52 protein-coding genes and 3 tRNA genes (1 of these 55 only partly in view) are annotated in these 50,942 nt (G+C 52.4%); 33 read left to right on the top strand and 22 right to left on the bottom strand.

The window, feature by feature from the left end:
• Nucleotides 1-1,411: the 5' portion of a transcriptional regulator HilA gene (hilA, locus tag NA330_RS07085; protein ID WP_001120085.1), read on the bottom strand. Its footprint begins 251 nt before the window's first position; 1,411 of the gene's 1,662 nt are visible here — the first part of the coding sequence; it begins with the start codon at nt 1,409-1,411; its stop codon lies beyond the left edge, outside the window.
• 1,089 nt (nt 1,412-2,500) lie between these two features.
• Nucleotides 2,501-3,430, bottom strand: coding sequence for a transcriptional regulator HilD (gene hilD, locus NA330_RS07090; protein WP_000432699.1), 930 nt, complete (start codon nt 3,428-3,430; stop codon nt 2,501-2,503).
• Between the two features lie 315 nt (nt 3,431-3,745).
• Here hilD and prgH point away from each other — a divergent pair, with 315 nt between their 5' ends.
• The 10 genes from prgH (at nt 3,746) to avrA (ending at nt 11,379) form a co-directional block, all read left to right on the top strand.
• Entirely contained in the window at nt 3,746-4,924 is a 1,179-nt protein-coding gene (prgH, locus tag NA330_RS07095) for a type III secretion system inner membrane ring protein PrgH (RefSeq protein WP_000450196.1), read from the top strand.
• 24 nt (nt 4,925-4,948) lie between these two features.
• The gene (gene prgI / locus NA330_RS07100) at nt 4,949-5,191 is read left to right on the top strand and encodes a type III secretion system needle filament protein PrgI (RefSeq protein ID WP_000235228.1); all 243 of its coding nucleotides are present in this window, start codon (nt 4,949-4,951) and stop codon (nt 5,189-5,191) included.
• An 18-nt stretch (nt 5,192-5,209) separates the two neighbouring features.
• The gene (prgJ, locus tag NA330_RS07105) at nt 5,210-5,515 is read left to right on the top strand and encodes a type III secretion system inner rod protein PrgJ (protein ID WP_000020431.1); all 306 of its coding nucleotides are present in this window, start codon (nt 5,210-5,212) and stop codon (nt 5,513-5,515) included.
• Nucleotides 5,512-6,270, top strand: coding sequence for a type III secretion system inner membrane ring lipoprotein PrgK (prgK, locus tag NA330_RS07110; RefSeq protein ID WP_000621238.1), 759 nt, complete (start codon nt 5,512-5,514; stop codon nt 6,268-6,270). The genes prgJ and prgK overlap by 4 nt, the downstream gene beginning before the upstream one ends.
• Complete coding sequence (orgA, locus tag NA330_RS07115; RefSeq protein ID WP_077907222.1) at nt 6,242-6,841, top strand: oxygen-regulated invasion protein OrgA; 600 nt, start codon at nt 6,242-6,244, stop codon at nt 6,839-6,841. The genes prgK and orgA overlap by 29 nt, the downstream gene beginning before the upstream one ends.
• Nucleotides 6,798-7,469 (top strand): type III secretion system linker protein OrgB, encoded by a 672-nt coding sequence (gene orgB / locus NA330_RS07120; protein WP_000916655.1) that lies wholly within the window; start codon nt 6,798-6,800, stop codon nt 7,467-7,469. The genes orgA and orgB overlap by 44 nt, the downstream gene beginning before the upstream one ends.
• A 15-nt stretch (nt 7,470-7,484) precedes the next feature.
• Nucleotides 7,485-7,937 carry a type III secretion system effector protein OrgC gene (locus NA330_RS07125; RefSeq protein WP_000612177.1) on the top strand — a complete coding sequence of 151 codons (453 nt, stop codon included), beginning with the start codon at nt 7,485-7,487 and terminating at the stop codon, nt 7,935-7,937.
• A 345-nt stretch (nt 7,938-8,282) separates the two neighbouring features.
• Complete coding sequence (gene hilC, locus NA330_RS07130; RefSeq protein WP_000243998.1) at nt 8,283-9,170, top strand: invasion transcriptional regulator HilC; 888 nt, start codon at nt 8,283-8,285, stop codon at nt 9,168-9,170.
• A 384-nt stretch (nt 9,171-9,554) separates the two neighbouring features.
• The gene (sprB, locus tag NA330_RS07135) at nt 9,555-10,310 is read left to right on the top strand and encodes a transcriptional regulator SprB (RefSeq protein WP_023241760.1); all 756 of its coding nucleotides are present in this window, start codon (nt 9,555-9,557) and stop codon (nt 10,308-10,310) included.
• Between the two features lie 160 nt (nt 10,311-10,470).
• Nucleotides 10,471-11,379: a type III secretion system YopJ family effector AvrA gene (gene avrA / locus NA330_RS07140; RefSeq protein ID WP_077906539.1), complete on the top strand. Its 909-nt coding sequence runs from the start codon at nt 10,471-10,473 to the stop codon at nt 11,377-11,379.
• A 98-nt stretch (nt 11,380-11,477) separates the two neighbouring features.
• On the opposite strand, the gene sitD is transcribed toward avrA, so the two are convergent.
• The 4 genes from sitD to sitA are packed head-to-tail and all read right to left on the bottom strand — an operon-like array spanning nt 11,478 to nt 14,909.
• Entirely contained in the window at nt 11,478-12,326 is an 849-nt protein-coding gene (sitD, locus tag NA330_RS07145) for an iron/manganese ABC transporter permease subunit SitD (RefSeq protein WP_000480209.1), read from the bottom strand.
• Nucleotides 12,317-13,177 (bottom strand): iron/manganese ABC transporter permease subunit SitC, encoded by an 861-nt coding sequence (sitC, locus tag NA330_RS07150; protein ID WP_001104336.1) that lies wholly within the window; start codon nt 13,175-13,177, stop codon nt 12,317-12,319. Before sitC ends, sitD begins: the two co-directional genes overlap by 10 nt.
• Nucleotides 13,174-13,995 carry an iron/manganese ABC transporter ATP-binding protein SitB gene (gene sitB / locus NA330_RS07155; RefSeq protein WP_438796410.1) on the bottom strand — a complete coding sequence of 274 codons (822 nt, stop codon included), beginning with the start codon at nt 13,993-13,995 and terminating at the stop codon, nt 13,174-13,176. Before sitB ends, sitC begins: the two co-directional genes overlap by 4 nt.
• Nucleotides 13,992-14,909 (bottom strand): iron/manganese ABC transporter substrate-binding protein SitA, encoded by a 918-nt coding sequence (gene sitA / locus NA330_RS07160; RefSeq protein WP_000182930.1) that lies wholly within the window; start codon nt 14,907-14,909, stop codon nt 13,992-13,994. The genes sitB and sitA overlap by 4 nt, the downstream gene beginning before the upstream one ends.
• Before the next feature lie 181 nt (nt 14,910-15,090).
• Here sitA and NA330_RS07165 point away from each other — a divergent pair, with 181 nt between their 5' ends.
• Nucleotides 15,091-15,435: a nitrous oxide-stimulated promoter family protein gene (locus NA330_RS07165; RefSeq protein ID WP_001117944.1), complete on the top strand. Its 345-nt coding sequence runs from the start codon at nt 15,091-15,093 to the stop codon at nt 15,433-15,435.
• 61 nt (nt 15,436-15,496) lie between these two features.
• Here the strand turns inward: NA330_RS07165 and flhA are convergent, their stop codons facing one another.
• The 6 genes from flhA to hypA all read right to left on the bottom strand — a co-directional run bounded on the left by flhA (nt 15,497) and on the right by hypA (nt 21,482).
• The gene (gene flhA / locus NA330_RS07170; RefSeq protein ID WP_023241761.1) at nt 15,497-17,575 is read right to left on the bottom strand and encodes a formate hydrogenlyase transcriptional activator FlhA; all 2,079 of its coding nucleotides are present in this window, start codon (nt 17,573-17,575) and stop codon (nt 15,497-15,499) included.
• Nucleotides 17,576-17,793: 218 nt separating this feature from the next.
• Nucleotides 17,794-18,804, bottom strand: a complete 1,011-nt coding sequence (gene hypE, locus NA330_RS07175) for a hydrogenase expression/formation protein HypE (protein ID WP_023241762.1) — start codon at nt 18,802-18,804, stop codon at nt 17,794-17,796.
• Entirely contained in the window at nt 18,801-19,922 is a 1,122-nt protein-coding gene (gene hypD, locus NA330_RS07180) for a hydrogenase formation protein HypD (RefSeq protein ID WP_001212962.1), read from the bottom strand. Before hypD ends, hypE begins: the two co-directional genes overlap by 4 nt.
• A complete protein-coding gene (gene hypC / locus NA330_RS07185; protein ID WP_000334871.1) occupies nt 19,922-20,194 on the bottom strand; it encodes a hydrogenase 3 maturation protein HypC in 273 nt (90 codons plus the stop codon). The genes hypD and hypC overlap by 1 nt, the downstream gene beginning before the upstream one ends.
• Nucleotides 20,185-21,057, bottom strand: a complete 873-nt coding sequence (gene hypB, locus NA330_RS07190; protein ID WP_000337636.1) for a hydrogenase nickel incorporation protein HypB — start codon at nt 21,055-21,057, stop codon at nt 20,185-20,187. Before hypB ends, hypC begins: the two co-directional genes overlap by 10 nt.
• Before the next feature lie 68 nt (nt 21,058-21,125).
• The gene (hypA, locus tag NA330_RS07195; RefSeq protein WP_000544461.1) at nt 21,126-21,482 is read right to left on the bottom strand and encodes a hydrogenase maturation nickel metallochaperone HypA; all 357 of its coding nucleotides are present in this window, start codon (nt 21,480-21,482) and stop codon (nt 21,126-21,128) included.
• Between the two features lie 209 nt (nt 21,483-21,691).
• Here hypA and hycA point away from each other — a divergent pair, with 209 nt between their 5' ends.
• The 12 genes from hycA to hypF all read left to right on the top strand — a co-directional run bounded on the left by hycA (nt 21,692) and on the right by hypF (nt 33,541).
• Nucleotides 21,692-22,153, top strand: coding sequence for a formate hydrogenlyase regulator HycA (gene hycA / locus NA330_RS07200; protein ID WP_000158075.1), 462 nt, complete (start codon nt 21,692-21,694; stop codon nt 22,151-22,153).
• 145 nt (nt 22,154-22,298) lie between these two features.
• Nucleotides 22,299-22,907 (top strand): formate hydrogenlyase subunit HycB, encoded by a 609-nt coding sequence (gene hycB, locus NA330_RS07205; protein WP_001079164.1) that lies wholly within the window; start codon nt 22,299-22,301, stop codon nt 22,905-22,907.
• Nucleotides 22,907-24,733: a formate hydrogenlyase subunit 3 gene (gene hycC / locus NA330_RS07210; RefSeq protein WP_023241763.1), complete on the top strand. Its 1,827-nt coding sequence runs from the start codon at nt 22,907-22,909 to the stop codon at nt 24,731-24,733. Before hycB ends, hycC begins: the two co-directional genes overlap by 1 nt.
• A 2-nt stretch (nt 24,734-24,735) precedes the next feature.
• Nucleotides 24,736-25,659 (top strand): respiratory chain complex I subunit 1 family protein, encoded by a 924-nt coding sequence (locus tag NA330_RS07215; protein ID WP_000110563.1) that lies wholly within the window; start codon nt 24,736-24,738, stop codon nt 25,657-25,659.
• A 17-nt stretch (nt 25,660-25,676) separates the two neighbouring features.
• Nucleotides 25,677-27,386 (top strand): formate hydrogenlyase subunit HycE, encoded by a 1,710-nt coding sequence (gene hycE, locus NA330_RS07220; RefSeq protein WP_001288155.1) that lies wholly within the window; start codon nt 25,677-25,679, stop codon nt 27,384-27,386.
• A gap of 9 nt (nt 27,387-27,395) precedes the next feature.
• A complete protein-coding gene (gene hycF / locus NA330_RS07225; protein ID WP_000493773.1) occupies nt 27,396-27,938 on the top strand; it encodes a formate hydrogenlyase subunit HycF in 543 nt (180 codons plus the stop codon).
• Nucleotides 27,938-28,705, top strand: a complete 768-nt coding sequence (gene hycG, locus NA330_RS07230; protein WP_000067419.1) for a formate hydrogenlyase subunit HycG — start codon at nt 27,938-27,940, stop codon at nt 28,703-28,705. The genes hycF and hycG overlap by 1 nt, the downstream gene beginning before the upstream one ends.
• Nucleotides 28,702-29,112, top strand: coding sequence for a formate hydrogenlyase maturation HycH family protein (locus NA330_RS07235; RefSeq protein WP_000003725.1), 411 nt, complete (start codon nt 28,702-28,704; stop codon nt 29,110-29,112). Before hycG ends, NA330_RS07235 begins: the two co-directional genes overlap by 4 nt.
• Nucleotides 29,105-29,575, top strand: a complete 471-nt coding sequence (hycI, locus tag NA330_RS07240; protein WP_023241765.1) for a hydrogenase maturation peptidase HycI — start codon at nt 29,105-29,107, stop codon at nt 29,573-29,575. Before NA330_RS07235 ends, hycI begins: the two co-directional genes overlap by 8 nt.
• 24 nt (nt 29,576-29,599) lie before the next feature.
• Nucleotides 29,600-30,409, top strand: coding sequence for a hypothetical protein (locus NA330_RS07245; RefSeq protein ID WP_023241766.1), 810 nt, complete (start codon nt 29,600-29,602; stop codon nt 30,407-30,409).
• Between the two features lie 200 nt (nt 30,410-30,609).
• Nucleotides 30,610-31,155, top strand: a complete 546-nt coding sequence (gene hydN, locus NA330_RS07250; protein WP_001078788.1) for an electron transport protein HydN — start codon at nt 30,610-30,612, stop codon at nt 31,153-31,155.
• A 145-nt stretch (nt 31,156-31,300) separates the two neighbouring features.
• Nucleotides 31,301-33,541, top strand: coding sequence for a carbamoyltransferase HypF (gene hypF / locus NA330_RS07255; RefSeq protein ID WP_080164317.1), 2,241 nt, complete (start codon nt 31,301-31,303; stop codon nt 33,539-33,541).
• A gap of 96 nt (nt 33,542-33,637) precedes the next feature.
• Here hypF and norW read toward each other — a convergent pair whose 3' ends face one another.
• Together norW and norV are read right to left on the bottom strand one after the other, a co-directional pair.
• The gene (gene norW, locus NA330_RS07260; RefSeq protein WP_023195231.1) at nt 33,638-34,771 is read right to left on the bottom strand and encodes an NADH:flavorubredoxin reductase NorW; all 1,134 of its coding nucleotides are present in this window, start codon (nt 34,769-34,771) and stop codon (nt 33,638-33,640) included.
• The gene (gene norV, locus NA330_RS07265) at nt 34,768-36,207 is read right to left on the bottom strand and encodes an anaerobic nitric oxide reductase flavorubredoxin (protein ID WP_023241768.1); all 1,440 of its coding nucleotides are present in this window, start codon (nt 36,205-36,207) and stop codon (nt 34,768-34,770) included. Before norV ends, norW begins: the two co-directional genes overlap by 4 nt.
• Before the next feature lie 185 nt (nt 36,208-36,392).
• Here norV and norR point away from each other — a divergent pair, with 185 nt between their 5' ends.
• On the top strand, nt 36,393-37,913 hold the full coding sequence (gene norR / locus NA330_RS07270; RefSeq protein WP_000010808.1) for a nitric oxide reductase transcriptional regulator NorR: 1,521 nt from the start codon (nt 36,393-36,395) through the stop codon (nt 37,911-37,913).
• Here norR and gutQ read toward each other — a convergent pair.
• From gutQ to srlA, 7 genes are all read right to left on the bottom strand, one after another.
• On the bottom strand, nt 37,910-38,875 hold the full coding sequence (gutQ, locus tag NA330_RS07275) for an arabinose-5-phosphate isomerase GutQ (RefSeq protein WP_023241769.1): 966 nt from the start codon (nt 38,873-38,875) through the stop codon (nt 37,910-37,912). The two genes, norR and gutQ, sit on opposite strands and share 4 nt — an antisense overlap.
• Nucleotides 38,868-39,641, bottom strand: coding sequence for a glucitol operon DNA-binding transcriptional repressor SrlR (gene srlR / locus NA330_RS07280; protein WP_000804536.1), 774 nt, complete (start codon nt 39,639-39,641; stop codon nt 38,868-38,870). The genes gutQ and srlR overlap by 8 nt, the downstream gene beginning before the upstream one ends.
• A gap of 197 nt (nt 39,642-39,838) precedes the next feature.
• The gene (gene gutM / locus NA330_RS07285; RefSeq protein ID WP_000255198.1) at nt 39,839-40,198 is read right to left on the bottom strand and encodes a transcriptional regulator GutM; all 360 of its coding nucleotides are present in this window, start codon (nt 40,196-40,198) and stop codon (nt 39,839-39,841) included.
• Between the two features lie 76 nt (nt 40,199-40,274).
• Entirely contained in the window at nt 40,275-41,054 is a 780-nt protein-coding gene (srlD, locus tag NA330_RS07290) for a sorbitol-6-phosphate dehydrogenase (protein ID WP_001077372.1), read from the bottom strand.
• An 11-nt stretch (nt 41,055-41,065) separates the two neighbouring features.
• A complete protein-coding gene (gene srlB, locus NA330_RS07295) occupies nt 41,066-41,428 on the bottom strand; it encodes a PTS glucitol/sorbitol transporter subunit IIA (RefSeq protein ID WP_000111553.1) in 363 nt (120 codons plus the stop codon).
• Between the two features lie 11 nt (nt 41,429-41,439).
• Nucleotides 41,440-42,411: a PTS glucitol/sorbitol transporter subunit IIB gene (gene srlE / locus NA330_RS07300; protein ID WP_000199039.1), complete on the bottom strand. Its 972-nt coding sequence runs from the start codon at nt 42,409-42,411 to the stop codon at nt 41,440-41,442.
• Nucleotides 42,408-42,971, bottom strand: a complete 564-nt coding sequence (srlA, locus tag NA330_RS07305; RefSeq protein ID WP_000573335.1) for a PTS glucitol/sorbitol transporter subunit IIC — start codon at nt 42,969-42,971, stop codon at nt 42,408-42,410. Before srlA ends, srlE begins: the two co-directional genes overlap by 4 nt.
• A gap of 252 nt (nt 42,972-43,223) precedes the next feature.
• Here srlA and mltB point away from each other — a divergent pair, with 252 nt between their 5' ends.
• The gene (gene mltB, locus NA330_RS07310) at nt 43,224-44,303 is read left to right on the top strand and encodes a lytic murein transglycosylase B (RefSeq protein ID WP_023241770.1); all 1,080 of its coding nucleotides are present in this window, start codon (nt 43,224-43,226) and stop codon (nt 44,301-44,303) included.
• Between the two features lie 38 nt (nt 44,304-44,341).
• Here the strand turns inward: mltB and NA330_RS07315 are convergent, their stop codons facing one another.
• The gene (locus NA330_RS07315) at nt 44,342-44,587 is read right to left on the bottom strand and encodes a hypothetical protein (RefSeq protein ID WP_000053777.1); all 246 of its coding nucleotides are present in this window, start codon (nt 44,585-44,587) and stop codon (nt 44,342-44,344) included.
• 195 nt (nt 44,588-44,782) lie between these two features.
• Between NA330_RS07315 and pncC the strand changes: the two genes are divergently transcribed.
• The 8 genes from pncC (at nt 44,783) to NA330_RS07355 (ending at nt 50,940) form a co-directional block, all read left to right on the top strand.
• Nucleotides 44,783-45,280, top strand: coding sequence for a nicotinamide-nucleotide amidase (gene pncC, locus NA330_RS07320; RefSeq protein WP_000132239.1), 498 nt, complete (start codon nt 44,783-44,785; stop codon nt 45,278-45,280).
• Nucleotides 45,281-45,364: 84 nt separating this feature from the next.
• A complete protein-coding gene (recA, locus tag NA330_RS07325; protein WP_000963150.1) occupies nt 45,365-46,426 on the top strand; it encodes a recombinase RecA in 1,062 nt (353 codons plus the stop codon).
• Nucleotides 46,427-46,542: 116 nt separating this feature from the next.
• Nucleotides 46,543-47,043 (top strand): recombination regulator RecX, encoded by a 501-nt coding sequence (gene recX / locus NA330_RS07330; RefSeq protein ID WP_023241771.1) that lies wholly within the window; start codon nt 46,543-46,545, stop codon nt 47,041-47,043.
• Between the two features lie 235 nt (nt 47,044-47,278).
• Nucleotides 47,279-49,909, top strand: a complete 2,631-nt coding sequence (gene alaS / locus NA330_RS07335) for an alanine--tRNA ligase (RefSeq protein ID WP_080164318.1) — start codon at nt 47,279-47,281, stop codon at nt 49,907-49,909.
• A gap of 234 nt (nt 49,910-50,143) precedes the next feature.
• Nucleotides 50,144-50,329 (top strand): carbon storage regulator CsrA, encoded by a 186-nt coding sequence (gene csrA / locus NA330_RS07340; RefSeq protein WP_000906486.1) that lies wholly within the window; start codon nt 50,144-50,146, stop codon nt 50,327-50,329.
• Between the two features lie 303 nt (nt 50,330-50,632).
• A tRNA-Ser gene (locus tag NA330_RS07345) sits at nt 50,633-50,725 on the top strand.
• Between the two features lie 3 nt (nt 50,726-50,728).
• Nucleotides 50,729-50,805 (top strand) — tRNA-Arg (locus tag NA330_RS07350).
• A gap of 61 nt (nt 50,806-50,866) precedes the next feature.
• Nucleotides 50,867-50,940, top strand: a tRNA-Arg gene (locus tag NA330_RS07355).
• Nucleotides 50,941-50,942: the final 2 nt, after the last annotated feature.

Below are 50,942 nucleotides of genomic sequence, written 5' to 3' on the forward strand. Positions count from 1 at the left end.
CCTGCGTGGATATTTCTTTAGTTAATTTTCGTGCCAGTTCATGTTTACCTTTAAGCGAAAGAAACATAACCTGCATACTTAATAATATTGGATTATCCTGCAAATGTTGTGAGCGTAATTCATCGCCTAAACGTATAGCATCATCAATACCGGTATGATAATAGGTAATCCACAGCTTAGTGATCCCTGCGGCTGCGCGCGTTGGATCCAATTTTAAACACTCGTTAATCGTTTGTAAGGCCTCCTCCAACTGACCAGCCATGAAAAGATTCCAGCCATAATAATATTTAATATCTGCAGAGATGGGCGAAAGTAAGTTAGCTTGTTTGAATAGCAAACTCCCGACGATGTATTCTGAATGAATCGTATTAATTAGCCCCAGTAATCCTAAAGCTTGTGGATTATTGTGGTCCAGCTCTGTCGCCTTAATCGCATGTTCTTTAGCTTTGATCATGGCATTTTGTTTATCAAAAATCCCCATTTGCGCCATGCTGAGGTAGCATTCTGCCAGCGCACAGTAAGGCGCAATGCTGTTTGGCGACATGTTAACGCATTGAGTCAGCAATTTAAGCGCTTGCTGTAAGCTATAGGGAGTGTATTGATTTAACTCATGCTTACCGCGTAAGTAAACCATAGTACTGTCAATCGAATTTAGCTCGCTAATCTGCTTTGTGTCCCAGCGAAGTCCGGGAATACATCTGAGCAAAAGATTCGCAATTTTGTTTTGCAAGAGAGAAGCGGGTTGGTGTTCTATCAACTTAATGCTTTCCTGGTGCAGCAGGTGATAACCTTTAACCCGAACTATCTCGATCTGTACAATGTTATCATTACCATCGGGTATCATCTGCCCGGAGATATAATAATCGGGGCGTAATTGATCCATGAGCTCGAGAATATCCTTAACACTACGGCAGTTCTTCGTAATGGTCACCGGCAGCACGCTCAGGCCAAAGGGCGCATACTGCGATAATCCCTTCACGATAGAGTAATGCAGACTCTCGGATTGAACCTGATCCTGCATCTGAAAAGGAAGTATCGCCAATGTATGAGTCGTAGGTTGCGGCGCTGGCGGAGACACCACTACGACCGGACGATTAAACCGATAGCCCTGTCCGTACAGTGTTTCAATGTAACGATGCTCTTTATCTTCCGACAGAATACGTCGTAAGGCATAAATACAGCGGGTTAGAGATTCTTCGTTAACTTCCGCGTCGCCCCATACCTGGTCCAGTAAGGTGTTTTTACTCACAATCTCGCCGGCGGCTTCGAGCAGGATGACCAGAACGGCATATTCTTTTGGCGGAATATTGACTTTCTTTTCTGAGCGTAGCAGGGAGCCGTCCATGTTGAGTATGAAATCATCAAAGACGAATTTTTTATTCGATACAGGAACAGGATTAAAATGTGGCATGATAATAGTGTATTCTCTTACAGGGTGAAAAGTTATAATAGCTAATACAAGTCGTTAGGATAGAATCTACTGTTTCAGTAATTCTGCTGTTAGTACTAACGGTCAGGTTGAGCTTTTATTATGAGCTTAATGTCATATTGTACGGGCTCGGGTTTATATGTTTTTAACATTTGATTATTTAGCTTATGCCTGTGCTTTAAATAACTGACATGTTGGTAATAATATTGTTATAACTAACCGTGATTATCGAATGGACGCTGTCGTATATCCTGGAGCAGAGAGTCAGCGCCGGGCATCTAAATATTTACATATTTAACTTGGCCTCATTGCAATAGAGATTAGTTTTGTAGCTATCTTACTGCATTTTTTGGGGGTGTAAATGCTGCTTATTATATCTTCATGGTTAATGGTCTGATAATTACACCATCAGAACCATTTTTCTCGAAGATTTCCACTAAATGACCATTCGTTGGAAGTTTAAGAGTGTAATTTGTCTTAGGTGTCAAAATATAAATGAAAGACTGTTTTTAATGGTGCGCTTATTTTTATATTTTTTTGCAAAATAATGATATCGTCTTTTCTTTACTCCTTTCAGCTATAGCGTCAAAAAGGCAGGGGGGTTATGAGCAGTATCATCCTCAGGCTGGCCCCCAGGCATTATATCGATATCAGGATGAAGAGAAGAGGTATACCTGGCAGAAAGCTAACAAGCGTGACTGTTTCGGTGTAGACCGTTCAGGCAAATAGTTCTCAGAGGGAACGGATGATGTATAAATATGAATAAAATGCCGGCCTTAATCCACAGGGTTAAAGCCGGAAGGAGATAGTGTCATCTGGACGAATTCTTACGCTGTGAATAAGGCAATATCGGTTTACCAGTCATCATAGCGATGACAAGTTCACAAAAATCGTGTTATATAATCAGCCTTACTTTAAATTACCAGAGATATCAGTATAAGCTGTCTTCCGGACAGAACAATGATATTAAATAGCCTCCCATCCTGATATAGCGTGTTAATGCGCAGTCTGAATTTTAAATTATTACAATTTTAATAAAAATCTTTACTTGAGTGACAGATACAAAAAATGTTAATGGTTCGCCATTTTTATGAATGTCGATGGCGTAGTTTTAAAATATTTTTTGAAACATTGAATGAAGTAGGACGTGCTGTCATAACCACATTTTAATGCTACAGCATTAACATTATGGTTGCCTATGCGTAAAAGTTTTGCTGCCTGATTCATTCTTGCCGATAAGTAGATGTCGCTAAAGCTGGTACCTTCTTCTGCAAGTTTCCGTTTGAGCGTTGACGTACTCATAAATATATGATCGGCAACATCCGTAAGCTTCCACTGTCTACTGGGTGACGAAGATATAATGTTGTAAACGCGCTCCTTTAACGTTATCTGAGCCGAGCTAAGGATGATCTCATAACTCTCCGGGAGTCGGAGAAAAGCAGTAAGCAGGAACAGCAGAAAATAAGGAATTAACTCTTCATTTTCAATACAACTCTTGTTGTTACAGTTACTGCAACCTTTGCTTGTATCCTTCGTACAGGAGAACGCCGTTTTCAGATGTTCAAATACCTCTCTTCTGGCAGGAAAGTCAGGCGTATAGAAAATTTTCTGCGCTTTCTCTGTGGGTACCGCCATTTTGGTTTGCTGCTCGTTTGGGATAAGTGCATAGAGAGCGCCAAGTCGTTGCGTCGGTATCTCGAGTATATCGAAATCCATGTGGCCATTGACCTCTTCAAGCGTCACGTTAACTACCTGCTCTTTTTTGAGCACCAACATCCCAGGTTCGTCACAGTAAATCGTATCGTGATTATTGCTAATCGTCAGTTTACCGCTCCGAAAGCAAACTAAAGTGAAACTGCTTACATAAAGATTTTTGATGGTAACCTGCTGAGTCTGACTTTTAATTTGCTGCCGGGTATTTGTCAAAAGTGATTTTAATTTCTGTAAGTTATCTGCGGCAGGACGCTGATGACTATTACTTACAAAGGTTACATTTTCCATATTATCCCTTTGTTGATGTTATTTTAATGTTCCTTACTGGTATCCTACTGAAAAAATCTGAGTTGTAAATGCTCTTTATTAGCGTGTGTTGGCAATGGTCTGATTGTTACACCAAAAGAACCCAAATTTGGGTAATTTATCTACAGTAGTTTAAGCCCCAATGGGGATGATGGTTCTTTTAATATGTGTTGAGACGCATTATACAGAATAAATTGATTTTATTTCTCACTTTTCATTCTATTTTCATCAGGAATCCCTGTGTCCTGTGCGGTAATCTGCTGCTATCGAGAACGACAGACATCGCTAACAGTATATATGGAAACATCAAAAGAGAAGACGATAACAAGCCCAGGGCCATACATAGTTCGATTACTTAACAGCTCACTGAACGGCTGTGAGTTTCCATTGCTGACAGGCCGAACACTCTTTGTGGTAGGTCAGAGTGATGCGCTCACTGCTTCAGGCCAACTCCCTGATATACCTGCCGATAGCTTTTTTATCCCGCTGGACCATGGCGGAGTAAATTTTGAAATCCAGGTGGATACGGATGCGACCGAAATTATACTCCATGAGCTGAAAGAAGGAAATTCTGAATCTCGTTCGGTGCAATTAAATACGCCAATACAGGTCGGTGAATTGCTTATCCTGATTCGCCCGGAAAGCGAGCCGTGGGTGCCCGAGCAGCCAGAGAAGTTAGAAACGTCTGCAAAAAAGAACGAGCCGCGTTTTAAAAACGGAATTGTAGCCGCACTGGCCGGGTTTTTTATATTGGGAATTGGGACGGTGGGGACGTTATGGATACTTAACTCGCCGCAGCGGCAGGCCGCAGAGCTCGATTCGTTATTGGGGCAGGAGAAGGAGCGCTTTCAGGTGTTGCCAGGACGGGACAAAATGCTCTATGTCGCTGCGCAAAATGAAAGAGATACGCTGTGGGCTCGTCAGGTTTTAGCGAGGGGCGATTATGATAAAAATGCGCGAGTGATTAACGAAAACGAAGAAAATAAGCGTATCTCTACCTGGCTGGATACCTATTATCCTCAGCTGGCTTATTATCGGCTTCATTTCGATGAGCCGCGTAAACCCGTTTTCTGGCTAAGCCGCCAGCGAAACACGATGAGCAAGAAAGAGCTCGAGGTGTTAAGTCAAAAGCTGAGAGCGCTAATGCCTTACGCGGATTCGGTTAACATCACGTTGATGGACGATGTTACCGCCGCAGGCCAGGCGGAAGCGGGGCTAAAACAGCAGGCGTTACCTTATTCCCGCAGGAATCATAAGGGGGGCGTAACGTTTGTTATTCAGGGGGCGCTCGATGATGTAGAAATACTCAGAGCCCGTCAATTTGTCGATAGCTATTACCGCACATGGGGAGGACGCTATGTGCAGTTTGCGATCGAATTAAAAGATGACTGGCTCAAGGGGCGCTCATTTCAGTACGGGGCGGAAGGTTATATCAAAATGAGCCCAGGCCATTGGTATTTCCCAAGCCCACTTTAATTTAACGCAAATAAGGAAGTCATTATGGCAACACCTTGGTCAGGCTATCTGGATGACGTCTCAGCAAAATTTGATACGGGCGTTGATAATCTACAAACGCAGGTAACAGAGGCGCTGGATAAATTAGCAGCAAAACCCTCCGATCCGGCGCTACTGGCGGCGTATCAGAGTAAGCTCTCGGAATATAACTTGTACCGTAACGCGCAATCGAACACGGTAAAAGTCTTTAAGGATATTGATGCTGCCATTATTCAGAACTTCCGTTAATCAGTTATAAGGTGGATTATGTCGATTGCAACTATTGTCCCTGAGAATGCCGTTATAGGGCAGGCGGTCAATATCAGGTCTATGGAAACGGACATTGTCTCGCTGGATGACCGGCTACTCCAGGCTTTTTCTGGTTCGGCGATTGCCACGGCTGTGGATAAACAGACGATTACCAACAGGATTGAGGACCCTAATCTGGTGACGGATCCTAAAGAGCTGGCTATTTCGCAAGAGATGATTTCAGATTATAACCTGTATGTTTCTATGGTAAGTACCCTTACTCGTAAAGGAGTCGGGGCTGTTGAAACGCTATTACGCTCATGATTCGTCGATATCTATATACCTTTCTGCTGGTAATGACCCTTGCCGGCTGTAAGGATAAGGATCTTTTAAAAGGACTGGACCAGGAACAGGCTAATGAGGTCATTGCCGTTCTGCAAATGCACAATATAGAGGCGAATAAAATTGATAGCGGAAAATTGGGCTATAGCATTACCGTTGCTGAGCCTGATTTTACCGCTGCGGTGTACTGGATTAAAACTTATCAGCTTCCTCCCCGGCCACGGGTGGAAATAGCGCAGATGTTCCCGGCGGATTCGCTGGTATCGTCTCCGCGAGCTGAAAAGGCCAGGTTATATTCGGCTATTGAACAGCGACTGGAACAGTCATTACAGACGATGGAGGGCGTGCTCTCCGCCAGGGTCCATATTAGTTATGATATTGATGCTGGTGAAAATGGCCGTCCGCCAAAACCTGTTCATCTGTCGGCATTAGCCGTATATGAACGAGGTTCGCCGCTTGCGCATCAGATCAGCGATATCAAGCGTTTCTTAAAGAATAGTTTTGCCGATGTGGATTATGACAACATTTCTGTTGTGTTGTCAGAACGTTCTGATGCCCAATTACAGGCTCCCGGCACACCAGTAAAACGTAATTCTTTTGCAACCAGTTGGATTGTGTTGATTATTTTGTTATCCGTGATGTCAGCAGGCTTTGGCGTCTGGTATTACAAAAACCATTATGCCCGCAATAAGAAAGGCATAACGGCTGATGATAAGGCGAAATCGTCAAATGAATAGGCAGCCATTACCCATTATCTGGCAAAGAATCATTTTTGATCCGTTATCGTATATCCATCCTCAGCGGTTGCAGATAGCGCCGGAAATGATTGTCAGACCCGCCGCCAGGGCGGCGGCAAATGAGTTAATACTGGCGGCATGGCGGCTTAAGAACGGAGAAAAGGAGTGTATTCAAAACTCACTGACGCAGCTGTGGCTGCGTCAGTGGCGCCGACTGCCGCAAGTAGCGTATTTACTCGGTTGCCATAAACTGAGAGCCGATCTGGCAAGGCAGGGAGCCTTGCTTGGCCTGCCGGATTGGGCGCAAGCATTTTTGGCAATGCATCAGGGAACAAGTTTATCTGTCTGCAATAAGGCGCCGAATCACCAGTTTTTACTTAGCGTCGGGTATGCACAGTTAAATGCCCTGAATGAATTTTTACCTGAATCTTTAGCACAGCGTTTTCCTTTGCTTTTTCCTCCATTTATTGAGGAGGCATCGAAGCAGGATGCTGTAGAAATGTCAATTTTGCTACTGGCCTTACAATATGCTCAAAAATATCCCAATTCCGTCCCCGCTTTCGCCTGTTGAGGGGATACTGATAAAGCGTAAAACGCTGGAACGTTATTTCTCTATTGAAAGATTAGAACAGCAGGCGCATCAACGGGCTAAGCGTATTTTGCGAGAGGCGGAAGAAGAGGCAAAGACCTTGCGGATGTACGCCTATCAGGAAGGTTACGAGCAGGGAATGATAGACGCGTTACAGCAGGTCGCCGCTTATCTTACTGATAATCAGACAATGGCCTGGAAGTGGATGGAAAAAATACAGATTTATGCCCGCGAGTTATTTTCAGCTGCGGTCGACCATCCCGAAACGCTTTTAACCGTCCTGGATGAGTGGCTAAGGGATTTCGATAAGCCTGAGGGGCAACTTTTTTTAACACTACCAGTTAACGCGAAAAAAGATCACCAAAAACTGATGGTGTTGCTTATGGAGAACTGGCCAGGCACTTTTAATCTTAAATATCATCAGGAACAGCGCTTTATCATGAGTTGCGGCGATCAGATCGCAGAATTTTCACCTGAACAATTTGTTGAAACGGCAGTAGGCGTCATTAAGCATCATCTTGATGAACTTCCACAAGACTGCCGGACGATTTCTGATAACGCCATTAACGCACTTATTGATGAATGGAAGACAAAAACGCAAGCATTGTAAAATGGAGGTTATAAGGTGATACCGGGTACGATTCCGACTTCTTATTTGGTCCCGACAGCGGATACTGAAGCGACGGGTGTGGTTTCGTTGAGTGCCAGGGCCGCTATGCTGAATAATGTGGATAGCGCGCCTTTAAGCAATGGCGGCGACGTTGATCTTTATGATGCATTCTACCAACGACTTTTGGCGCTTCCTGAGTCAGCCTCTTCTGAAACGCTTAAAGATAGCATTTATCAAGAGATGAATGCCTTCAAAGATCCGAAAAGTGGTGATTCGGCTTTTGTTTCTTTTGAGCAGCAAACGGCTATGCTACAAAACATGTTAGCAAAAGTTGAACCGGGTACTCATTTATATGAGGCTTTAAACGGGGTATTAGTTGGTACAATGAATGCGCAGTCACAAATGACCTCCTGGATGCAGGAGATTATTTTATCGGGCGGGGAAAACAAAGAGGCAATTGACTGGTGAACCCCCCATTGCTGGCGATTTGTGATAAGGTATGGTGTATATATTAGCAAATAATGCAGAAAATGCACCATGCCAGTGTATCTATCTTATTGATGTATATGGATTATTAAGGTATCTACCAGGCGTTTTATTCTGAAATGATTATATTAATATTGTAAGCTTTAATTACAAAATTGTGCATAAAGTTTGTAAGGGTATCTTTTTGTGACGAAATGAACGCGCGTTGGAATGTAATTATTGGCTATAATAATAAAAAAATCGGATTTAAATCATCTCTGTGAGTTTTAATTATTTGTTTATAAGAATATAACGATTTTGAGTTCCTTATAGCACACAGGATAAAATATGGTATTGCCTTCAATGAATAAATCAGTTGAGGCCATTAGCAATAATCACCTTCAACAGCCGAACAAATTTCCATTAATAAATGGATTAGCTGACGTAAGAGACTATTATGTCGCAAACTGCTTATTATTTAAACTTAATAAAGGCAGTTTGCGAATTGAAAACGAATTTGGGGAGTTCATCGAACAATCTGCGCCGTGTTTATTTTTATTGGAAAAAGATCAAACAATCACTCTTAGTATGAGCGAAATAGAAGGGCATATTGATTTTTCTTCACTGGAAGTTTCCTATGACTTAATGCAAAAATTCTACAAAGTTTTTTACAGTACAAGAAACTATAATGATCGAGAGCTATCATTAAAAACGAAACCAAAGTATTTTTTTCATGCGGACTTGTTGCCAGGGATGAGTGATACTTTTGACTCTATTTTGCATGGTGTGGCATGTCCACGGGTTTGTAGTAATGTGAGTATTGATGATCATGATTATTCATATTTCTCATTGATGTATCTTATATCGGCATTTGTACGTAAGCCCGGTGGGTTTGATTTCCTTGAGCGAGCAATAAAAATTACGACAAAAGAGAAAGTTTATAACATTATTATCAGCGATCTCACCCGCAAATGGTCACAGGCTGAGGTGGCAGGAAAGCTGTTTATGAGCGTATCAAGTCTGAAGCGAAAACTGGCCGCTGAAGAGGTGAGTTTTAGCAAAATATATCTGGATGCTCGTATGAATCAGGCTATAAAATTATTACGTATGGGGGCTGGAAATATTTCACAAGTCGCGACGATGTGTGGCTATGATACGCCTTCTTATTTTATCGCTATTTTTAAACGGCATTTTAAGATTACACCGCTTAGCTTTATGCGTACGATGAACCATTGATTTGTGAAATTATTTTAAACGTTACTATCTGTTTGCGTTACAGATACCAAATATTTTTTTAATCGTAGTGTATATTTCAGTATCGCTACACCAGTGATATATAGTTAATGAAAGGGAATCGAAAGCGTTCATTGTCAGACATACATGGCCACCAGGCGTCGGGCAATCGTTGTACTCTAAGAGATTACAGTAAAGTAAAACAGCAAATTTAATCATTATCAGATTTGTAAAAGGAATTCATTTCGGTAACGACATTGCGCATGTAATAACGTATCTGGTCTTATTACCTTTGTAGTAAGAAGGCGTTATCTACTTGCGCAGTAGTCGCCCAGGAAGAAAAATTATTACCGAAGCTGTGGTCAGTTTTCAAAAAAGGATAAATAAATGAGAAATGTAATTATATACGGTATTAACTGGACTAATTGTTATGCCCTTCAGTCTATTTTTAAGCAAAAATATCCGGAAAAGTGCGTTAAAACGTGTAACTCATTAACCGCACTTTTGCATTCTCTATCCGATATGCCGGACGCCGGGCTGATTTTAGCTTTGAACCCGCATGAGCATGTTTATCTTTTTCATGCGTTGCAGACGCGGTTGCAGAACCGTAAAGTTTTGGTAGTGGCAGATCGCTTGTATTATATCGATCGCTGTGTGCTGCAATATTTTGGCGTTATGGATTATGTTTTAAAAGACGAACTATCCTGCGCTATCCGCTCGGATCGAGAGAAGCTCCGTCTTCCGGAAGCCTGGCTGCGTTTCTGCCACAGGCCACAAAAGCAAACCGTGGCTGCTACGTATGCTTTTAATGCCGGCGAGACGCCGGAAGAGGTATTGTTTAATATCAATCAATACGCCTGGTGGAATCTACCTCCCGGCGTCACTCAGGCGAAATATGCGCTGCTGATATTATTATCCTCCGGACATCCGGCAATTGAACTGGCGAAAAAATTTGGTCTGGGAACAAAAACCGTCAGTATTTATCGTAAGAAGGTTATGTATCGTTTGGGGATGGACTCTTCACCGCTATCGCTGTTCCGGGGGCTGAAACTAGACGCGCATTTACAGCGCACTGCTTTTGCACATAACCCTGGTGTACCTGACGATAATTGCGCGTTACCGATTGCGGTAGGAATGAATTAAAATATTTTTTATCATTTATGACCATGTGTTGAGCTTTTATTATAAAAAAGATTTTTTGAGTAGTAATTCTTATATATAATCATCCGGAGGTGATTGGTTGCCTGGCTCAATCATTGAGGCATATTTTTGCGGGCAATATATTGAATCTGAAAAGTTAAAGATGATATTTTCGGTGCAGGAGCTATCATGTGGAGGGAAAAGTATGCTAAGTCCTACGGCTCGTAATATGGGGGCGAGTTTATCGCCTCAGCCTGACGTCAGCGGGGAGCTAAACACCGAAGCATTGACCTGTATTGTTGAGCGTCTGGAAAGTGAAATTATAGATGGCAGCTGGATTCATATCAGTTACGAGGAAACCGATCTCGAAATGATGCCTTTTCTTGTTGCACAGGCCAATAAGAAGTATCCAGAGTTAAATCTTAAATTTGTTATGTCAGTCCATGAGCTTGTTTCCTCTATAAAGGAGACCAGAATGGAAGGCGTTGAATCTGCCCGATTTCTCGTAAATATGGGAAGTTCAGGTATCCATATTTCAGTCGTCGATTTTAGAGTTATGGACGGAAAGACATCGGTGATTTTGTTCGAACCAGCAGCGTGTAGCGCTTTTGGACCTGCTTTACTGGCGTTGAGGACCAAAGCAGCTCTTGAACGTGAACAACTGCCTGATTGTTATTTTGCTATGGTCGAGCTGGACATTCAACGAAGCTCTTCTGAATGCGGTATTTTTAGCCTGGCGCTCGCCAAAAAACTTCATCTTGAATTTATGAACTTAGTAAAAATTCATGAAGATAATATTTGTGAACGTCTGTGTGGTGAGGAACCTTTTCTCCCGTCTGATAAAGCAGACCGTTATCTGCCGGTGAGTTTTTACAAACATACTCAAGGCGTACAACGATTAAATGAATATGTGCAGGCCAATCCGGCGGCGGGAAGCAGTATAGTAAACAAAAAGAATGAAACGCTTTATGAGCGATTCGATAACAATGCCGTTATGCTAAACGATAAAAAACTCTCTATATCCGCTCATAAAAAAAGGATAGCTGAATATAAGTCTTTACTTAAACCGTAATGAAATTATAAGGTTGCCTGCCAGATGAAATTCTTCCAGCGCCATAAAACTACTCTATATTATGACCGTATATTTCCTGAATAGCAGGCAAAAAAGTGTTAACCTTGCGCCTCTGGTACGATTTCATTACGCCTGTCGCGCCATGTTGCGTAAATAAATACCGCAATAAACACGATGGCAAATAATACCACGATGGTCGGCGCTGGCGCGCTATCAAGATAAAAAGACAGATAGACGCCCGCAAAAGCGGTAATAACTGACAGACTCACCGCTAATCCCAGCGCGCGCGCAAAGCGTCGCGTCAGCAAAATGGCAATTGCGCCGGGGGCGATAAGCAGTGAAATCGACAGAATAATACCCACCGATTTCAGCGTGGCGACGATAGTCAGCGCAATCATACATAGCAGGCCATAATGCAGTAGCGTGGTATTCAGCCCGCTGGCTTTCGCCTGGTGCGGGTCAAAAGCGTGTAGCAGGAGATCTTTCCATTTCAGCCCTATGATTAACGCAATACCCAGTGCAATAACCGACGTTTGTACAATATCCCCCAGCGATACGCCCAGCATATCCCCAAACAGGATGTGATCCAGATGCACTTCCGATTGAATAGAAACATAGAGCACCAGACCTGCGCCAAACATCCCGGAAAAGACGATGCCCATCACCGTATCACGTTTGATGCGGCTGTTATCGTCCAGATAGCCGGTCGCGATAGCGCAAAATAATCCGGCAATGAAAGCGCCAATCGCCAGGGGGATCCCCACAATATATGCCAGCACGACCCCGGGGAATACCGCATGACTCATTGCGTCGCCCATTAACGCCCAGCCTTTTAACACTAAAAACACGGACAGTAAGGCGCAGGGAATCGCCACAATGACCGAAACCATAAGGGCGTTCACCATAAAATCAAACTGAAAGGGTTCCAGTAACGTTGTTAAGAACATGTCGGCTCCTTCTGCAGGCGGGCGCGTCGACGGTTGGCTAACAGACCGTGTTTCGGGGCGAAAATAAAGGCTGTGATGAACAGTAAGGTTTGCATGACGACAATAATTCCGCCAGTGGCGCCATCCAGCCAGTAGCTAAGCCATGCGCCCAGAAAACTGGTCAGGCTACCAATCACGACGGCAATCATGAGCAGACGTGGAAAACGGTCGGTGAGTAACCAGGCCGTCGCGCCCGGCGTGACGACGAGACAGATCACCAGGAACGCCCCAACGGTTTGCAGGGCCGCCACGGTAGAGACGGACAATAGAGTGAAAAACAACAGCTTTAGTCGACCCGGATTAAGCCCGATAGAGCGCGCATGGGTTTCATCGAAAAAGACGACCATCAGATCTTTCCACTTTAACAGCAGAATCGTCAGCGAGACTGCGCCGATAATCGCCAGTTGCGCAATATCCGCTGGCGCGATCGCCAGCACGTTGCCGAGAATAATCGTCTGGATATTCACCGACATCGGATTGAGCGACACCATAAAAAGGCCGACGCCAAAAAAAGAGGAGAAGATAAGCCCGATAATCGCGTCTTCTTTCAGGCGTGAGCGTTGGTTAAGAAAGAGCATACTGCCTGCCGCCAGTCCGCCGGAAAGAAACGCGCCGAGCGAGAAGGGCAGCCCTAACATCCAGGCGCCAGCGACGCCAGGCACAATAGAGTGAGATAGCGCATCGCCAATGAGCGACCAGCCTTTGAGCATCAAATAGCAGGAGAGAAACGCGCACAGACCGCCCACCATCGCGGAGACCCACATCGCGTTGAGCATATACTGGTAGCCAAACGGCTCAACAAGCCAGTTCATGACGATTTTCCTCCGCTGGCCACGCGCCGGGAAATAAAGGGGCGCTCGTCATCGGTGATGATGTGCTCTTCACCTCCGCTTAGCGCGATATGACGTAGAACGCCGCTAAACGCCTGTTCCAGATTCGCGGCGGTAAACGTGGTTTCGGTAGGGCCGCTGGCCAGTACGGTTCCTTTAATCATTACCGTATAGTCGCAAAACTCGGTGACGGAGCCGAGATTATGCGTTGAGACCAGCATCGTGCGGCCTTCATCGCGCAGTTCTCGCAGTAGATCGATGATTCGCGCTTCGGTTTTTACATCCACGCCGGTAAAAGGTTCATCCAGCAGGATTACCTGTCCATCCTGAGCGATGGCCCTGGCAAGAAACACACGTTTTTTCTGCCCGCCGGACAGCTCGCCAATCTGCCTGTGACGATATTCCAGCATATCCACCCGCGCCAGCGCGGCGTCAACACAGGCGTGATCATGCGCAGTGGGACGGCGTAGCCAGCCCATATGGACGTAGCGTCCCATCATCACCACATCTTCTACCAGCACCGGAAATGACCAGTCCACTTCTTCCGATTGCGGAACATAAGCAATGAGGTTTTTTTTCAGCGCCTTGTTGACTGACTGTTGCAGGATAGTGATATCGCCCTGCGCAAGATGCACAAAGCCCATTAACGCTTTAAATAACGTAGACTTACCGGAACCATTTACGCCTACCAGCGCGGCGATTGAACCGCCAGGCACCTGAAAAGTGGCGTCCCGTAGGGCGGTATGACCGTTGCGATACGTCACCGTGACTTGATCAACGGTAATCGCAGATTGACTCATTGTTGACTCCTCAGTCCGTCGTTAATGCCGTTGACGATGGTTTCGGTCGTGACGCGCAGCAGATCCAGATAGGTTGGCACAGGGCCGTCAGCGGCGCTCAGAGAATCGACATACAGCACGCCGCCATAATGCGCGCCGGATTCACGCGCGACCTGACGGGCCGGTTTATCGGAAACCGTACTCTCGCTAAAGATGGCGGGAATATGGTGCTTTTTAATGGTATCAATCACTTTACGCACCTGTTTTGGCGTCCCCTGTTGATCGGCGTTAATTGGCCAGAGATAAAGCTCTTTCATGTCGTTATCGCGCGCCAGGTAAGAGAACGCGCCTTCACTGGTGACCAGCCAGCGCTGATCGGCGGGAATTTTTTCCAGTTCGGCACGCAACGGATCGGCCATCTGGCGAATTTTCGCTTTATAGCGCTCGGCGTTTTGCTTATAGATCTGCGCATTATCCGGATCGTACTTCACCAGGGCGTCGCGAATGTTATCGACATAAATCAGCGCGTTTTCTGCCGACATCCAGGCGTGCGGGTTCGGTTTACCGTTATACGGGCCTTCGGTAATGCCCATCGGTTTGACGCCGGTGGAGACGACGACTTCCGGTACGCCGGAAAGGTGCTGATAAAAGCGGGCGAACCATCGCTCCAGGTTCAGACCATTCGCGAGGATAAGCTGTGCCCCCTGCGCTCGTTTAATATCGCCGGGCGTTGGCTGATACTCATGGATTTCAGCGCCGGGCTTGGTAATTGAGCTGACTTCCGCTGCGTCGCCCGCCACGTTTTTCGCCATGTCGGCAATAACGGTAAACGTGGTGATGACTTTAAATTTCTCTTTTGCATAGGCTGGCGATAGCGCGAGTATCGCGACAATACCGGCAATCAGGAGTGTTTTCAGACGATGTAGATTCGTCATAGTATCCCTCGCAACAATGTGGTTAATTAATCATCGAATATAGCCTTTGCTATGTTATATAGCACAAGGCATGAATAAATGAAAATAATTCTTATTTGCGAAATGGCGACGATATGCAGTGATAGTGCTAAAGAGGGATAAGGTGTAAAATAAATACACCTTAATGTTCGGAGAGAGCACGATGCCTGGTAAACGTATCGCTCGTGAAAAACTGACGATCAAAAAAATGATCGCGCTGTATGAAAGCCAGTGCCCACAGGCGTCAGCGGTGCAGGGGCATTACGAGGCGCTGTTCGCCTACGCGCAAAAACGTCTTGATAAATGCGTATTTGGCGAGGAAAAACCCGCCTGTAAGCAGTGCCCGGTGCACTGCTATCAGCCGGCTAAACGCGAGGAGATGAAGCAGATTATGCGTTGGGCAGGTCCGCGAATGCTTTGGCGGCATCCTGTCCTGACCGTGCGGCACCTTATCGACGATAAGCGCCCCGTTCCGGAATTGCCGGAAAAATATCAGCGCAAGAAGTGAAGGGGAAGCGCCAGGCCTACGGCGCGCATCATCTCCAGGCCGGATCAGATCCGGCAACCCGTTACGCTAACGCGTCTTTATCAATACCCAATCGCTTCATACGCGACAGCAGGGTGGTTCGTTTAAGCCCCAGACGCTGCGCCGCGCCTTTTGGTCCAGCCACTACGCCATTGGTCTCTTTCAGCACGCGTATAATAAGCTGATATTCATCTTCGCCTTCTTTGGCGCTTTCAGTCGCAACAGGCGAGGTATCGGGCGTTACGGCGGTAATATCCGGCAGCGACAGTTGTAGCACATTGCCGCGCGTCAGCAGCACGGCGCGCTCGACGACATTCTCCAGCTCGCGAACGTTCCCCGGCCATTCCATGCTGCTGAGCGTGCGCAGCGTTTCGGCGGGAATGCTGTCGATATTACGCCCCATTCGGCGGGCGATTTTGAAGGTGAACGCTTTGACCAGTAGTGGTATATCTTCCGGACGTTCGCGTAACGGAGGAAGCTGGATCGGAAAAACATTCAGCCGATAGTAGAGATCGTTACGGAATTCGCGATCGGCGACCATTTTTTTCAGATCGCGGTTAGTCGCGGCGATCAGCCGCACGTCGGTCTGGATCAGTTTATTGCTGCCGAGACGTTCAAACTCTTGCTCCTGAAGGACGCGCAGCAGCTTAGGCTGTAGCTCCAGCGGCATGTCGCCCACTTCATCCAGAAACAGCGAGCTTTTATCCGCCAGCTCGAAACGGCCAATCCGCTGCGCGCTGGCGCCGGTAAACGCGCCGCGCTCATGACCAAACAAATCGCTTTCCAGCAGCCCCGCCGGCATCGCGGCGCAGTTCATCTTTACCATCCTGCGCCCGCTACGTCCGCTCAGGTTGTGAATGGCGCGGGCAATCAACTCTTTACCGGTTCCCGTTTCGCCCAGAATCAGCACGGTACTGTCGCTCTGCGCCACCATCTCAACCTGCTTTAGCACGTTGTACATCGCTTCGCTGCGTCCGATGATCTCGCCAAACTCGCTGTCGACGTTATTAAGCTGCTCCGTGAGCGCCAGATTTTCGTCGACCAGGCGTTCCTTCAGTCGGTGGATTTCCTGATAGGCCAGCGCATTATCCACGGCAATGGCTACCCGTTCGGCAATCTGACGCAGCAGCTTGAGGTTGGCGGTGGTAAACACTTTTTCTTCGCACTGGGCCAGTTTGAGCACGCCAAGCATCGTCTTGCCGGACATCAACGGCAGCAGGCAAAGCGTCTGGATCTGATTGCCCCAGGTATCGAACAGCATGCGTTCGTAGGGGGCAAGCGGATCGCGTTCGTTGAGGTTGATAAGCAGCATCTCTTTACTTTTAAAGACGCGCTCCGTGAGCGTGCCGGCTTCGTCGACTTCGCTCTGTTCGTGCGCCGGATGATGCTCATCAAGGTAGTGGGTGGAGTAGATATTCAGCTTATTTTTGCGATGGCTGCGCAACACGATGCTGATTGCGTCGATATTGAAATAGTGGTGGATCTCTTTTGCGACTTCGCTTACCAGCTCATCAATATCCAGACGCGACAGGACGGCGTTGGTAATCGCAACCAGAATACGGAAGTTATCGCGTTCGCGGCACAACAGATCATAATCGACATTATTGTTTACCCGGTTTTGAATTTGCTCGGCGACCACGCCGACAATTTGGGTAAACGTATGCAGACGGTCATATTCCTTTTCACTCCAGGGGCGATCTTCCTGACGGATGAATTCGCAGCCGCCGAAAATACGGCCCTCCGCGGCTAAAGGAAGCAGACAGTAATGACCAAATTCAGGGTAGAGGCCGCTCGCGGCAAGCTGCGGCCAGGTTTCGGTAAACTCATGGAAATTACAGTGCAATGCATCGGGGCGAGAAAGGATGCGACGTACCGGGCCGTGCGCCAGTATGGTTTCATCTTCATATTCAACAGGACGGCCATTTTCTCGCGTCGCATAATATTGTGCGCGTTGCGACTGCGCCTGCCATAGCACAATGCCGGCGCTGTCGGCGAGCGCTGAACGCTTTACCAGTTGCGAAAGCGCTTCACTGAGCGACGCCAAATCGGGCTGCTGCAATAAGGTACGAGTGATATCGAACAAGCCTTGCTGTCCAAGATCGCTCATGGGTGTATACGACATGTTGCTTTTCCAGGAAAATACCGCAAAACGGTGCGAAAACGGTAAATGAATTATAGGTATAAGTCGTAAGTTATTGCCGGATGGCTGACCGCAAACTCGCTGGTCACACAATCCGTAGGCCTGATAAGCAAAGCGCCATCAGGCGTTAATGCAGCGTTAATGCCGGATGTCGACGCAAATGCGACTTATCCGGCCTACAGTATGCTGCCAACAGGCTGCTAGCATATACGAGGTAATGGTTCGGCGTGTGGCAAATCAAGGGTTCGCTTCACGCCATAGAGTCCGGCTAAGCGAACGCCTTTGCGTTCCACGACTTCGCCAATCAGCGCTGCATCACGTCCCAGCGGATGCGCGCGTAATGCCGCCAACGCCCGATCTGCGGCCTGCCGTTCAACGGCAATCACCAGTTTTCCTTCGTTGGCAAAGTTCAGGGCATCCAGCCCCAACAGCTCGCAGACGCCGCGCACGGCAGGTTTGAGCGGCAGTGCGGATTCGGACAATTCAATACCGTAACCGCAGGACGCCGCAAACTCATGGGCGACCGCATTCACGCCGCCGCGCGTGGCGTCACGCAATGCCTTCACTCCGTCAATATGACGCAGCGTCTGAATTAGCGGCGTTAATACTGCGCAGTCGCTCGCCAGCTCGCCATCCAGTCCCAGTTGCTCACGCAGGTTGAGGATAGTGGCGCCGTGATCGCCAAGCGTACCGCTGACTAACAGCACATCGCCAACGCTCAGCGTTTGCGCGCCCCAGTGAATATCGGCGGGAATCGCCCCCATGCCGGCAGTGTTGATAAACAATTTATCCGCCGCGCCGCGCTGCACAACTTTGGTGTCGCCGGTTACAATGGCGATACCCGCTTCCCGCGCGGTCGCCGCCATGCTATTGACCACGCTTTTTAACGTCTCCATCGGCAGCCCTTCTTCAAGGATAAAGCCGCAGGAGAGATAGCGGGGGATCGCGCCGCTCACCGCTACGTCGTTCGCCGTACCGCAAATCGCCAGTTTGCCGATATTGCCGCCGGGGAAAAAGAGCGGATCGATCACATAGCTATCGGTAGAAAACGCCAGACGGTCGCCCTCCGCCGTCAGTTGCGCCAGGTCCAGACGCGCCTGATCTTCTTGTTCCGCCAGCCACGGGTTGGCAAAGGCCTCCATAAACAGGCTATTAATCAACTGTTGCATAGCCTGGCCGCCGCTGCCGTGGGCGAGTTGTATATTGTTCAAACTTCACACTCCTGCTGACGATACTGATACCAGGCGGCGCATGCGCCTTCGGAAGAGACCATCAGCGCGCCGAACGCGGTCTCTGGATTACATGTTTTACCAAATAGCGGGCACTGATGCGGCTTGCATCTGCCGGTCAGCACTTCGCCGCAGCGGGCGCGCGGATCGTCATAGACCTGCTGTGGCGCTGGGCGGAAATGCGCTTCGGCGTCAAAGCGCTGATACTCTGGCGTCAGGTGGACGCCGGAGGATTCAATCACGCCCAGACCGCGCCACTCGCTATCGCCATTAACGCAGAACACATCGGCGATGGCCTGCTGCGCCAGCATGTTTCCGGCATCCGGCACCACGCGACGGTATTGGTTTTCAACCTGGCTTAGGGCCGCTATTTTCTGCTCAACCAGCATGACCACGCCTTGCAGTAGATCAAGCGGTTCGAATCCAGCCACCACCAGCGGGCGATTAAAATCGGCGGCGATAAACTGGTACGCCTCGGTGCCGATGACCATGCTGACGTGGCCTGGCGCAAGAAAGGCGTCAATGCCGTTGTCCGGCTGCTCCAGTAAGCTACGCAGCGTCGGGATCAGCGTAATGTGCTGGCAGAAAAAGTAGAAGTTTCGCACGTCACGCTGTTTTGCCTGCTGTAGCGTGATGGCGGTGGTCGGCATGGTGGTTTCAAAGCCCAGCCCGAAAAATACCACTTTGCGGGTCGGGTTATCCTGCGCCAGCTTCAGCGCGTCCATCGGAGAATAAACAATACGGACATCCGCGCCGCGCGCTTTAGCCTGCAACAGAGAACCCTGTTTCCCCGGCACGCGCATGGCATCGCCAAAGGTGCAGAAAATCACCTCCGGATGACTGGCGATTTCCACGCAACTGTCGATGCGTCCCATCGGCAGCACGCAGACCGGACAACCGGGGCCGTGAATAAACTCCACGTTTTCGGGCAGTAACTGATCGAGACCAAATTTAAAAATTGCGTGGGTATGACCCCCGCAGACTTCCATAATGCGCAACGGACGTTCGGCAGTGTAAGGAAGAAGGGCGGCGCGTTCACGCAGGTGTTCAATGAGCTGCATTACCTGTTCCGGCGCACGGTACTCGTCAACAAAACGCATTATCTCTCCTCACCATACAGCAGTGCGCCGACGTCCGGCTCAACATCAAACATATTTTGTAGCGCGTCGAGCGTGTCGCGCGCTTCCGCTTCGTTAATGACGCTCATGGCGAATCCGACATGAACCAGCACCCACTGACCCAGACGCGGCTGACCGTTTTCATCACAACTGCCGACTAATGTGAGATCGACGTCGCGCTGAATGCCGCAGACGTCAACTTTTGCCTGATTGCCGTCAATGGCGCGGATTTGACCCGGCACGCCTATGCACATCGCTGCGCCTCCAGCCAGGCCAGCCACTGATCCATGCCTTCGCCGCTGGTGGCGGAAATCAGGATAATTTCAATCTCCGGGTTCACTTCACGCGCGCTGGCGATGCACTTCTCAACGTCAAAATTGAGGTAGGGCAGCAGATCGACTTTATTGAGCAGCATGAGCGACGCAGCGGCAAACATATGGGGATACTTCAGCGGCTTATCTTCACCTTCGGTCACGGAAAGCACTGCGACTTTATGCTTTTCGCCCAGATCGAAGCTGGCCGGGCAGACGAGATTACCGACGTTTTCGATAAACAGAATACCGTGGTCATCCAGCGGCAGGCGCGGCGCGGCGTCGGCGATCATTTGCGCGTCAAGATGGCAGCCTTTACCGGTGTTGACCTGAATGGCGGGCGTGCCGGTAGCGCGGATGCGGGCGGCGTCGTTCACTGTCTGCTGGTCGCCTTCAATTACCGCGCACGGTACACGGTCTTTCAATTTCATTAGCGTTTCAGTCAGCAAGGTGGTTTTACCGGACCCGGGGCTGGACACCAGGTTGAGCACCAGTTGCTGGCGGGCGGCGAAACGGGCGCGGTTGCGCTCAGCCAGACGATTATTTTTGTCCAGCACGTCGATTTCAACCTCCAGCATCCGCCGCTGACTCATACCAGGCGCGTGGGTTCCGGCTTCGCCGTGGCCGTAATGCAGATCGCCTTCTGCGGTCTGACTTGGGGCAAAGTCAGGCGTTTTAATGCCGGTAATATTCAGCGCCGGGCGAGCCGCTGGGGCAAAGGGCGCGCTACGAAACGCTGAGTGCGGATTATGTTCATCGCCTTCTATATAAAGGTTGCCTTCAGCGCAACCGCAAGTCGTACACATCGCTTACTCCTGATCTTTTTCTTGTTACAGGCTTTCTGCCGGATGGCGACGCGAGCGTCTATCCGGCATTAATCTTCAGTTTCATCAATCTCTATGCGCCGAATTTGTAAGCCGTCATCGGCCACAATTCGCAGCGTATCGCTATGACATTGCGGACAACGACGTACACGGTGGGTTAACAACGTGACATATTGTTGACAATGCTCACACCAGCATTCGGCTTCCTGTTCTTCGAGGTGCAGTTTACAACCTTCTGCTATCGTGCCGCGGCATACCAGATCAAAACAAAAGGAAAGAGCGCTGGTTTCCACGCAAGAAAATGCGCCAATTTTGATCCAGACGGCTGTCACACGTTTTGCACCGTATGCTGAAGCCTGTTGTTCAATCAATTCCAGTGCCCGTTGGCAGAGGGTGATTTCGTGCATATCGCCTCCCGTAGTGGTTGCCCCTGTAAAGCAATATTTATGCCAATATTTTTATCCCCTGGCAGGGTAATGTCGACGATGACGAAATGACATGTCGTCACCGCGTCGAAACGGCAGTAACTGCGCTCGTCTGCTATTAAAAACAATAAGTTAAAAATTGGCATGGAAAATGCTTAACGCAGGCATCTCTGTTAAACGGGTAACCTGACATGACTATTTGGGAAATAAGCGAAAAGGCCGATTACATCGCGCAACGGCATCGTCGCCTACAGGACCAGTGGCATATTTACTGCAACTCGCTGGTTCAGGGGATCACCCTCTCGAAAGCGCGCCTGCATCACGCAATGAGCTGCGCGCCGGAAAGGGATCTTTGCTTTGTCCTGTTTGAGCACTTTCGTATTTACGTCGCGTTGGCGGATGGTTTTAACAGCCACACCATTGAGTACTACGTTGAAACCAAAGATGGCGAAGATAAGCAATTGATTGCACAGGCGCAGCTCGATATCGACGGCAAGGTTGATGAACGGGTTAACAACCGCGATCGCGAGCAGGTGCTGGAGCACTATCTGGAAAAAATCGCCAGCGTTTACGACAGCCTCTATACCGCTGTAGAAACCAACTCGCCGGTTAATTTGCGTCAATTGGTAAAGGGAAACAGCCCGGCGGTATAAGCCTGAGGCGTTGCCCGCTTTGATTCGCGATGTGGCGTTGCGCCATGTCATGAATGTTTTGGGGATGGGCGTGTCGATAAGTGTCGAAAATGACATTTCAACGGCATGTTTTCGTCAAAAATGACAATCACCTGAGGAATGCCTGGTGAATCGTTTTGTAATTGCTGACTCCACTCTCTGTATCGGCTGCCACACCTGTGAGGCCGCCTGTTCAGAGACGCATCGCCAGCATGGCCTGCAGTCAATGCCGCGCCTGAAAGTGATGCTGAATGAAAAAGAATCTGCGCCGCAGCTTTGTCACCACTGTGAAGATGCGCCATGCGCCACGGTATGCCCGGTTAACGCGATTAATCGCGTTGACGGCGCTGTCCAGCTTAATGAAAGCCTGTGCGTGAGCTGCAAACTGTGCGGTATTGCCTGTCCGTTTGGCGCTATTGAGTTTTCCGGCAGCCGTCCGCTGCATATTCCGGCGAACGCCAATACGCCGAAAGCGCCGCCCGCGCCGCCAGCGCCTGCGCGCGTCAGTACGTTGCTCGACTGGGTGCCGGGCGTACGCGCTATCGCGGTGAAATGCGACCTGTGCAGCTTTGACGAGCAAGGCCCGGCCTGTGTGCGGATGTGCCCGACTAAAGCGCTACACCTGGTGGAGAACACGGATATCGCCCGCGCCAGCAAACGTAAACGTGAGCTGACGTTTAATACCGATTTTGGCGATCTCACCTTGTTTCAGCAGGCTCAGAGTGGGGATGCATAATGAGTTCACTTTCACTGATTACTAGCGGCGTCGCGTGGTTTGCCGCCGCCGCCGTTCTGGCGTTTCTGTTTTCGTTTCATAAAGCGCTGAGCGGCTGGATTGCCGGTATCGGCGGCGCGGTCGGCAGCCTGTGTACGGCAGGCGCGGGGTTCACCGCGCTGACCAGCGTCGTTACGGTTAGCGGCGTGATGCCGTTTACCGGTCACATGCTGCAAATTACGCCGCTGAATGCTATCTGGCTGATTACGCTGGGGCTGTGCGGTCTGTTTGTCAGCCTGTTCAATATCGACTGGCATCGCCATCCACAGGTAAAAGCCAACGGACTGTTGATCAACCTGCTGATGGCGGCAGCCGTCTGCGCCGTGGTCGCCAGTAACCTGGGGACGATGGTGGTGATGGCGGAAATCATGGCGCTCTGCGCCGTGTTCCTCACCGGCGGTAGCAAAGAGGGCAAACTGTGGTTTGCGCTGGGCCGTCTCGGTACGCTGCTGCTGGCAATCGCCTGCTGGTTGGTGTGGCAGCGCTACGGCACGCTGGATCTGGGGCTGCTGGATCAACGTGCTCAGCAACTGCCGCTGGGCTCCGATATCTGGCTGCTCGGCGTTATCGGCTTCGGTCTGCTGGCCGGGATTATCCCGCTACACGGTTGGGTGCCGCAGGCGCACGCCAACGCCAGCGCTCCCGCCGCCGCGCTGTTCTCGACCGTGGTGATGAAAATCGGGCTGCTGGGCATTCTCACGCTATCTCTGCTTGGCGGCAATGCGCCGCTGTGGTGGGGCGTGGCGCTGTTGGTGCTTGGAATGATCACCGCCTTTGTCGGCGGTCTGTACGCGCTGATGGAGCATAACATTCAGCGCCTGCTGGCCTATCACACGCTGGAAAATATCGGCATCATTTTGCTCGGTCTGGGCGCAGGCGTTACCGGGATTGCTCTCAATCAGCCGGTACTGATCGCGCTGGGTCTGACCGGCGGGCTCTATCACCTGCTGAACCATAGCCTGTTCAAAAGCGTGCTGTTTCTGGGCGCGGGCAGCATCTGGTTCCGTACCGGTCATCGCGATATCGAAAAACTGGGCGGTATTGGTAAACGGATGCCGGTTATTTCTATCGCCATGCTGGTCGGTCTGATGGCGATGGCCGCGCTGCCGCCGCTGAACGGCTTTGCCGGCGAGTGGGTGATTTATCAGTCCTTCTTCAAACTGGGCAACAGCGGCGCGTTTGTTGGTCGTCTGTTAGGACCGCTGCTGGCGGTTGGCCTGGCGATTACCGGCGCGCTGGCGGTGATGTGTATGGCGAAAGTGTACGGCGTGACGTTCCTTGGCGCGCCGCGCACGAAGGAAGCTGAAAACGCCAGCTGCGCGCCGATCCTGATGGGCGTCAGCGTGGTGGCATTGGCGATTTGCTGCGTACTGGGCGGGGTTGCCGCGCCGTGGCTGCTGCCGATGATTTCCACTGCGGTACCGTTGCCGCTGGAAACCGCGCACACCACCGTATCGCAGCCGATGATCACGCTGCTGTTGGTCGCCTGTCCGCTACTGCCGTTCATCATTATGGCGATGTTCAAAGGCAACCGTCTGCCGTCGCGTTCTCGCGGCGCGGCCTGGGTGTGCGGCTACGACCATGAGCAGTCGATGGTGATTACCGCGCACGGTTTCGCCATGCCGGTGAAAGAGGCCTTTGCCCCGGTACTCAAACTGCGTAAATGGCTGAACCCGGTATCGCTGGTGCCGGGCTGGCAGAACGCGGCGGCCGCGGTGCTGTTCCGTCGTCTGGCGCTGATTGAGCTGGCGGTGCTGGTGGTGATTGTGGTTTCACGAGGAGCCTGAAAATGAGTGTGTTTTATCCGTTAATTCAGGCGCTGGTGCTATTTGCCGTTGCGCCATTGCTGTCCGGTATTACTCGCGTGGCGCGCGCCCGTCTACACAATCGCCGTGGGCCGGGCGTGTTGCAGGAGTACCGCGACATTATCAAACTGCTCGGTCGCCAGAGTATTGCGCCCGCTGATTCCGGCTGGGTTTTTCGCCTGACGCCGTTTGTGATGGTCGGCGTGATGCTGACTATCGCCACCGCGCTGCCGGTCGTCACCGTTGGATCTCCGTTGCCGCAACTGGGTGATTTAATCACCCTGATTTACCTGTTCGCCATCGCGCGCTTCTTCTTCTCTATTGCAGGCCTGGATACCGGCAGTCCGTTCACCGCGATCGGCGCCAGCCGTGAAGCGATGCTCGGCGTGCTGGTGGAGCCGATTCTGCTGCTGGGTCTGTGGGTCGCCGCGCAGGTGGCGGGTTCAACTCATATCAGCAATATCGCCGATACCATTTATCACTGGCCTGTCGCGCGCAGTATTCCGCTGATTCTGGCGCTGTGCGCCTGCGCCTTCGCCACCTTTATCGAAATGGGCAAGCTGCCGTTCGACCTGGCGGAAGCGGAGCAGGAGTTGCAGGAAGGGCCGTTGACCGAATACAGCGGTAGCGGCTTTGCGGTGCTGAAATGGGGCATCAGCCTTAAGCAACTGGTGGTGCTGCAAATGTTCGTCGGCGTGTTTCTGCCGTGGGGACAGATGGAAACCTTCAGCGCAGGCGGACTGTTGCTGGCGCTGGTGATTGCCGTCGTCAAGCTGATTGTCGGCGTACTGGTGATCGCCCTGTTTGAAAACAGCATGGCGCGACTGCGTTTTTGCGCCACTTCACGCGTGACCTGGGCCGGTTTTGGGTTTGCGTTTTTAGCCTTCGTCTCCTTGCTGGCGGCGTGATTTAAGAGAGTTTGAGCATGTCTGAAGAAAAATTAGGTCAACAATACCTTGCGGCGCTGCACCAGGCGTTTCCGGGCGTCGTGCTGGACGAAGCCTGGCAGACCAAAGATCAGCTGACTATTACGGTGAAAGTAAACTATCTGCCGGAAGTGGTGGAGTTTCTTTACTACCAGCAGGGTGGGTGGCTGTCGGTGCTGTTCGGTAATGACGAACGCCAGTTGTGCGGCCACTATGCCGTTTATTACGTGCTGTCGATGGAGCAGGGCACGAAGTGCTGGATTACCGTCCGCGTTGAAGTGGATGCCAATAAGCTGGAATTCCCATCCGTTACGCCGCGCGTACCGGCTGCCGTGTGGGGTGAGCGCGAAGTACGCGACATGTACGGTTTAATCCCGGTCGGTCTGCCGGACGAGCGCCGTCTGGTGCTGCCGGACGACTGGCCGGATGAACTCTATCCGCTGCGTAAAGACAGCATGGATTATCGTCAGCGCCCGGCGCCGACCACCGATGCGGAAACCTACGAGTTCATTAACGAGCTGGGTGACAAGAAAAATAACGTGGTGCCGATTGGCCCGCTGCATGTTACTTCTGATGAACCGGGCCACTTCCGTCTGTTCGTCGATGGCGAAAACATTATCGACGCCGACTACCGCCTGTTCTACGTCCACCGTGGTATGGAAAAACTGGCGGAAACCCGCATGGGTTATAACGAAGTCACCTTCCTGTCGGATCGCGTGTGTGGTATCTGCGGCTTCGCCCACAGCACCGCCTACACCACTTCCGTGGAAAACGCGATGGGCATTCAGGTGCCGGAGCGTGCGCAAATGATCCGCGCTATTCTGCTGGAAGTGGAACGCCTGCACTCGCATCTGCTCAACCTTGGCCTGGCCTGTCACTTCACCGGCTTTGACTCCGGCTTTATGCAGTTCTTCCGCGTGCGTGAAACCTCCATGAAAATGGCAGAGATACTGACCGGGGCGCGCAAAACTTACGGACTGAACCTGATCGGCGGGATTCGCCGCGATCTGCTCAAAGAGGACATGATCCAGACCCGTCAACTGGCGCAGCAGATGCGTCGTGACGTGCAGGAGCTGGTGGACATGCTGCTGAGCACGCCGAATATGGAACAGCGTACCGTGGGTATCGGCCGTCTGGACCCGGAAATTGCCCGCGACTTCAGTAATGTCGGCCCGATGGTGCGTGCCAGCGGTCACGCCCGCGACACCCGCGCCGACCACCCGTTTGTGGGCTATGGCCTGCTGCCGATGGAAGTGCACAGCGAGCAGGGCTGCGATGTGATTTCTCGTCTGAAAGTCCGTATCAACGAAGTCTACACCTCGCTGAATATGATCGATTTCGGTCTGGATAATCTACCGGGCGGCCCGCTGATGGTGGAAGGCTTTACCTATATTCCGCACCGTTTTGCGCTCGGCTTTGCCGAAGCGCCGCGTGGCGATGATATCCACTGGAGCATGACCGGCGACAACCAGAAGCTTTACCGCTGGCGCTGTCGTGCGGCGACCTACGCCAACTGGCCGACGCTGCGCTATATGCTGCGCGGCAACACCGTCTCCGATGCGCCGCTGATTATCGGCAGCCTCGACCCTTGCTACTCCTGTACCGACCGGATGACCGTGGTCGATGTGCGTAAGAAGAAGAGCAAAGTCGTGCCGTACAAAGAACTTGAGCGCTACAGCATTGAGCGTAAAAACTCGCCGCTGAAATAAGGAATCGCCATGTTTACCTTTATCAAAAAAGTTATCAAAACCGGCACGGCGACCTCGTCTTATCCGCTGGAGCCGATTGCGGTTGATAAAAACTTCCGCGGCAAGCCGGAACATAATCCGCAGCAGTGCATCGGCTGCGCCGCCTGCGTTAATGCCTGCCCGTCGAACGCGCTGACGGTGGAAACCTTACTGGCAACCAATGAGCTGGCGTGGCAGTTCAATCTTGGCCGCTGCATCTTCTGCGGTCGCTGCGAAGAAGTTTGCCCGACGGCGGCGATCAAACTGTCGCAAGAGTACGAACTGGCAGTGTGGAAGAAAGAAGACTTCCTGCAACAGTCCCGCTTTGCGCTGTGCAATTGCCGCGTGTGCAATCGTCCTTTCGCCGTACAGAAAGAGATTGACTACGCCATTGCGCTGCTTGCGCACAACGGCGACAGCCGCGCGGAAAACCACCGCGAAAGCTTTGAGACCTGCCCGGACTGTAAGCGTCAGAAATGCCTGGTGCCGTCCGACCGTATTGAACTGACTCGCCATATGAAAGAGGTCAGCTAATGAGCAATTTATTAGGCCCGCGTGACGCCAACGGCATTCCGGTACCGATGACGGTGGATGAATCCATCGCCAGCATGAAAGCGTCTCTACTGAAAAATATTAAGCGTTCGGCATACGTTTACCGCGTGGACTGCGGCGGCTGTAACGGCTGTGAAATCGAAATCTTTGCGACGCTTTCGCCGCTGTTTGATGCCGAGCGTTTCGGTATCAAAGTGGTACCGTCGCCGCGTCATGCCGATATTCTGCTGTTTACCGGCGCGGTGACCCGCGCCATGCGCTCTCCGGCGCTGCGCGCCTGGCAGTCGGCGCCGGACCCGAAAATCTGTATCTCTTACGGCGCCTGCGGCAACAGCGGCGGCATCTTCCACGATCTCTACTGCGTGTGGGGCGGTACCGACAAAATCGTCCCGGTGGATGTGTATATTCCAGGCTGCCCGCCAACGCCTGCGGCGACGCTGTATGGCTTTGCGATGGCGCTTGGCCTGCTGGAGCAGAAAATCCACGCCCGCGCGCCGGGTGAGCTGGACGATCAGCCCGCAGAGATCCTGCATCCGGATATGGTGCAGCCGCTGCGCGTGAAGGTGGATCGCGCGGCGCGCCGGCTGGCGGGTTATCGCTATGGTCGTCAGATCGCCGATGATTACCTGACACAGTTGGGGCAGGGCGAGCAGCAAGTGGCGCGTTGGCTGGAAGCGGAAAACGATCCGCGTTTAACCGAAATTGTCACCCATCTCAATCATGTTGTTGAAGAGGCGCGTATCCGATGAGCGAACAGGTGGTGTTCAGTCAACTGAGCCGTAAGTTTATTGATGAGAACGATGCGACGCCTGCCGAGGCGCAGCAGGTTGTCTATTACAGCCTGGCGATTGGTCACCACCTGGGGGTTATCGATTGTCTGGAGGCCGCGCTCACCTGCCCATGGGATGAGTATCTGGCGTGGATCGCCACCCTGGAAGCCGGTAGCGATGCCCGGCGTAAAATGGAAGGCGTGCCGAAGTATGGCGAGATCGTCATCGATTTCAACCATGTGCAAATGCTGGCGCGCGCGTTTGATGAGGCGCGCGCCGCGCAGACCCCGCAGCAGCAAGAATGGAGCAAACTGATGCTCAGTATGCTGCATGACATTCATCAGGAAAGCGCCATCTACCTGATGGTGAGGAGGCTTCGTGACTGACGTTTTACTCTGTGTCGGCAACAGCATGATGGGCGACGACGGCGCAGGCCCGTTACTGGCGGAAATGTGTGCGGCGCAGCCGAAGGGCAACTGGGTTGTCATCGACGGCGGCAGCGCGCCGGAAAACGACATTGTGGCGATTCGCGAACTGCGCCCGCAGCGTCTGTTGATTGTCGACGCCACCGACATGGGACTTAATCCGGGCGAGATCCGCATTATCGATCCGGATGATATCGCCGAAATGTTTATGATGACCACCCACAATATGCCGCTCAACTACTTGGTCGATCAGCTGAAAGAGGATGTCGGCGAGGTGATTTTTGTTGGTATCCAGCCGGATATCGTCGGGTTTTATTATCCGATGACTCAACCGATTAAGGACGCGGTAAACACTGTCTATCAGCGCCTGGAAAGCTGGCAGGGAAACGGCGGATTTGCCGCGCTGGAAGCGCCGGAGGCGTAAAATGCGTACCCATTGGACGGATTTGTGTTCCCCGGCATAGGCGGTAAGAAGAACGTGAAGGTTATCGTATGGAGCGGACTGCTATTTTTCTGCATCGCCGCGCGCGCACTGGCCACCGGTTTTGTCGGTTACCTGCCGATGAGCGACGGTGAATATGCGCAAAAGCGTGCGCTGAAGCCGCTGTTGACCCTGCCTTATTCTGTATCGCCCGACCAGACCTGGCATTTTCGCCAGGTCGGAGTCAGTGGGGTGACGCTACTGCCGGAGCCGAAAAAAGATAACGAATGGCGGATTAGCGGAAAAGACAGAGCTGGTAATTCGTGGGTTGTCCCGGTGGGAATACTGATTAATTTGGCGGGTAATGCGCAATTTTATCGCGCTGACCTCGATCGTAACGGCATTCAGGACCTGGTTATCTGGTTAGGCAATCCTGGGTTGGGCCTGGCGCCGAGCGCGAAATACATCATTTTCACCTTTCTCAAGAATGGCCGCCCCTGCGTCTTTGAACCGTGGGGGTTTTATACCGCGACCGATACTGGCGTCGATGATTTGCTTGATTTACAGGGCAATGGGCGCACGCAACTGTTGGATATGCAGTTTGACTCAGGCTACTGGATAACCAATTTATATCAGGTGAAGGACGCTCGCTGGCAGCGCGTACACGGCTGGTTTGGCCGGTTGAGTTATCCGGCGCTGACCCGTTTTAATCACTATCCTGGCCGTAAATTAATTATCAAACCTATTGCCGGAAGGAATCCGCAAACGGACGATCTTTCCCTTACGCAGCGCTGTTTAATACGCGGTAACGTATTGCCAGGCGTTAATCAGGATTGATGCCAGTTGCGGTGCAGAATCGGATGGCTATCACTGTAAATCTTGACCACCACTGGCGACATTACGTGTCATCGACACTTGTGACGATGACACGTAAATGCTCACGAAAATAGAAATAATATTCTTAAATAACAATGAAATAAAAATTGGCACGATTCGTGTATATATCGGCACATCATCTGTTATTGCTGGAGAATTTGATGAACCGTTTCATCATTGCAGACGCGAGTAAGTGCATTGGTTGCCGTACCTGTGAAGTGGCTTGCGTCGTATCCCATCAGGAAAATCAGGATTGCGCATCGCTGACCCCTGAAACCTTTTTACCTCGTATCCATGTCATCAAAGGCGTGAACGTTTCCACGGCAACGCTGTGTCGCCAGTGTGAAGACGCGCCGTGCGCCAACGTTTGCCCGAATGGCGCCATCAGCCGTGACAAAGGCTTTGTTCATGTGATGCAGGAACGCTGCATTGGCTGTAAAACTTGCGTAGTGGCATGTCCTTACGGCGCCATGGAAGTGGTGGTACGTCCGGTGATTCGCAATAGCGGCGCGGGGCTGAACGTGCGTGCCGAAAAAGCCGAAGCCAACAAGTGCGATCTGTGTCACCACCGTGAAGCCGGTCCGGCCTGTATGGCCGCTTGCCCAACGCACGCCCTCATCTGCGTGGACCGCAATAAGCTCGAACAGCTAAGCGCGGAAAAACGCCGTCGTGCGGCGCTGGATTCAACGGCATCGCTGCTTTTCTGATTTCTGCGATTGCGCGTAGAATACGCCACAAAGCATTGCCGGATGGCGGCATCAATGCCTTATCCGGTCTACGGTCCGTGCGGTTGTAGGCCTGATAAGCGTCGCGCCATCAGGCATCCGGGTTCGATGATGGCGGGAAAATAAGATGGCGATAGACACACCTTCCGGCGTACAGCTACGCATTCGGGGCAAAGTACAGGGCGTCGGTTTTCGTCCTTTTGTCTGGCAGCTGGCGCAGCAGTTGCAATTACACGGCGACGTGTGTAATGACGGCGACGGCGTCGTCGTTCGGCTGCTGGAAGATCCGTCGCAATTTATTGCCGCGCTCTATCAGGATTGCCCGCCGCTGGCGCGCATTGACAGCGTTGAACACGCGTCGTTGGTATGGGAGCGCGCACCGACGGATTTCACCATTCGTCAGAGCGCAGGCGGTTCGATGAACACGCAAATCGTGCCGGATGCGGCGACCTGCCCGGCATGTCTTGCCGAGATGAATACCCCAGGCGAGCGGCGCTACCGTTATCCTTTCATCAATTGCACCCACTGCGGACCACGCTTCACCATTATTCGCGCTATGCCTTATGACCGGCCATTTACGGTGATGGCGGCGTTTCCCTTGTGTCCGGAATGCGATAGCGAATACCGCGATCCGTACGATCGCCGTTTTCATGCCCAGCCCGTTGCCTGTCCGTCATGCGGGCCGCATCTTGAGTGGCTGAGCCAACATGAACGAGCGGAAAAAGAGGCGGCTTTGCAGGCGGCGGTCGCCCAACTGAACGCCGGAGGCATTATTGCCGTTAAAGGGCTGGGTGGTTTTCATCTGGCCTGCGACGCGCGCAACGATAACGCAGTGGCGATGCTGCGGGCGCGTAAACATCGTCCGGCGAAACCATTGGCGGTGATGTTGCCCACGGCGCAAACGCTGCCGACCGCGGCGCGTTCGCTGCTGACCACGCCAGCGGCCCCGATTGTACTGGTGGATAAGCAGTATGTACCTTCACTGAGTGAGGGCATCGCGCCAGGACTTACGGAAGTGGGCGTGATGCTGCCAGCCAACCCATTGCAACACTTCTTGTTGCAGGCGCTCAATTACCCGCTGGTGATGACATCCGGCAACCTGAGCGGCAAACCGCCCGCCATCACCAACGAACAGGCGCTGGACGATTTACACGATATTGCCGATGGTTTTCTGTTGCACAATCGCGACATTGTACAGCGCATGGACGACTCTGTCGTACGCGACAGCGGCGAAATGCTGCGTCGTTCGCGGGGATACGTGCCGGACGCGATTGCGTTGCCGCCCGGATTTCGCGATGTGCCGCCGATACTTTGTCTGGGCGCGGATCTGAAAAACACGTTCTGTCTGGTACGCGGCGAACAGGCGGTTGTCAGCCAGCATTTGGGCGATCTCAGCGATGACGGTATCCAGGCGCAGTGGCGCGAGGCATTGCGTTTGATCCAGTCAATCTACGATTTTACCCCAGAGCGTATCGTCTGTGATGCGCATCCGGGCTATGTTTCCAGTCAGTGGGCCAGTGAGATGCGTCTGCCGACAGAGACGGTGTTACACCATCATGCCCATGCGGCGGCTTGCCTGGCCGAGCATGGTTGGCCGCTGGACGGCGGAGAGGTGATTGCCCTGACGGTAGACGGTATCGGCATGGGTGAGAATGGCGCGCTATGGGGCGGAGAATGTTTGCGGGTCAATTATCGCGAATGCGAACATTTAGGCGGTTTACCCGCCGTGGCGCTGCCGGGAGGCGATCTGGCTGCCAAACAGCCGTGGCGTAATCTGTTAGCGCAGTGCCTGCGCTTTGTGCCGGACTGGCAGGATTACCCGGAGACAGCGGGGCTGCAACAGCAAAACTGGAGTGTCCTGGCGCGCGCCATTGAGCGCGGCGTCAATTCCCCGTTGGCCTCTTCCTGCGGGCGGTTGTTTGACGCGGTGGCTGCCGCGCTTCGCTGCGCGCCAGCATCGCTTAGCTATGAGGGCGAGGCCGCCTGCGCGCTGGAGGCGCTGGCCTCTCAATGCGCTAACGTTGAGCATCCGGTAACGATGCCGCTTAACGGCGCTCAACTGGACGTCGCTGTTTTCTGGCGGCAATGGTTGAACTGGCAGGCCACGCCCGCGCAACGCGCCTGGGCTTTTCATGATGCGCTGGCGTGCGGGTTTGCCACGCTAATGCGCCAACAGGCTACGGCGCGGGGGATAACCACTCTGGTCTTCAGCGGCGGGGTGATACACAACCGCTTACTGCGCGCGCGTCTTGCCTTTTATCTTTCTGATTTTAAATTGTTATTTCCGCGGCGGTTACCAGCGGGCGACGGCGGGCTGTCGTTTGGACAGGGCGTGATTGCCGCAGCGCGAGCGTTAAGGGAAGTGTAGGGCGCCGGATGGCGGCTGCGCCTTATCCGGCCTGTAAACAGATGCTCACTCGTAGGCCGGATAAGACGCGAAGCGGCGCCATCCGGCATCACAGGCTTATACGGACAACGTTTTCAGCAGTGCAAAGGCCTCTTTCATGCGGTCTTCACTCACCACAAAGGCGCGTAGCTGGCCTTCTCCACTCATGCCTTTGGCAATCATACCGTCAGATTCTGCGGTAATCTGCCAGCTTAAATCGCGGCGCTGAGTTTCTCCCGCCAGATGCAGCGGCAGTTCCGGCGTTTTGACTTTGACCAGCATCGCCGGTAGCTTCAGCGGCGCGTTGCCGCCGAGCAGATTTTTCGCCAGGTACATCGCGCTTAACTGGATCGGTTGCAGGAAGGGCAGCACCTGACCATTGATTTCCGCGCAATCGCCGATCGCATAAATATCCGGGTGACTGGTCTGTAGATAGCTATCCACGCAGACGCCGCGGTTGACGACTACCCCGGCGCGGCGCGCCAGAGCGGTTTCCGGGCGTAAGCCGCTGGCGGCAATCACCGCATCGACCTCAATACTATGCTGGCTTACCAGCGTAGCGCGGATACCGGCTTCGGTTTTCTCCAGTTTTTGCAACTGCGATTTCAGCAGCAGATGCACCCCCATATCGGTCAGGTGATGCTGTAAGCGGCTGCTCACTTCCGGTGGCATCAGTGAGGCGAGAAGGCTGGCGGCGTTATCCATCAGCGTTACCGTTTTCCCGGCGCGGCAGAAATCCATTGCTAATTCACTGCCAATGAGACCGCCGCCGACAATCAGCACTCGCTGCGCGTCGCGCAGTTGTGTCTCACAGGCTCGGTACTCCTGCTGGCTATTCAAAGTAAGCATTAACTCACGTCCTGCAATCGGCGGCACAAAGGCTGTCGCCCCGGTCGCCAGTACCAGCTTGTCGTACTGCCACTGCTTATCCTGACTTTTCACCACATGGGCATCGGCATCAATGTCAGCAACCCTGGTATGCGGGAACAGTCGCAGATTAAACTGTTCAGCAAATTCCCCCGCTAACTGGCGGGTGAGATCATCGGCGCGCTGCGACTGGCTGATAACGTGGCTGAGATCGGGCTTGTTGTACTCATCCATGCTGTCCGCCGCAATCAGGGTTAACGGCACATGCGCATCTTGTTTACGGATATTTTTGACGAGCTGGCGGGCGGCGAAGCCCGACCCAATAATGATGATCCCCCGACTCATTTTGCCTCCGTCGCCAGTACGTCGAACACGTCTTTACCTAATGAACATTCCGGGCACAGGAAGTTATCCGGCACGTCGCTCCACGGCGTACCCGGCGCGACATCCTGCAACGGTTCGCCCAGCGCAGGGTCGTAAATCCACTGGCATACGCTGCATTGCATTTTGGGGCCGAGGTCTGCGGCGGCGCAGGTTGTGGTTTCTTCGACTGACGCGGTTTTCTGTGTGGTTTCCGGCAGCGGAGCAAGCGCCCACTGACGGGCGATGTCGCGACCATGCTGACGGCACAACTCCAGCGCATCCAGATCCGGACGCCATTTCGCTTTCAGACTCAGAGACATTTCAAAACCGGCATCCTGTAAGCGCGTGGACAGTCGGTCCACAGCGCCGCCGCTCCAGCCATGAGAACCGAAGGCGCTGGCTCGTTTGTTGCGAAAGCGCAGGCCGGTCATCTCTTCCACCAGACCAGCGATTTTCGGCATCATCACGTTGTTCATGGTAGAAGTGCCGACCAGCACGCCTTTCGAACGGAAGACGTTGGTCAATATTTCATTTTTATCGCTGCGGGCGACGTTAAAGATTTTGACCGCCACGTTGGGGTCCACTTCATTGATACCCTGTGCGATGGCATCCGCCATCATGCGAGTATTGTTCGACATGGTATCGTAGAAAATAGTGATACGATCTTCCTGATAATCTGCCGCCCATTTCAGATACAGCTCCACGATTTGCGTTGGGTTGTCGCGCCATACCACGCCGTGTGAGGTGGCAATCATATCCACCGGCAGGTTGAAGCCGAGGATTTCGGTAATTTTTGGCGTTACCAGACGGCTGAACGGCGTCAGGATATTGGCGTAGTAGCGCTGGCATTGTTCAAACAGTTCGGTTTGGTCCACTTCATCATTGAACAGGCGCTCGTCGCAGTAGTGCTGACCAAAGGCGTCGTTGCTGAATAACACCGCGTCGCCGGTCATATAGGTCATCATGCTGTCCGGCCAGTGCAGCATCGGCGTTTCCACGAAGATCAATTGTTTGCCGTTGCCGATATCCAGCGTATCGCCGGTTTTCACCACCTTAAAATTCCATTCCGGATGATGATGATGGCCGTTGATAGAATCAATGGCGTTGGCGGTACAGTAGATAGGCGTGTCCGGGATCTGCGCCATCAGTTCGGTCAGCGCGCCTGCATGGTCTTCTTCGGCATGGTTAATGATGATGTAGTCGATATCCGCGAGGTCGATTTCACTGCGCAGGTTTTGCACAAACTCACGGCTAAACTTATGATCGACGGTATCGATCAGCACATTCTTTTCTTCACGAATGAGATAGCTGTTATAGCTGCTGCCGCGCAGCGTTTTGTATTCAGTGCCGTGAAAATCACGTACTTCCCAGTCGCGTTGGCCAACCCAATGAATATTATTTTTAACCAGAATAGACATAACCACCTCAATTCATTCAACGTTTACAAAAAGTTGTTTTGCTTATTGCAGGTAGTGTGCCAACTTTTCATCTTATTGATTTGTATTAAGTTATATTGGTTTTTTATTTTTGATGTAGTCAAAAAGACTATAAATGATGCTGTCAATATGACACTATAGGTTGTCAAAATGACAATGAGGTAACCATGAGTTTTTCCGTGGAGGTATTGGCGGGCATCGCCATTGAGTTACAACGCGGCATTGGGCATCAGGATCGTTTTCAGCGGCTGATTACTACGCTGCGTCAGGTGCTGGCGTGCGACGCCTCGGCGCTGTTGCGCTATGAATCACGACAATTTATTCCACTGGCGATTGATGGCCTGGCGCAGGACGTTCTCGGCAGACGTTTTACCCTGGAAGGGCATCCGCGCCTGGAAGCCATCGCCCGCGCGGGGGACGTGGTGCGTTTTCCGGCTGATAGCGATTTACCCGATCCGTATGACGGGTTAATTCCCGGACAGGAAAGCCTGAAAGTCCACGCCTGTGTTGGTCTGCCGCTGTTTGCCGGACAGAACCTCATCGGTGCGCTGACCCTTGATGCTATGACGCCGGAGCAGTTCGAGGTATTTAGCGATGAAGAGCTACGGCTTGTCGCCGCGCTGGCCGCCGGGGCATTGAGTAATGCGCTGTTAATTGAACAACTGGAAAGCCAGAATATGCTGCCGGGGTCGTCAGGCGTGTTTGAACCGATAAAAGAGACGCACATGATCGGCCTGTCGCCGGCGATGACGCAGTTGAAAAAAGAGATCGAGATTGTGGCGGGCTCCGATCTTAACGTGCTGATCGGCGGTGAAACGGGGACCGGTAAAGAGCTGGTGGCGAAAGCTATTCACCAGGGCTCCCCCAGAGCGGTCAATCCGCTGGTCTATCTCAACTGCGCCGCGCTGCCGGAAAGCGTGGCGGAGAGCGAGTTGTTTGGTCATGTAAAAGGGGCTTTTACCGGGGCTATCAGTAATCGTAGCGGTAAGTTCGAAATGGCGGATAACGGTACGCTGTTTCTGGATGAGATTGGCGAACTGTCGCTGGCGCTACAGGCCAAGCTACTTCGCGTGTTGCAGTATGGCGATATTCAGCGCGTCGGCGACGATCGTAGCCTGCGCGTGGATGTGCGGGTGTTGGCGGCAACCAACCGTGACCTGCGTGAAGAGGTGCTGGCAGGGCGTTTTCGCGCCGATCTGTTCCATCGCCTGAGCGTTTTCCCGCTCTTTGTGCCGCCGCTGCGCGAGCGCGGCGATGATGTGGTGCTGCTGGCGGGCTATTTTTGCGAGCAGTGCCGACTGCGGCTGGGGCTGTCCCGCGTGGTGCTGAGTCCCGACGCGCGCCGCCATTTGCTCAACTATGGCTGGCCGGGCAACGTCCGGGAGCTGGAACATGCCATTCACCGTGCGGTTGTACTGGCGAGAGCGACCCGGGCAGGGGATGAGGTGATACTGGAGGCGCAGCATTTTGCCTTGTCAGAGGACGTTTTACCCGCGCCGCCTGCGGAAAGCTTTCTGGCGCTGCCGACTTGCCGCAATTTGCGCGAATCGACGGAGAACTTCCAGCGAGAGATGATTCGCCAGGCGCTGGCGCAAAATAATCATAACTGGGCGGCCAGCGCGCGGGCGCTGGAAACCGACGTCGCCAACCTGCATCGGCTGGCGAAACGTCTGGGACTGAAGGATTAGGTAATCCCCGCCTGGTAGAAATCCTGTAGGTTAATGGCGCCGGTGAGTTTGCCGTTTTCATCGACCACTGGCGCGGCGGTAATTTTGCGTTTCATCAGGAGCTCTTTGGCGTCAATGGCGCGGCTTTGCGCCTGGAGCGTAATACCGTTGGGCGTCATGGCTTCGCTTACCGGCGTGGTGAGCGCGCCGCCGCCCACCAGCCAGCGACGCAGGTCGCCGTCGGTAAAGACGCCTTTCACAACATGTTGCTCATCGCAAACCGCCACCAGCCCCAGCCCGGTACGGCTAAGTTCCAGCATGGCATCCATCACGCTGGTGGCAAGCATCACCTGCGGTATTGCATCGCCCTGGCGCATCAGGTGATGCACATTATTGAGCAAACGCGCGCCCAGTGCGCCAGCCGGATGTGAACGGGCGAAATCTTCTTCGTTAAAACCGCGCGCCTGCATGACCGCCATCGCCAGCGCATCGCCCATCATCAGCGTATTGACGGTACTGGACGTTGGTGCCAGATGCATCGGGCAGGCTTCACGCTCGACGGAAATATCCAGAACGGCTTTTGCCGCTCGCCCCAGCGGAGAGTGAGGTTTACCGGTCATCGCCAGCAGCGCGACGGATTTATCTTCCAGACGCGGGATGATGAGGTCGAGTTCTTTTGCGCCGCCGGAATAGGAGATAAATAACATCACGTCGCGGCTTTCAATCATCCCCAGATCGCCATGCAGTGCTTCCGCCGGATGAACAAAAAAAGCGGGAGTACCGGTACTGGCAAGCGTCGCGGCGATTTTTTTACCAATATGACCTGATTTACCAATACCGGAAACGATCACTTTGCCTTCACAGTGAATAATGATATTGGCGGCGCGGACAAAATCATCGCCCAGACGCTCCGGCAGACGGCTGGCTTCCTGTAGCTCCAGCATTAAGGTCTGACGGCCCGCGTTTAGTAGTACATCACTCATTGCTTTCTCCGGTTATGATTACTTCAATCCCTTTTGCTTCCAGCGCCTGACGAAATGCCGGATCGATCCCCGCGTCCGTGATCAGTTTGTCGACGGTTTCCAGACTGCACACCACATTGGGGCTTTTACGACCAAATTTTGAGGAGTCCGCCATCAGAATCACCTCGCGTGCTGCATTGCACATTGCGTTACTGACGGTGTAAACCTCATTGAACGTGGTCACACCGACATTCAGGTCAATACCGTCAGTTCCCATGAAAAGTTTATCAAAGCTGAATTGCTCAAAGGCGTTTTCCGCCAGTTGACCGTGAAACGACGCCGATTTTTTACGGAAGGTGCCGCCGGGCATCAGGATAGTTTGTTCGTTGTCCAGTTCCGATAGCGCGTTAACAATATGGAGGCTGTTGGTCATCACCGTGATGTTGCTAAAACGCGAAAGCAACGGCACCATCTGTAACACGGTACTTCCGGCGTCCAGAATAATGGAATCGCCATCATGGATATATTTCACAGCGGCTGCGGCTATCAGCGCTTTTTTGTGGGTGTTGATAAGCGTTTTGTGATCAATAGGTGGATCGGACTCTTCTTTATTCAACACCACGCCGCCATAGGTGCGGATGACGGTTCCGGCATTTTCCAGAATGACCAGATCTTTACGGATAGTGGTGCCTGTCGTGTCAAAGTACTGGGCCAGTTCTTCAACCGAGCATTTTCCCTGTTTTTGCAGGTGCTCCAGAATCGCGGCCTGACGCTGACGAGGTTTCATAGGCGTGATTACCCTGACTTATGTATTTACCCGTCATACTTCACGCTGCATGTGCGTTGGCTTTCCTCGCTCACCCCGGTCACATACTGATGTACGCTCCTGGGATTCGCTGCGTCGCCGCCTTCCTGCAACTCGAATTATTTAGGGTATTGGTTGCAAAATGATAATTTCGCAAGCTATACGCATTCACAACGAAATTACCCATGTTTCAGTTTAAGCGCCAATGATAGTGCATTCTGCGCGAGCGAATCATGGGGAAAGATCACATCAGGCTGTAATTCATGCAAATGTTTTCCTTGCATTGCGGCAATTTTAACCGGTCTGGCGAATACCGTAAGGCCTTTCATCAATAAAGTGTCCGTCACCCGCTGCTGTTCGTCCAGCGCCACGGCAACCACCACCCGGGGCTTAAAACGCCCGCCGGAGCGCCCGACGCCGACCCGCCCCTGTTGGCTAAGTTTATCGAAGGCCCGATTAAAGCGGGAAATCTGCCAGCCGCCCAGCGCCAGTTGCGCACACCAGGCGATAACGGCGACGGTAATCAGAGTGGAAACCATAATGTGCTCCTGTTGTTTTGCCTGATGGCGGCGTAACCGTCTTATCCGGCCTACGGCGCCATCCGGCAATTCACGGTCAGAACATCACTTGACCGCCGGTTACGTTGATCGACTGCCCGGTGCAATAAGACGCTTTCGGGCTGGCATAAAATAGCAGCATGTTCAGCACATCCTGATAATCACACCCGCGTTTGAGCGGTACTTTATCAATGTAATACTGCTCCACCTCGTCGGGCTTAATGCCCAGTTTAGTGGCGTATTGCGGCAGCAGTGACTGGAACATCGGCGATTTCAACAGGTTGCCGAGCATCAACGAGTGTACGGTAATGCCGTATTCCGCCAGATCCAGCGCCAGAGACTGGGTTAACCCCACGCCGCCGAATTTCGCCGCGCTGTAGCCGGAGTTGTGTTTACTGCCCACTTTGCCGGATTTAGAGTTAATCTGAATAATGCGCCCCTGAATGCCGTCGCGGATCATCAGGCGGGAAAACTCACGGGCGCAGAGGAAATAGCCCACCAGGTTCACCTGTAGCGAGCGGTCAAAATCGCCCAACTGGAAATCGCTGATAAACGCCGCTTTGGCGATACCTGCGCTGTAAACCAGCAGATCGACGCGCCCGAAAATCTCGTCTACGCCGCGGGAAAGCGCCAGCACGCTCTGCTCGCTGGTGGCGTCGGCGCCAAAACCGTACGCCATACCTTCGCCAAAATCGGCGTTAATTTCCTGGGCGACATTCGCGGCTTTATCGCTTTGAATATCAACGACCGCCACGCGGTATCCTTCTTCTGCAAGCCCACGGCAAAGGAATGCCCCCAGGGTCTGGCCTCCGCCAATGACAACGGCAACTTGATTCATGTTTTTTCTCCTTAAGCGACAAACGTCAAAATACAGCCCGGCGCGATATCGTCCGGTACAGGCCCCGCAACGTGTACGGTGCCGGGAAATTCTGCTTCGCGCAGACCATCGAAGCGCAAAGTGATATGCCCCAGTTCACGCAGGTTTTGCTCGGCTACGCTGCCGACCGCCGTGACCGGATAGCAATGTTGGCCCAATTCACACCGCGCGCCAGGCTGCAGCGCGCCGGTCAGTTCGCCATGACAATGGATGAAGCAAAATTCTTCGATATCCGCCGGCGCGCCTTCCCGAAACGTAATCAGCATCTGTTCGCCGAGCGCCTCCTTCGCGCTCTGGCCGATACGGGTGATGGTGGTTTGATAAATCACGCTCATGTCTGAACCTCTTATTGATAGATAAAGCCGGAAACAAACCAGGCGATAAGTACCGTGGGCGCGCCAGTCAGGAAGCGTCCGACCAGCACGGAAGGTACGCCGACGCGAACGGTGTCTTGTTTCGCTTCCGCCAGTGACAGGCCGACCGGGATAAAGTCGCAGGCCGCCTGCGCGTTAATCGCGAACAGGGCGGGAAGCGCCAGATGCGGGGGGATATTGCCCAGGCCTATCTGAACGCCGATCAGGACGCCAATGACCTGAGCGATAACCGCGCCAGGGCCGAGAAAGGGCGACAGCAGCGGGAAAGAGCAGATCAATGCCAGCGTCACCAGCCCCAGTGGATGGCTGGCTAATGGCGCCAGGCCGTGGGCGATCCAGTCGCCAAGACCTGAGGCCATAATGATGCCGATCAGCGCCGAAACGAACGCCATAAACGGCAGGATTGTTTTCAGGACCGTATCAATGGTGTCGCGACCGGACTGGAACAGTACCGCCACGGCGGAGCCCATTCCCATACCGACTTTTGCCAGCAGCCCGTCGCTCTGCTCGGTGATTTTTTTGCTGGTGTCGTAGTCACGTCCTAATGTCGTTTTGGCAGGCTGGGGACTGGCAGGCGTTTCGCCGACAAGAGTAATGTTTTCTTCTTTTACGCCGGAGACATAAATATCCTCAACAATATACTGCGCCAGTGGGCCGGACTTACCCGTCGAGTGAATATTAATGGTTGGAATCCGGCGTTTCGGATAGATACCGCAGCGCAGCGTACCGCCGCAGTCGATAATGGCCGCGCCGATCTCCGCTTCCGGCGGTTCGCCTTCTTTAAAGCCGTCCACCGCTTGCCAGCCTGTTAGTTGCGCCAGTTTGTCGACGATCGCCGGGCGCGTACCGGCTGTGATATAGACGATCTTTTTGCCTGGCGTAACGTCCAGTTCAAGCGGGCCGCCCCAGCCGCCGGCGCCTTTCTCAATGCGAACCCGTGTCATGATACCGCTCCTGTCAGATGAACTTTCTGCTCAAGTTGAATCCCCATTTTTTTCTCAAAAATAGCGGTGGTGAGATCGGTGACCCAACCGCGGAAGAAGTTCGTCACCAGACCTACCAGCAGATAGCTCACCGCGAGCGGGCCGAGAGGAAGCCCTAACGTGGTGAGTCCGCTGGCGATACCCAGATAAACAAACAGTTCGCCGGGATTGATATGCGGAAACAGACCGTTCATGGAGTGACAGCTATAGGAGGCCGCCGCGTAATAGCTCGGCTTGTACTTCTCCGGCATAAAGCGTCCCAGACTCAGGGTCATCGGATTACAAAAAACAAACGTTCCGATAAACGGTAAAAGCAGGTAGCGGGATAGCGGATTTCCGGCGCAGCGTTGGGCAAAACGCTCAATACGCTGCTGGCCGATAAAATTGATGAGCGCATTCATGATAACCAGCAGGCTTATCAGTAGCGGAAGAATACCTGTCACCATACCGGTAAACACCTCTCCGCCTTTCTGGAATAACCCGATGAACCACTCCGCACCATGTGTAATGGTTTCGATCATTGTTCTCTCCTGTAGGGTTTTTAGTTTTCTTGCTAATTTCCTGTTCATTGTAATCATGTTGAAAGATTCAAAAGTGTTATTGTGATCGCAAAATAAAAGAAAAATATTTTAAGTTGAAAGATTGTGGGGCGAGGGAGAGGATACAAACTGAAAAGAGGAGAAAGGTGATTTATTCTCTTGTGCCGCTTCCTTGTGCGGCGGGGGATGCTTTACCATACTTCTCCCTGGCTGAATTTGTTTAATGGATGTCTCATGTTCAAGCGTCGTTATGTAGCGTTACTTCCACTTTGCGTATTGCTTGCTGCCTGTAGCAGCACGCCAAAATCTTCCGAGACTCAAGCGACGAAGGGCACGTCTTCCGGCGGCTTCCTGCTTGAGCCGCAGCATAACGTCATGCAAATGGGCGGCGACTTCGCCAACAACCCTAATGCGCAGCAGTTCATTGATAAAATGGTCAGTAAACACGGTTTCGACCGTCAGCAGCTGCAGGAGATCCTCTCGCAGTCTAAAAGACTGGATTACGTCCTGCGTCTGATGGACAGACAAGCGCCGACCACTCAGCCGCCCGTCGGACCAAATGGCGCCTGGTTGCGCTACCGCAAACAATTTATTACGCCGGATAACGTGCAAAACGGCGTCGCGTTCTGGAATCAGTATGAAGACGCGCTGAACCGCGCCTGGCAGGTATACGGCGTACCGCCGGAAATTATTGTGGGCATCATCGGCGTGGAAACCCGCTGGGGACGTATTATGGGGAAAACACGGATTCTGGACGCGCTGGCGACGCTGTCATTTAACTATCCGCGCCGGGCGGAATATTTCTCCGGCGAGCTGGAAACCTTCCTGCTCATGGCGCGCGATGAGCAAGACGATCCGCTCAATCTGAAAGGTTCCTTTGCGGGCGCGATGGGCTACGGCCAGTTTATGCCGTCTTCCTATAAAGAATATGCGGTCGATTTCAATGGCGATGGGCACATTAACTTGTGGGATCCGGTAGATGCCATCGGCAGTGTGGCGAACTACTTCAAGGCGCATGGTTGGGTGAAAGGCGATACGGTTGCGGTGCCGGCGAATGGTCAGGCGCCGGGACTGGCGAATGGTTTCAAAACAAAATACAGCCTCTCTCAGCTTGCCGCCGCAGGCTTAACGCCGCAGCAATCGTTGGGCAATCATCAGGAAGCCAGCCTGCTGCGTCTGGATATCGGTACGGGCTACCAGTACTGGTACGGCCTGCCGAACTTCTACACCATTACCCGATATAACCACAGCACGCATTATGCGATGGCGGTTTGGCAACTGGGCCAGGCGGTAGCGCTGGCGCGGGTGCGCTAATTTACGCTTAGGGAGGGGAGCCCCCCCCTCCGCTATTATTATGGCTTTTTGGGCTGATTCTCTGCCTGCAAGTGGGATATCTTCTTTGATAGTGCCAGACTATATCCCAGACATCCCAAGCCTAAGATAATTTGACCGCCATCATACGGTTCAAAATAGCCTGACGACAATATATTCAGTACTCCCATGACAAGTGAACAGACGCCGCCAATTGTGGCCCACAGCCGTAGTTGGGTGGTTTGTTTTAGTGTTTGCTGTGTGCTTTCCGTTTTTTTGAGTGACATCCTTGCTTTCTCTCCGTGCGTGTAAATTTAGCGACATGGTACTGCTATTTAGTCATGTGCTACCTCATTTCATTCTGCATAAATAACCTGCTGGCATTTTTTCGGAATCCGACTCGTAAAATCGACTGCTCGTCCCCATCTCTGGTGAGAAAGTGCTATCTTGTGCGGCAGGATTTCTAACTGACAGAGGTCATGATGACTGACAGTGAACTGATGCGGCTTAGCGAGCAGGTCGGGCTGGCGTTAAAAGCGCGCGGGGCGACCGTAACGACAGCAGAGTCCTGTACCGGCGGCTGGCTGGCGAAAGCCATTACCGACATCGCCGGAAGCTCCGCCTGGTTTGAACGCGGCTTTGTCACCTATAGTAATGAAGCCAAAGCGCAGATGATTGGCGTGCGTGAAGAGACTCTGGCGCAGCATGGCGCGGTCAGCGAACCCGTAGTGGTCGAAATGGCGATCGGGGCGCTGAAGGCCGCTCGCGCCGATTTTGCTGTCGCTATTAGCGGGATTGCCGGGCCGGATGGCGGCAGTGAAGAAAAGCCGGTTGGTACGGTGTGGTTTGCTTTCGCCAGCGTCAGTGGAGAAGGGATTACGCGTCGGGAATGCTTCAGCGGCGACCGCGAATCGGTGCGTCGACAGGCGACGACGTACGCGCTACAAACCCTGTGGCAACAATTTCTACAAAACACTTGATACTGTATGAGCATACAGTATAATTGCTTCAACAGTACGAATTCACTATCCGGTTCAATACCAAGTTGCATGACAGGAGTAATAATGGCTATCGACGAAAACAAACAGAAAGCGTTGGCGGCAGCACTGGGCCAAATTGAAAAGCAATTTGGTAAAGGCTCCATCATGCGTCTGGGTGAAGACCGTTCTATGGATGTGGAAACTATCTCCACCGGTTCGCTTTCACTGGACATCGCACTCGGTGCGGGCGGTCTGCCGATGGGGCGTATCGTCGAAATTTACGGGCCGGAATCTTCCGGTAAAACGACCCTGACGCTACAGGTGATTGCCGCTGCGCAGCGTGAAGGTAAAACCTGTGCGTTTATCGATGCGGAACACGCGCTTGACCCTGTTTACGCACGCAAGCTGGGCGTCGATATCGATAACCTGCTCTGTTCTCAGCCGGATACCGGCGAGCAGGCGCTGGAAATCTGTGACGCGCTGGCGCGTTCAGGCGCGGTGGACGTCATTGTGGTCGACTCCGTAGCGGCGCTAACGCCGAAAGCGGAAATCGAAGGCGAAATTGGCGACTCTCACATGGGCCTCGCGGCGCGTATGATGAGCCAGGCGATGCGTAAGCTGGCGGGGAACCTGAAACAGTCCAACACGCTGTTGATTTTCATCAACCAGATCCGTATGAAGATTGGCGTGATGTTCGGTAACCCGGAAACCACCACCGGCGGTAACGCGCTGAAATTCTACGCCTCTGTTCGTCTTGATATCCGTCGTATTGGCGCGGTGAAAGAGGGCGATAATGTCGTGGGTAGCGAAACGCGTGTGAAAGTGGTGAAAAACAAAATCGCCGCGCCGTTTAAGCAGGCCGAGTTCCAGATCCTCTACGGTGAAGGCATCAACTTCTATGGCGAACTGGTTGACCTGGGCGTGAAAGAGAAGCTGATCGAGAAAGCGGGCGCATGGTACAGCTACAACGGCGAGAAGATTGGCCAGGGTAAAGCGAACGCGACTACCTGGCTGAAAGAGAACCCGGCGACAGCGAAAGAGATCGAGAAAAGGGTTCGTGAATTACTGTTGAGTAATCAGAATGCCACGCCCGATTTCGCCGTTGACGATAGCGAAGGCGTTGCAGAAACCAACGAAGATTTTTAATCATCAGGTGATGGTGGGTCGGACAAAACGAAGCCGCCATTCAGCAAAACGTTAAATTACCATCAAGGGCTGCATTTATGCGGCCCTTTTGGCATTTCTCCCTGTTAAGGTTTTTTATGAGTGAACCCACATCGCGCCGTCCCGCTTATGCTCGTCTCCTTGATCGTGCGGTACGTATTCTTGCTGTCCGCGATCACAGCGAGCAGGAATTACGGCGTAAACTCTCCGCGCCGGTGATGGGCAAAAATGGGCCGGAAGAGATTGATGCGACGGCAGACGATTATGAACGCGTGATCGCCTGGTGCCACGAACATCACTATCTTGATGACGAGCGCTTCGTGATGCGCTTTATCGCCAGTCGTAGCAGCAAAGGCTACGGCCCGGCGCGTATTCGCCAGGAGTTGAATCAGAAAGGCATTTCCCGTGAATCGACTGAAAAAGCGATGCGAGAATGTGAAATTGACTGGAGTGAAATGGCACGTGAACAGGCCGTTCGCAAATATGGCGAGCCGCTCCCTTCAAACTTTTCAGAAAAGGTTAAGGTACAGCGCTTTTTGCTCTATCGCGGGTATCTGATGGACGATATCCAGCAAATATGGCGAAATTTTGCAGATTGAGCGCATACGGGATTTTACTTCCCGGTAAAGAAAACTTATCTTATTCCCACTTTTTCCGTCTGGACGCGGGTTGCTTAACGGCGAACAGCGTCTGCGACGAATATTCCTTAAATACACAAAATCATTCAAGCCGCATCAAAGCGGCAAGTGAGCCTCGGGAACGCGTGACCGGGAAACTCGCAGCCAACGCAGAGGCGGCCTGAAGGATGAAGTGTAGCTTGATTTCAGGATAATTATGAGCAAGAGCACCGCTGAGATCCGTCAGGCGTTTCTCGACTTTTTCCATAGTAAAGGGCATCAGGTAGTTGCCAGCAGTTCCCTGGTGCCTAACAATGACCCCACTCTGTTGTTTACCAATGCCGGGATGAACCAGTTCAAGGATGTTTTCCTTGGGCTCGATAAACGTAATTATTCCCGTGCAACCACTTCCCAGCGTTGCGTACGCGCGGGGGGTAAACACAACGACCTGGAAAACGTCGGATACACTGCACGTCACCATACTTTCTTCGAAATGCTGGGCAACTTCAGCTTCGGCGATTACTTCAAACACGACGCCATTCAGTTCGCATGGGAATTACTGACCGGTGAAAACTGGTTTGCTCTGCCAAAAGAGCGTTTATGGGTCACCGTTTATGAAACCGACGACGAAGCCTATGAGATCTGGGAAAAAGAAGTCGGCATCCCGCGCGAGCGTATTATCCGTATTGGCGACAATAAAGGCGCGCCATACGCATCGGATAACTTCTGGCAGATGGGCGACACCGGTCCCTGCGGTCCGTGCACCGAAATCTTCTACGATCATGGCGACCACATCTGGGGCGGCCCTCCGGGAAGCCCGGAAGAAGACGGCGATCGCTATATTGAGATCTGGAACATCGTCTTTATGCAGTTCAACCGTCAGGCTGACGGGACGATGGAACTATTGCCGAAACCGTCTGTAGATACCGGTATGGGGCTGGAGCGTATTGCCGCGGTACTGCAACACGTTAACTCTAACTATGACATCGACCTGTTCCGCACGTTGATTGAAGCGGTAGCGAAAGTCACCGGCGCCACCGATCTGGGTAATAAATCGCTGCGCGTTATCGCCGACCACATCCGTTCCTGCGCATTCCTGGTTGCCGATGGCGTGCTGCCGTCGAATGAAAACCGTGGCTATGTGCTGCGTCGCATTATTCGTCGCGCGGTTCGTCACGGCAACATGCTGGGCGCGAAAGAGACCTTCTTCTACAAGCTGGTTGGGCCGCTGATTGAGGTAATGGGCTCCGCAGGCGAAGAGTTGAAACGTCAGCAGGCGCAGGTCGAGCAGGTTCTGAAAACGGAAGAAGAGCAGTTCGCCCGTACGCTGGAGCGCGGTCTGGCGCTGCTGGATGAAGAACTGGCGAAATTGCAGGGCGACACCCTGGACGGCGAAACCGCTTTCCGTCTGTATGATACTTATGGTTTCCCGGTCGATCTAACGGCGGACGTCTGCCGTGAGCGCAACATCAAAGTCGATGAAGTCGGTTTTGAAGCCGCTATGGAAGAACAACGCCGTCGCGCGCGCGAAGCTAGCGGTTTTGGCGCGGACTACAACGCGATGATCCGCGTTGATAGCGCTTCTGAATTTAAAGGTTATGACCATCTGGAACTGAACAGCAAAGTGACCGCGCTGTTTGTCGATGGTAAAGCGGTTGAAGTGATTAACGCGGGACAGGAAGCAGTTGTCGTACTGGATCAGACCCCATTCTATGCGGAATCAGGCGGTCAGGTTGGCGATAAAGGCGAGCTGAAAGGCGCTGGATTTACTTTCGCTGTGGACGACACGCAAAAATATGGTCAGGCGATTGGTCATATCGGCAAATTGTCTGCGGGCGCTCTGAAAGTGGGCGATGCGGTACAGGCTGACGTAGATGAAGCGCGCCGCGCACGTATCCGTCTGAACCACTCCGCCACGCACCTGATGCACGCGGCGTTGCGCCAGGTGCTTGGGACACACGTTGCGCAGAAAGGTTCGCTGGTTAGCGATAAAGTGCTGCGCTTCGACTTCTCGCACAATGAAGCGATGAAGCCGTCGGAGATTCGTCAGGTTGAAGATTTGGTGAATGCGCAAATTCGCCGCAACCTGCCGATTGAAACGAACATCATGGATCTCGACGCGGCGAAGGCGAAAGGGGCTATGGCGCTGTTTGGCGAGAAATACGACGAACGTGTACGCGTTCTGAGCATGGGCGATTTCTCTACCGAACTGTGCGGCGGTACTCACGCCAGTCGTACCGGTGATATCGGTCTATTCCGTATTATCTCTGAGTCCGGCACTGCAGCGGGCATTCGTCGTATTGAGGCGGTAACCGGTGAAGGCGCTATGGCCACCGTTCATGCGCAAAGCGATCGCTTAAACGATATTGCGCATCTGCTGAAGGGCGACAGCCAGAATCTGGGCGACAAAGTGCGTGCCGTACTGGAACGTACGCGTCAACTCGAAAAAGAGTTGCAGCAGTTGAAGGACCAGGCCGCAGCGCAGGAGAGTGCAAATCTTTCCAGTAAAGCGGTCGATCTCAACGGCGTGAAGCTCCTGGTTAGCGAGCTTGCTGGTATTGAGCCGAAAATGCTGCGAACCATGGTTGATGATCTGAAAAATCAACTGGGGTCTACCGTTATCGTACTGGCAACGGTTGTTGAAGGTAAGGTTTCTCTGATTGCGGGCGTGTCGAAGGATGTGACCGACCGGGTTAAAGCAGGGGAATTGATTGGTATGGTCGCTCAGCAGGTGGGCGGTAAGGGTGGCGGTCGTCCGGACATGGCGCAAGCCGGTGGTACGGATGCGGCAGCTCTGCCTGCAGCGTTAGCCAGTGTACAAGGCTGGGTCAGCGCAAAATTGCAATAATTATAAGCGTTCGTTGGCGCCGCAGCCCGTGCTGCGGCGTTTACGTCAACGCTATCGACAACGATAAAGTCAGGTTGAAGTTTTGTATATCGGCTAAACTTAGGTTTAACAGAATGTAATGCCATGACTGCTTACACCTAAGGTGTTTGTCATCGCTTACTTTTTGGCGTTATATGATGGATAATGCCGGGATACAGAGAGACCCGACTCTTTTAATCTTTCAAGGAGCAAAGAATGCTGATTCTGACTCGTCGAGTTGGTGAGACCCTCATGATTGGCGATGAGGTCACCGTGACAGTTTTAGGGGTGAAGGGCAACCAGGTGCGTATTGGCGTGAACGCCCCGAAAGAAGTTTCTGTCCATCGTGAAGAGATCTACCAGCGTATCCAGGCTGAAAAATCCCAGCAGTCCAGTTACTAAGGTTTTCGCGTCTCACTTTTCGGGTGAGACGCAGCCTCTCTTCTCGCTCGCCCTCGTTGTCCCTTCATGACTTTTTTCAACCTCACTGTTGATATGGTGCGCTTTTGGCGGCCAGCGTGTCATCAAATTATCTGTTGATAAAACACTCTTTTTGGCTTTTTTACAGACTAATTGAGCGTGAAGTGTGCAAACGATAAAAGCTCTGGAAAAATTGTTTGACTTATAAGTCCCAGAAAGTAATATGTGCGCCACGCAGCGACGATGAGCAGAACAAGTTCTTCGAAGCACTCGTAAGAGGCGTGTGGTGAGGTGGCCGAGAGGCTGAAGGCGCTCCCCTGCTAAGGGAGTATGCGGTCAAAAGCTGCATCCGGGGTTCGAATCCCCGCCTCACCGCCATTTGCATCCGTAGCTCAGCTGGATAGAGTACTCGGCTACGAACCGAGCGGTCGGAGGTTCGAATCCTCCCGGATGCACCATCTCTTACTTGATACGGCTTTCCCGCGGTATCAAAATCTGCAGTAAAGTAAGTTTCCCGATGCATCCGTAGCTCAGCTGGATAGAGTACTCGGCTACGAACCGAGCGGTCGGAGGTTCGAATCCTCCCGGATGCACC

This window comes from Salmonella sp. NW722 (assembly GCF_051702785.1).
GTDB classification, from domain to species: Bacteria; Pseudomonadota; Gammaproteobacteria; order Enterobacterales; family Enterobacteriaceae; genus Salmonella; species Salmonella enterica.

Bases quoted from the DNA above. Each gene is read 5' to 3' on its own strand.
- hycE (WP_001288155.1), top strand. From the start codon at position 25,677: ATGTCTGAAGAAAAATTAGGTCAACAATACCTTGCGGCGCTGCACCAG.
- norV (WP_023241768.1), bottom strand. From the start codon at position 36,207: ATGTCTATTCTGGTTAAAAATAATATTCATTGGGTTGGCCAACGCGAC.
- hilC (WP_000243998.1), top strand. From the start codon at position 8,283: ATGGTATTGCCTTCAATGAATAAATCAGTTGAGGCCATTAGCAATAAT.
- alaS (WP_080164318.1), top strand. From the start codon at position 47,279: ATGAGCAAGAGCACCGCTGAGATCCGTCAGGCGTTTCTCGACTTTTTC.
- hypF (WP_080164317.1), top strand. From the start codon at position 31,301: ATGGCGATAGACACACCTTCCGGCGTACAGCTACGCATTCGGGGCAAA.
- orgB (WP_000916655.1), top strand. From the start codon at position 6,798: ATGCTCAAAAATATCCCAATTCCGTCCCCGCTTTCGCCTGTTGAGGGG.
- srlA (WP_000573335.1), bottom strand. From the start codon at position 42,971: ATGATCGAAACCATTACACATGGTGCGGAGTGGTTCATCGGGTTATTC.
- hycA (WP_000158075.1), top strand. From the start codon at position 21,692: ATGACTATTTGGGAAATAAGCGAAAAGGCCGATTACATCGCGCAACGG.
- gutM (WP_000255198.1), bottom strand. From the start codon at position 40,198: ATGGTTTCCACTCTGATTACCGTCGCCGTTATCGCCTGGTGTGCGCAA.
- avrA (WP_077906539.1), top strand. From the start codon at position 10,471: ATGATATTTTCGGTGCAGGAGCTATCATGTGGAGGGAAAAGTATGCTA.
- hycC (WP_023241763.1), top strand. From the start codon at position 22,907: ATGAGTTCACTTTCACTGATTACTAGCGGCGTCGCGTGGTTTGCCGCC.
- srlD (WP_001077372.1), bottom strand. From the start codon at position 41,054: ATGAATCAAGTTGCCGTTGTCATTGGCGGAGGCCAGACCCTGGGGGCA.
- prgH (WP_000450196.1), top strand. From the start codon at position 3,746: ATGGAAACATCAAAAGAGAAGACGATAACAAGCCCAGGGCCATACATA.
- hypC (WP_000334871.1), bottom strand. From the start codon at position 20,194: ATGTGCATAGGCGTGCCGGGTCAAATCCGCGCCATTGACGGCAATCAG.
- sprB (WP_023241760.1), top strand. From the start codon at position 9,555: ATGAGAAATGTAATTATATACGGTATTAACTGGACTAATTGTTATGCC.
- pncC (WP_000132239.1), top strand. From the start codon at position 44,783: ATGACTGACAGTGAACTGATGCGGCTTAGCGAGCAGGTCGGGCTGGCG.
- sitD (WP_000480209.1), bottom strand. From the start codon at position 12,326: ATGTTCTTAACAACGTTACTGGAACCCTTTCAGTTTGATTTTATGGTG.
- sitA (WP_000182930.1), bottom strand. From the start codon at position 14,909: ATGACGAATCTACATCGTCTGAAAACACTCCTGATTGCCGGTATTGTC.
- hycF (WP_000493773.1), top strand. From the start codon at position 27,396: ATGTTTACCTTTATCAAAAAAGTTATCAAAACCGGCACGGCGACCTCG.
- hypA (WP_000544461.1), bottom strand. From the start codon at position 21,482: ATGCACGAAATCACCCTCTGCCAACGGGCACTGGAATTGATTGAACAA.
- hydN (WP_001078788.1), top strand. From the start codon at position 30,610: ATGAACCGTTTCATCATTGCAGACGCGAGTAAGTGCATTGGTTGCCGT.
- sitB (WP_438796410.1), bottom strand. From the start codon at position 13,995: ATGAGTCAATCTGCGATTACCGTTGATCAAGTCACGGTGACGTATCGC.
- recX (WP_023241771.1), top strand. From the start codon at position 46,543: ATGAGTGAACCCACATCGCGCCGTCCCGCTTATGCTCGTCTCCTTGAT.
- norW (WP_023195231.1), bottom strand. From the start codon at position 34,771: ATGAGTCGGGGGATCATCATTATTGGGTCGGGCTTCGCCGCCCGCCAG.
- hilD (WP_000432699.1), bottom strand. From the start codon at position 3,430: ATGGAAAATGTAACCTTTGTAAGTAATAGTCATCAGCGTCCTGCCGCA.
- recA (WP_000963150.1), top strand. From the start codon at position 45,365: ATGGCTATCGACGAAAACAAACAGAAAGCGTTGGCGGCAGCACTGGGC.
- mltB (WP_023241770.1), top strand. From the start codon at position 43,224: ATGTTCAAGCGTCGTTATGTAGCGTTACTTCCACTTTGCGTATTGCTT.
- hypD (WP_001212962.1), bottom strand. From the start codon at position 19,922: ATGCGTTTTGTTGACGAGTACCGTGCGCCGGAACAGGTAATGCAGCTC.
- prgK (WP_000621238.1), top strand. From the start codon at position 5,512: ATGATTCGTCGATATCTATATACCTTTCTGCTGGTAATGACCCTTGCC.
- NA330_RS07215 (WP_000110563.1), top strand. From the start codon at position 24,736: ATGAGTGTGTTTTATCCGTTAATTCAGGCGCTGGTGCTATTTGCCGTT.
- csrA (WP_000906486.1), top strand. From the start codon at position 50,144: ATGCTGATTCTGACTCGTCGAGTTGGTGAGACCCTCATGATTGGCGAT.
- prgI (WP_000235228.1), top strand. From the start codon at position 4,949: ATGGCAACACCTTGGTCAGGCTATCTGGATGACGTCTCAGCAAAATTT.
- sitC (WP_001104336.1), bottom strand. From the start codon at position 13,177: ATGAACTGGCTTGTTGAGCCGTTTGGCTACCAGTATATGCTCAACGCG.
- norR (WP_000010808.1), top strand. From the start codon at position 36,393: ATGAGTTTTTCCGTGGAGGTATTGGCGGGCATCGCCATTGAGTTACAA.
- gutQ (WP_023241769.1), bottom strand. From the start codon at position 38,875: ATGAGTGATGTACTACTAAACGCGGGCCGTCAGACCTTAATGCTGGAG.
- NA330_RS07165 (WP_001117944.1), top strand. From the start codon at position 15,091: ATGCCTGGTAAACGTATCGCTCGTGAAAAACTGACGATCAAAAAAATG.
- prgJ (WP_000020431.1), top strand. From the start codon at position 5,210: ATGTCGATTGCAACTATTGTCCCTGAGAATGCCGTTATAGGGCAGGCG.
- NA330_RS07235 (WP_000003725.1), top strand. From the start codon at position 28,702: ATGAGCGAACAGGTGGTGTTCAGTCAACTGAGCCGTAAGTTTATTGAT.
- NA330_RS07315 (WP_000053777.1), bottom strand. From the start codon at position 44,587: ATGTCACTCAAAAAAACGGAAAGCACACAGCAAACACTAAAACAAACC.
- srlE (WP_000199039.1), bottom strand. From the start codon at position 42,411: ATGACACGGGTTCGCATTGAGAAAGGCGCCGGCGGCTGGGGCGGCCCG.
- flhA (WP_023241761.1), bottom strand. From the start codon at position 17,575: ATGTCGTATACACCCATGAGCGATCTTGGACAGCAAGGCTTGTTCGAT.
- orgA (WP_077907222.1), top strand. From the start codon at position 6,242: ATGATAAGGCGAAATCGTCAAATGAATAGGCAGCCATTACCCATTATC.
- srlR (WP_000804536.1), bottom strand. From the start codon at position 39,641: ATGAAACCTCGTCAGCGTCAGGCCGCGATTCTGGAGCACCTGCAAAAA.
- srlB (WP_000111553.1), bottom strand. From the start codon at position 41,428: ATGAGCGTGATTTATCAAACCACCATCACCCGTATCGGCCAGAGCGCG.
- hypB (WP_000337636.1), bottom strand. From the start codon at position 21,057: ATGTGTACGACTTGCGGTTGCGCTGAAGGCAACCTTTATATAGAAGGC.
- hycG (WP_000067419.1), top strand. From the start codon at position 27,938: ATGAGCAATTTATTAGGCCCGCGTGACGCCAACGGCATTCCGGTACCG.